Origin of the sequence: Amycolatopsis silviterrae (genome assembly GCF_042684085.1) — a bacterium.
Taxonomy (GTDB): domain Bacteria; phylum Actinomycetota; class Actinomycetes; order Mycobacteriales; family Pseudonocardiaceae; genus Amycolatopsis; species Amycolatopsis silviterrae.
On the sequence record NZ_JBHUKS010000037.1, the window covers coordinates 1 to 54,506 of the forward strand.

Here is a 54,506-nt window from a genome sequence, read left to right on the forward strand (position 1 = left end):
CGCCAACAGCCACCACATCCAAGCCTGCCAAACAGACCCGAACACAACCCATTAGGACTCCTTGGGGGAATCAGATTCCCTCAAGGAGCCCTTCACGGACATCTGCGGGGCGGCCCTCCTCGCCCCGGCGCCGCGCACGGCACTGCTGAAACAACCCCAATGTGGCGTTGGGTGCGCTCAACGCACCGAACGCCACATTGGGTGCGTTGAGTGAGCCAGCGGCGCGCAGCGTCTCCGTTGAGGGCGGCGGCGGGGGCATGGATGGAGCACCCAATGCCGCATTGGGGTGCTCCGGCGCCATGGCGGGCGGGAGTGTCGGCCGGTTCGCGGCTGATGGGTTTCTGCCGGAGTGCGAACCCTCTGAGCGAGTCTTGGCCAGGTCGTCCGCAACGGGCTCCACGGCACGCTCCGCGTACAAGAGGGCGACTTGGCCCCGAGCCAGTCCGCAACGGGCTCCACGGAGCGACTCGGCCCCGAGTCAGCCCGAACCGGGTCGGCAAACCCGGCCGCACCAGCCGTCCAACCTCGGGAAACGACCCTTGCCCGGCTGCCATGCGTGATGTATACATCTTGTCCATGAGCAGTGTACGACAGGCTGGGCGGGCCGGGTCCGCGCAGGACGTCACCTATCGGTTCCTCAAGCAGCGGATCGCCGAGCTGCCCCGGGACGGCGGGACCTTCCTCACCGAATCGGAGGTCGCCGAGGCGGCCGGGACGTCCCGTACTCCGGTGCGGGAGGCCCTGCTGCGGCTCGAGGCCGAGGGGTTTCTCGAGATCGTGCCGAAGAAGGGCGCGTTCGTGCCGCCGATCTCCGACGCCGAGGTGCGGGCGGTGATGGAGGCGCGCGAGCTGGTCGAGGACTGGTGTGTCCGCAAGCTCGCCGAGCGCGTCGACGAGGCCTTCCTCGCCGAGCTGGACGAGATCCTCGCGAAGCAGCGCGAGGTGGTGGACGAGCCGGTGCGGTTCATCGAGTTCGACCGGGCGTTCCATCGGGCGATCGTGCGGCGGGCGGGGAATCCGGTGCTGGCGGAGTTCTACGAATCGTTGCGGGACCGGCAGGTCCGGATGGGGCTGCGCGCGGTTGCCGGCAGCGACACCCGCGCCGAGACGGTGCTGGCGGAGCACGCGGCGATCGTCGAGGCGGTTCGGGGCGGCGAGCCGGCTGCGGCTGGGGAGGCGTTGGCGAAGCACTTGTCCAGCACGATGACGGCGTTGCGCGTCGGGGAGCGGCTGTGAAGGTCGCGCTGGTGCAGCTGGCCAGCCCGCCCGAGGAGACGGCTGCCGACCGCCGGGTGCGGGCCGGGCAGCTGGTGGAGTCGGCGCGCGGGGCGGACCTGGTGGTGCTGCCGGAGTTGTGGGCCGCGGGGTACTTCTCGTTCGACGCGTATCCGGACGAGGCTGAATCCCTGGACGGGCCGACGGTCGCGGCGGGGCGGGAGTGGGCGCGCAGCCTGGGTGCGTATGTGCATCTCGGCAGCTTGGTCGAGCGGGACGCGGCCGGACGGTTGTTCAACACCGCGGTGCTGCTCGCGCCGGACGGCACGATCGCGCATACCTATCGCAAGGTGCACGTTTTCGGCTATGCCTCGCGCGAGGCGGAATTGCTCACGCCGGGGGACACGCTCAGCGTCGCGGAAACGGAACTCGGGCCGATCGGGGCGACGACCTGTTACGACCTGCGGTTTCCCGAGCTGTGGCGCGGGCTGGTGGATCGCGGCGCGAAGACGGTCGTGGTCCCGGCCGCGTGGCCGGCGGCGCGGCGCGAGCACTGGCGGATGTTCACCTCGTGCCGGGCGGTGGAAGAGCAGGTCGTGGTGCTCGCGGTGAACGCCGCCGGAACACAGCACGGCGGGGTCGAATTGGCCGGCGCCAGCCGGATTGTCGATCCGTGGGGCACGGTGCTCGCCGAGGCCGGAACCGGCGAGGAAGTGCTGCGCTGCGAAGTAGACCAATCCATTGTGGACACAGTGCGGGCGGAGTTCCCGGTGCTGGCCGACCGGCGGTGGCCGGTGTCCACAACAGACTGCACGGGAGCGGGAGTATGAACACGATTGCCCTGCACGTCGCGGGAACCGGGGAGGAACTGGCGTTCGCCCCGGCGCGGCTGGTGGTGGCCGGGTACACCGGAAGCGACGAGGCCGCGGTCGAGGAGCACATCGCCGAACTGGCGGCGATCGGCGTGCCGCGGCCGGAATCGGTGCCCGCGTTCTACCGCCTGGAGCCGGAACTGCTGACGACGGAGCCGGTGGTCGGGGTGAGCGCGCCCGGGACGTCCGGCGAGGTCGAGCCGGTGCTGATCCGGCATCAGGGAAGGTATTTCCTCGGGGTCGGGTCCGATCACACGGACCGCGATCTGGAGCGCGACGGCGTGGCACTGTCCAAAGCGGCCTGTCCGAAGCCGCTCGGGGAGGTGGTCGCCGAGCTCGGGACTGAAGTGTCCATTCCGGACTGGGACCACGTGGTCGCGGATTCCAGTGTGGACGGATGCCCGTATCAGAAGGGGGAGCTGGCCGCGCTGCGGCATCCGGCGGAGCTGCTGGAGCGGCTCGGTCCGGTGGACGGAGATTTCGCGCTGTACTGCGGCACACTGCCGCTGCTCGGCGGCGAGTTCACCTACGGCGCGTATTGGCGCGTCCACCTGGAACTGCCCGGCGGACCGACCCTGACCCACGCGTACGAAACGAAACAGAGGAGCGAGTGATGCGCAGCGGAGCCGACTATCTGGCCGCACTGAAGGGCCCCCGGCGGATCTACCTCGACGGCGCGCCGGTCGAGGACGTCGCCCACCACCCGGCGTTCGCGCCGATCGCGAAGACCATCGCGGAGCTGTTCGACCTCGCGGCCGACCCCGAGTCCGGCATCTCGGTGACCGACCCGGCGACCGGGTCCACGGTGAACCGGCTGTTCACGCCGCCGCGCAGCCGGGAAGACCTGAAGGCCTACCGCGAGGCGGCAACAACCTGGGCACGGCACACGCACGGCTGGGTCGGCCGCAGCCCGGACCACGTCGGCGCGTTCGTCGCGGCGTTTTCCGCGCACCCAGAGGCGTTTTCGCAAGGAGAGCGGGACTTTTCCGCCAACGTCGCGGCGTACCACAAGCGCGTGCTGGAAGAGAACCTGTACGTCTCCTACGCGATCATTCCGCCGCAGGTTTCGCGGGCGACGACTGCGCATGCCTGGGAAGGCGACTTGATCCAGGCGGGCGTCGCGGAGGAGCGCGAGGACGGCATCGTGATCCGCGGCGCGCAGATGCTCGCGACCGGCGGCGCGGTGGCCGACGAGATTTTCGTTTCCTGCATCAAGCCGCTCGGACCGGAGGACGCGGATTTCGCGCTCGGATTCGCGGTTCCCGTGGACGCGGAAGGGCTTAAGCTTTACTGCCGCCGTCCGTACGCGCCGGCCGCGACGAGCGAATACGACTACCCGCTCACCTCGCGCTACGACGAAACCGACGCGCTGGTGGTGTTCGACGACGTCTTCATTCCGTGGGACCGGGTGTTCGTCTACCGCGATGTCGCCGGATTGCGGCGGCAGTTCTTCGACACCGGCGCGCACGTGTTCGGCAACTGGCAGGCGCAGATCCGGTTCATGGTGAAGACGCAGTTCATCGCCGGGCTCGCGCGGAAGGTCGCCGCCGTCAACGGGGTCGACAAATTCCCCGGCGTGGTCGAGAAGCTCGGCGAGCTGGCGAGTCTCGCGTCCATTGTGGAATCGGCGGTGCTGGCCGCGGAATACACCGCGGAGCCGGACGAGAACGGCATGTGGCGGCCGGGTTCCCGGGCCGTGTACGGCGCGATGGGGCTGCAGGCCGAGCTGTACCCGCGGCTGCTGGCGATCCTGCGCGATCTGGTCGGCGGCGGGGTGCTGCAGGTACCGTCCAGCGTCGCGGACCTGACCAACCCGGAGACCCGCGCCGACATCGACAAGTACATCTACAGCCCGTCCGCGCCCGCCGAGGAGCGGGTGAAACTGTTCAAGCTCGCCTGGGACGTCGTCGGCAGCGAATTCGCCGGACGGCACCACCAATACGAGATGTTCTACGCCGGCGCGCCGTTCGTGGTGAAGGGCTACGCCTTCCGCAATTACGGTTTCGACGCCGCGCTCGGCGACATCGACGCCTTCCTGTCCAGCTACGACCTCGACGGAGCTGTTGCCCGATGAGCAAACCGGAACACGAATTCTTCCCGGTCTCCGACGTCGCCTTCACCGTGTGTCCCGGCGACGACCCGAAGATCACCGAGCGGATTCTCGCCAAGGACCCGGAAAGCGGCGTCGCGACGCGGATCCTGCGGTACGAGCCGGGTGCCGATTCGACGCCGATGGGCGTGCAGAAGCACGATTTCTGGGAGGAGGTCTACATTCTCGAGGGCTCGTTCACCGACCTCACGCTCGGCCGGACGTTCACCGCGGGGATGTACGCCTGCCGTCCGCCGGGCATGCCGCACGGCCCGTGGCGGACCGACGAGGGGGTCGTCACGTTCGAGGTCCGCTATTCCTCGTGAGTGTCTATCCCGGTTCTAACCGCGATAGACACTCACGAGGGCCTTCGCAAGGAGAACGCCATGATCACCACTTCGTCGACGGTCGACCCGATGGCGATGCGCCGCACGATGGGGCGGTTCGCCACCGGGGTCGCGGTGGTCACCACCCGGGCGGCGGGGGTGCCGCACGGGATGACCGTCAACTCGCTGACGTCGGTTTCGCTGGAGCCGCCGCTGCTGCTGGTGTGCCTGACGACCGGCGCGCGCAGCACCGACGCGGTCGTCGACGCGGGCCGGTTCGCGGTCAACATCCTGTCCGCGCGGCAGGAACAGCTCGCGCTCCGCTTCGCCCGCCGCGGCGAGGACCACTTCTCCGGGCTGGAGGTGACCGAAGGCCGCCACCGCGTTCCGGTGATCCCGGACGCCTTCGCGCACCTCGAATGCGACGTCGAGCGGCATCTCGTCGCCGGCGACCACGTGGTCGTGTTCGGGCACGTGCGCAGCGTGTGCGAGCGCGACGGCGAACCGCTGGCCTTCCACGGGGGACGGTTCGCGGACCTCGCCGACCGGGCCAACGAGCCCGTGCACTGGTTCTTCTGAGGTCTTCCCAGGGGGGAACACGCCTCGGTGGCTGCGCCAACAGCCACCGAGGCTTCCGGCACCAGCACTGCATCCGCGTCACGGACCCTCCGACTACAGGAGCCGAAATGGCTGATACCTCTCGCGAACGTAACAGAAAACACCCGCACACGCGGCTGGGGGTGGTGGCGGCGTCGAGCCTCGCCGGCACCGCCGTCGAATGGTACGACTTCTTTCTGTACGGCACCGCGTCCACTTTGGTCTTCAACAAACTGTATTTCCCTTCGCATGACCCGTTGGTCGGCACGGTGCTGGCTTTCGCCACGTACGCGGTGGGATTCCTCGCGCGGCCGCTCGGCGCGGTGGTGCTCGGCCACCTCGGCGACCGCAAAGGACGGCGGTCGACGCTGATCGCCAGTCTGCTGTTGATGGGCGCTTCGACGTTCTTGATCGCGCTTTTGCCCACTTACGAAGCGGTCGGCGTTCTCGCGCCGTTGCTGCTCGTCGTGTGCCGGTTGGTGCAAGGCTTCGCGCTCGGCGGCGAGTGGGGCGGGGCAGTGCTGCTGGTGTCCGAACACGGCGGCAGCGCGCGGCGGGCGTTCTGGTCCTCGTGGCCGAATGTCGGGCCGCCGCTGGGGAATCTGCTCGCCGCCGGGGTGCTGGCGGTGCTCGGCTCGGTGATGCCGTCAGCGCAGTTCCTGTCGTGGGGCTGGCGGATCGCGTTCGGACTGTCCGCGATCCTGGTGCTGATCGGCTTGTGGCTTCGGCTTTATGTCGCGGAAACTCCGTTGTTCAAGGAAGCACCGAAGCCCAAGGGTCTGCCTGCCGGAGTGGTGGTCCGCAAACATTGGCGCAGTGTGCTGCTCGCCGCCGCGACGCGTTTCGGGGAGAACGCCGGGTTCTATCTGTTCTCGTTGTTCGTGATCACCTATGTCACGACTGTGCTCAAAATGGACAGTTCGGTCGGGTTGACTGCGGTACTGGTCGGGCAGGCGTGCGCGGTGGTGACGATCCCGCTGTTCGCCCTGCTGGCCGACCGGGTCGGGCGGCGGCCGATCTATGTAATCGCCTCGGTGGCGACGATCGTGTGGGCGTTTGTGTTTTTCGCGCTGGTCGATACGCGCAATCCCGGATTGATCATGGTAGCGGTGGCCGGCGGGCTGCTGATCTTCGCCGCTTACAGTTCGGTGATCGGGGCGTTCTTCGCCGAGCTTTTCCCGACTGAGGTGCGGTATTCCGGGGTGTCGCTGGCCTACAACCTGGCGTCGGTGCTGGCCGGTTCGCTCGCGCCGATCATCGCGATCGGGTTGTACGCGAAGTTCGGCACCGGGTACGCGATCGGCGTTTATCTGGCGGTGATGGGCTTGATTTCGCTGGTGGCCTCGTTGATTTCGAAGGAGACGAAGTCGGTGGACCTGGCTGGGAACGCAGCGGAGAAGGAGGAAGTTCGTGCACCCGTTGAATGAGTATCTGAACGCTTACGGCCGCGGCGAGGAGGACCTTCTCGACGGCGAGCGGGAGCAGATCGCCGCCGCGGACGCGGACTACGACACGGACAAGCACTGGGCGTTCGAGATCAAGCCCGAGGAATGCGCGCTGATCGTGGTGGACCTCCAGGAGGATTTCGTCGGCCCGGACGGGCCGATGCGGGTGCCGGAGGCGTACCGGCAGCTGCCCCGGGTACAAGCGCTGATCGAGGCGTGCCGGGCGGCCGGGGTGCCGGTGCTGTACACCGAGCACACGATCGCCCCGGATGTCGCGCACGATTTCCCGGCTTTCTGGCCGCCGATCGCGAACGGCGCGATCGCGGAGGGAACGCCTGGAGCCAAGCTGTACCACGGGCTGAAGCCACGGGACGACGAGCGCGTGATTTCCGCGAAGCACACATACGATTCCTTTGCGGGTACGGATCTTGACTACGCGTTGCGGTGCCAAGGAGTCCGGACGTTGATCGTGTGCGGGACGCTCACTAATTTCTGTTGCGAATCCACTGCCCGAACCGGGTACTTCCTCGGTTATCACATCGTGTTCGGCTCGGACGTCAATGCGACCGACAATGCCGAAGCGCAGCGCGCCACCCTCCGCACGATGCGGCGCGGTTTCGGCCGGGTCATGGATCATCAGGCGATCATGGCCGCGCTGAGCGAAGGGGACACCCTGCACCGCGAAGCGAAACTCAAGACAGCGCCTTGATGTCCAGCAGCTGATTGACATGCGCGGTGAGCGCCGCCGCCTGGCCGAGGTCGATTTCCCGGAACGTCACGGTGTCCCGGCCCGGGCGGAGCTGCCCGACCTTCCACAGCGACGCCGACGCGACGGTGGCGATCACCGCGAAGCCGCCGGAGGTGTTGCTGTCCGGGCCGAGCACGGTGAGCACGTCGCCGTACGCGAGGATGCCGCCGGGCGGATAGCTGGAGTCCAGGATGTTCGACGGGTGCCCGCCCGCCACGTCGCCGGACGGGCGGGCCCAGCGGAAGCGGTGCGGGTTGAACCGGATGCCGACCCGGTCCGAACTCAGGTCGCAGCGCCACGACGCGGCGAGGAAGTCGGAGAAATCCGCCGCGGTCAGGAAATCGGGATCGGCGTGCGGGCCGCGGAGAATTTCGATTTCCCAGGCGGCGGGGTACGTCGGGCGCAGGGAAACCGGGAGGCGGCGCGGCCGGGAAGGAGAAGACGGGAAGGTGTCGAGAATGTCCGCGCGCTCCAGTGCGCGGCCGTCGAGGCCGCCGATTCCGGCGAGCAGGAATGTCGAGCGCGAACCGAATACTTCCGGCACCGCGATGCCTCCGGACAGCGCCAGGTACAGCCGGTGCCCGGGCCCGCGCAGCACCTCGCACGCCAGGACGTCGCCGGTTTCCACCGGAACCGATTCCCATTGCGGGACCGGCGATCCGTTCAGGGTGACCGAGGTTTCCGGGCCGGTGACGGCGATCCGGCCGGGGGCGAGGACGCCCGCTTGGAAACGGCCGAGCGGGATTTCCAGCGCGGCCGCGCCGGGGCGGTTGCCGACCAGCAGATTCGCGAGACGGAAAGCGAGCGAATCGACCGGTCCGGAAGGGAAGAAACCCAATGACTGCCTGCCGCGCCGGCCCGGAAAGTCCTGCACGGTCGTCTGCAGCCCGGGTTCCAGCACTTCCAGTGCCGCGGTCTGATTCACGGGATTTTCACCAGTTCCTGCGCGGCGGCGCGGTCCGCGCGGCGTTTGGCCGCCTCGGTCGCGACAGCCGGATCGGCTTGCACGGCGAGATGGTCGGCGACAGCGTACCGGCCGGGTTCGATGTCGTAGTCGTAGCGGCCCTCGAACACCTGCCTGCGCAGTTCGATCAATTCCGCCTCTTCGACGCGGTAGAAGGAAATCCGGTCGCCGGGATGGATCACGATGGGGTCCGCCCGGTGCGCGCGCGGGCGGCGGACGAGGTCGCAGATCGGCAGCGTACGGCCGAAAAGCTGGTACGAGCCCGGCGATTCGATCGGATGGATCACGAGGCACGGGCCGCCGAACGCGACCGCGCCTTCGGGAGTCCAGGACCGTGCCGGATTGTATTTCGGGGCGACCAGTTCGGAACGCGGGTCGAGGGGAAGCAGCGACGGCAGCCCAGGGTAGAAACCGGTGAACGCGTTCCACCACTCGGATTCCAGGATCCGCGAATACAGCGCCTCGCGGTTCGGCAGGCCGTTCGAGCGCACGAGATAGTCGACGTTGTTGCCGTCGACGGCGTTCGGCGCGTCCGGGCGCGTGGTGATCTGGTAGCGCTCCACGGCTTCCCGCGACGTCGAATCGTCGAACGCGATCGGGAGTTTCACCCGCCTGCTCGGCAGCACCAGCGAACCGGGCTCGGGGATGTCCCGGTGCAGCCGGTCGAGCGCGGCGATGACCGCGTCGTGCTGAATCGTTTCCGGGTCGTAGTGCACCAGCAGCGAACGCAGTCCCGGCGCGACTTCCAGGATGCCGCGCACCGGATTCTCGTCCAGATGCCGGGCCGAGGCGTGCGCGAAGAAATTGAGCCCGAGGTCGACCGGCAGCGGCGGCCCGTACTCGACGAGCAGCGCGCGATCGCCCGCGGTCCGGTACGTGACGTCCGGCCGGGACGGGGCGGGTGCGGGCATCGAGATCTCTTTCCGTTGTGCCGCCGGACATCCGCGGGCGGAGTGGTCCGATGGGGACGGTTTCTACCCATCGGGGCCGGGGTTTGTCCAGCGCCTTGGTTCGTCCGGGTGGAGATCGCCCGGCGGCGGACCGGAGTCGCGGTTAGACTTCCGGCCGCCGGATCCGTCCCCGGGAGACACCATGCCGCTTACGGTCCAGATGCTGCTCGAACGCGGCGAACACGGTCTCGCGCTCGCTGCGGAGGGTGCGCCCGGCGCGCTCGACCGGGCGGTCACCTGGGCGCTGATCAGCGAACTGCCCGATCCGTCGCCGTATCTCGAAGGCGGCGAACTCGTGCTCACCACCGGGTCTCGGCTCGCGCTGGGGGAGGCGGCCAGCCGCGAGTACGTCGACCGGCTCGTGGCGGGCGGTGCGGTGGCGCTGGGGTTCGGGGCCAGTTCGTTTTATCAGAACGTGCCGGGGCCGCTGGTCGAGGCTGCCAGCGAGGCGGGGCTGCCGGTGCTGGCGATTCCGGCGACGACGCGCTTCGCCGCGTTGAGCCGACTTGTCGCCGGGCACCTGTCGGACGAGCGGCAGCGGGAGCTGAATTACGCGGTTTCGGCGCAGCGGGATTTGACGCGGGCTTCGTTGTCGCCGTACTCGGCGCGGGCGATCGCCGAGCGGCTGGCGAAAGCGGTGCGGGGATGGACGTTGCTGCTGGACGCCGGGGGCGGGTATCGGGCGGGGGTGCCGGCGGCGCGGATGCATGTGGCGCGGGTGCGGATCGAGTTGCCCCGGCTGCGGGACCGGGCCAATTCGGCGAGTTTGAGCATGACTATCGCGGGGGAGTCGGTCGTGGTGCTGCCGTTGGCGGTGCGCGGGCGGGTGCAGGGGTTTTTGGTGGTGGGGCGGTCTACTCCGCTTACTACTGCTGAGCAGGCGATTGTTACTACCGCGGTGTCGTTGTTGTGCGCGGAGTTGCATAGCGCGCGCGGGGTGCTGGACAGCGAGCGGCGGCATCGGCTGGCGGTGTTCAAGGCCGCGGTGGGCGGGGATGTCGGGCTGGCTACGTCTATTGGGGAGGCGTTGGATACCGACTTTCCGGAAGGGGATTTGCGGGTCGCGATTCTGGGGGTTCCGTCGGGGCATGAGCGGGAGTTGCTTGAGCATGCCGAGGGGGATCACGGGTTGCGGAGTTTGCGGGCGTTGGTGGCGGAGTGGGAGCGAGGGCGGGTGGTGGTGCTGATGCCGCCTGCCGAGGGGGATACGCGGACGTTGGAAGCCTTGTTGCGGCGGATTCCGTTGGCTCGGGGGGCGGTTAGCGATCCGACTTCGCCTGGGGAGTTGGCGGTTGCTTGGGAGCAGGTGCGGTCGGTGTTTACCAGTTCGCCGGGGGATGCGGGGGTGCTGACTTGTGCGGGGGATGTGGCTACTAGTGGGTTGATGCGGTTTTTGGATAATGACGAGGTGCGAGGGTGGGCTCGGGCGTTGCTGGAGCCGGTTACGGACAAGACTGGGTCGGCGAAGATCGATTTGCGGCATACGCTGCGGACGTTCTTGGCGCATAACGGGCAGTCGGATGCTTCGGCTACGGCGTTGGGGATTCACCGGCATACGTTGCGGTATCGGATGGGGAAGGTGGCGGAGGCATTGGGGAGGGAGGTGGACGACCCGGCTGTGCGGGCGGAGTTGTGGATCGCGTTGCAGTTGGATGATCAGTTGTGAGGTCGGGGCTCGTCGCCTGGCGGCGACATTGCGCCCTGTCTGGTTGAGAGGCACCCCGAAGCCAATTGTGATGACGGACGGCGGGTGCTTGTCAAGGCGGGAAAGATGCCTTGACAAGCACCCGCCGTCCGCATGTGGGCTTCGTATCGGGGTGCGGGGGAGTGTGGGTGCTTTGGTGGGGCGGGTGCGTTGGCGGCGGTTTGGTGAGGGGTGGGGCTAGCGCCCCAATGTGGCATTGGGTGCGTCTGACGCAACGAATGCCACATTGGGTGCGTGGGATGCACCGAATGCCACATTGGGGCGCTTCGGCGGGCGGGTGCGGTCCGTGAAGGACTCCTTGAGGGAATCTGGGTCTGTGAAGGTGGCCCTCACGGACCGTTGGGCGCGGGGAGGGCTGTGAGGGGAACCCTGAGGGAATCAGAGTCCGTGAAGGTGGCCCTCACGGCGGCGGGGCTCCTTGACGGATTCAGACGGTGACGGGGAGATCATTACCGGCGGCGACAGAAGGGTGCTGACCTGCGTTGATGTGGGTGGGTGCTCCGGTTTGGCATCTCTGGCGGGGTTGTTGTCCAACTTGCGCACTACCTGCTCCGGGGTGCGTCGCGCAGTCTTTGGGGCAACCGCTCCGGGGTGTGCTGGGGCGGGGAAGTTCAACGGTGAACTGGAGGCACCCCTATGGGCACGTCGCTGCATCCGCCGCAGCTGGTGACCGGGTCTCGGACTCTCTACCTGGTGTGGGTACCCGAGGATCCGGACGCTGTCGCCGATCTGGTGCCGGCGGGACTTACGCCGGCTGCTGATCGCTCGTGCTACATCAACCAGTATGTGGTCGAGGGGGACGCGCAGACGTCGGCCAGCGACGGGGACGACGCGTTCGGCGCATACTCCCTGACCTATCTCGGCGTGAATCTGTCCGGCTTGGACACTGAGGCGGGCGTTCCGGGGCGGTGGTGGACCGATTACCACAACAGCTCCGAGCCGATGATTCGTTATGCCCGGGAGCACGGTGTTCCGGCCGGTGCACCGGGGGAGACGACGCTTGATCTCGACGGGGATCGGCTGGTCGCAACGACGGTCGTCGAGGGGCGGCCCATTATCCGGACTACCGCGCGTCTCACGATCGGCACGCCGCAGCGGGTTACCGGGCAGTTGCGGTACATCACCAGTCGTGGTGGTGAGTTTGTCAGCGGGCGGTATGCCTACGTTGCTGACATCGCGGAGGAATTCGCGGTCGAATCCTTCGAGTTTCTCGACAAGGAACACCCTGCCTACCGGTTGCGGCCTGCCCATCCTTTGCAGGTGACATTCGGGTTCTACGCCCCGGCCATGTCCTTCGTCTACCCCGGCGGCGAAGGGCCGCTGGGTTCCGAGCACGGCAGCTAAAAACCACAAGGAGCACCCGCAATGGCTCTGCTGGACCGAGCACAGTGGTACGACATCGCTCGCGACACTCAATGGACTCCGCGTTACGTCAGCGAAGCGGAGTTGTTCCCGCCGGAGTTGTCCGGCGGCGAGGGGTTGCCCGACGAGGTGTGGGCGACTTATGACGAGCCGTACAAGGTGAGTTATCGCGAATACGTCGACATTCAGCGGCAGAAGGATGCCGGGGCGTATTCGGTGAAGGCGGCGCTGGAGCGTGCCGATCTCTACAATAAGGCCGATCCGGGCTGGATTTCCATTCTCAAGGAGCACTACGCGGCGGTCGCGCTCGTGGAGTACGGGGCGTCGTTCCAGGAGTCGCGGTTCGTGCGGTGGTCGAAGGCCCCTGGCATGCGCAACATGGCGACGTTCGGGATGCTGGACGAGATCCGGCACGGCCAGATCCAGTTGTACTTCCCGCACGAGTACGTGAACAAGGACCGCCAGTTCGAGTGGTCGCACGCGGCGATGTTCACCGACAACTGGGTCACGCTCGGCGCGCGGCACTTCTTCGACGACGTGATGATGACCCGCGACGCCGTCTCGACCTCGATTTTCGCGAACTTCTCCTTCGAGACCGGTTTCACGAACCTGCAGTTCATCGGGCTTTCCGGCGACGCCGCGAAAGCCGGCGACTTCACGTTCTCCAAGCTGATCCAGAGCATCCAGTCCGACGAGGCCCGGCACGCGCAGCTCGGCACGCCGCTGCTGCAGATGCTGATCGAGAATGGCCAGAAGGACGAGGCGCAGAAGAAGATCGACATCGCGTTCTGGCGGTCCTACCGGCTGTTCACCATTCTGTCCGGGATTCCGATGGACTACTACGTCCCGCTGGACGTGCGCGAGGCGTCCTTCAAGGAATTCATGGAGGAGTGGATCGTCACCCAGTTCATGCGCTCGCTGGAGGACCTCGGGCTTTCCAAACCGTGGTACTGGGACATTTTCCTGCGCGACATCTCCGAGCACCACCACGGCCAGCACCTCGGCACCTACTCGTGGCGGCCGACGCTGTGGTGGGACCCGGCGGCGGGCGTCAGCCCGGAGGAGCGCGACTGGCTGGAGGAGAAGTACCCCGGCTGGAACGGCACCTTCGGCAAGGTGTGGGACGTCCTGATCGACAACTTCGCCAACGACCGTCCGGAAAAGACGGTGCCGGGCACGCTGCCGATCATCTGCAACGTCTCGCAGCTGCCGATCGTCGGCACGCCTTCCCAGACGCTGCGCGACATCTCGCTGGTCCACGAAGGACGGCGCTACCACTTCGCGTCCGAAGTGGACAAGTGGATCTTCGAGGACGACCCGGAGCGCTACCGGCACCACAAGAACCTGGTCGACCGGTTCCTCGGCGGCGAGATCCAGCCCGCGGACCTCGGCGGCGTCCTGGAGTACATGGGGCTCGGCTCGGTCGGCCCCGGCGGCGACGACGCGCACGGCTTCTCCTGGGTCGACACCTACCGCAAGCAACTCGTCAAGGCCGGCTGAAAGGAACGCTGATGGCCACCATTCCGCTCGCCGTGCACTTCGACGGCGACTTCGTGCTCAAGCTGCTCCCCGCGGACAGCGAGCACACGATGGACGAACTCGCCGCCGCGGCGGCCGGGAACTCGGTCGGCGTCCACGTGCCCGACCAGCCCGGCCGGACTCTGCGGGTGCGCCGCCAGGGCGACGCGCAGCCGTTCGAGCGCGCCAGCACCGTCGCGGCGGCCGGCCTCGGGCCGACCGAATGCGTCGAAGTCTATTTCGAGTGAGGAGGACCGGATGAGCAGCACCGAACCCAGCGCCGAGCCCATCGCCGACCCGGTCGGCCCGGTTCTCCAGGTCGGCGAGGTGGCGCGCGCCGTCGCCGACGCCGCCGTGACCGACAATCCCGGCCGCCGGGTGGACATCCGCGACCGCGGCTCGTACGTGCGGGTCGAGGTCGAGGGCGGCGAATGCGTCCTGCGCCGCGAGACCATCGCCGAGGAACTCGGCCGCCCGTTCAAGATGTCCGAACTGGAACTGATCATGCCCTCGTTCGTCGGGCGGATCGAGACCGGCGGCGACGTCTTCCGCTTCTACCTGGGCACTTCCGCCCGCAAGGAGGCCCTGTCGTGAGCACCCCGCTCAAGCCGCTCAAGACCTGGGGGCACCTCGCCGCCCGCCGGCGCAAGCCGAGCGAGTACGAGATCGTCTCCACCAACCTGCTGTGGCACACCCGCGACCCGGAACAGCCGTGGGACGTCGGGCACACCGGCTTCATGGCGGACTTCTACCGCCGCTACCGCAACCAGAGCCCGATCACGCATCCGGACTGGAACGCCTTCCGCGACCCGGACGAGCTGGTGTACCGCACGTACAACATCCTCCAGGACGGCCAGGAGTCCTATGTGGACGGCCTGCTCGACCAGCACGACGCCGAGGGCCACGACCGCGGTCTCTCGCCGGAGTGGGTCGCGATGCTGGCGCAGCTGTACACGCCGAGCCGGTACCTGCTGCACACCGTGCAGATGGCCAGCGCGTACCTCGTGCATATGGCCCCGGCCAGCACCATCGCCAACTGTGCGGCGTTCCAGGCGGCCGACTCGCTGCGCTGGCTGTCCAATGTGGCCTATCGAACCGCGGAGCTGCGCCAAGCCCATCCGACCGCCGGGTTCGGCGAGCGCGAACGCGAGCTGTGGGAGGAACTTCCTGCCTGGCAAGGCTTCCGTGAGCTGATGGAGCGGCAGCTGACCACTTTCGACTGGGCCGAGGCGTTCGTCGCGCTCAACGTGGTGGCCAAGCCCGCGCTCGACGAGATCGTGCTGCGCCAGCTCGGCGTGAGCGCCCGGCGGCACGGTGACGTGCTGCACGCATTGCTGGCCGAGTCGGCGCTGCGGGACAGCGAGCGTTCGCGCCGCTGGACCGAAGCGCTGGTCAAGCAGATGTCCGAAGTGGACTCGAATGTGCCGCGGCTGCGCGAGTGGGTCGCGAAGTGGCAGCCGCTCGCGGTCGCCGCGATCGAGGCGTACGGCGCGGAGGTGGCGGAAAACGCCGAAGCGGCGGAGAACGCGATCGGCGCGGTCCGGGCGTTCCAGCGGCAGCTCGGCATCGGAGGCTGAACCGGCCATGACGACCGAACACCAAGTCCTCCTGCGGGGGACCGGCGTTCGCTTTCCTTGCGCGGAGGGCGACACGCTGCTGCGTGCCGCCCTCCGCGCGGGGGTCGGCCTCAGCTACGAGTGCAACAGCGGAGCCTGCGGAAGCTGCCGGTACGAGCTGCTCGAAGGCGAGGTCCGCACGCGCTGGGCGGAGGCTTCCGGGCTCAGCGCCCGCGACCGGCGCAAGGGGCGGCGGCTGGCGTGCCAGAGCGAACCGGTCAGCGACTGCGCGGTCGACCTCGCTTCGGTGCCGGAACCCGCGCCGCACCGGCCGATCCGGCAGCGCGCGGAGCTGCGCGAGGTGCACCGGCTCACCCACGACATGGCCGAATTCGTGTTCACCGCGGAAAAGCACGCCGCGTTCAGCGCGGGACAGTACGCGATGCTCGGCTTCCCCAGCGGCATCGAACGCGCGTACTCGATGAGCAATCTCGGGAACTGCCAGCGGGAATGGAAATTCGTCGTCAAACGGTCGCCGGGCGGGAAAGCGACGTCGATCCTGTTCGACGGGCTGGACCTTGGCGAGACGATCGAACTGGACGGACCTTACGGCCAGGCGTACTACCGCGCCGGCGACGGCCGCGACATCGTTTGTGTCGCAGGAGGTTCCGGACTCGGTGCGATGGCGAGCGTCGTGCTCGGCGCGGCCGCTCAGGCCGACGCGGGCGAGCGAACTGTCCATTTGTTCTGCGGTGGCCGCGCAGAACGCGATTTGCACATTCCGGAAGCAATGGCGATGGCGCAACGCCGGCTGCGTGCCCTCCATGTCCACACTGCAGTGTCCGAACCGGACTCGGCGGATTCCGGGTCGCACCAAGGATTCGTGCACGAGGCCGTGGTCGCGAAACTGGGCGACACGCTGACTGACTTCACCTACTACGCCGCCGGGCCGCCCGCGATGACCGACGCGCTCGCCCGCGCGCTGGTGCTCGACGGCGGGCTGGCCGCCGACCGGCTCCATTTCGACCGGTTCAGCTGAGAAAGGAGCTTCCGCATGGGCTACGTGCGGGTGTGCAGCCTCGACGACGTCTGGGAAGGCGACATGGAGTCGTTCGAGGTGGGGGACAAGGAGGTGCTCATCGCCCACCTCGACGGCGGCGAGGTCGTCGCGACCCAGGCGATCTGCCCGCACCAGCAGGTCGAACTGGTCGAGGGCGAGCTGGACAAGAAGACCCTCATGTGCAAAAGCCACCTGTGGACGTTCGACCTCGCGACCTGCCAGGGCATCAACCCCGGCCACGCGCAGCTCGCGCGGTACCCGGTGCGGCTCGAGGGCGACGACGTCTACGTCGACCCCGACGGGGACACCCCGAAGATCGCGCATTCCTGACGGATTTCTGAGAAAAGACAAGGAACAGCACTCATGGTTGCCATCAACTGCGACATGGGCGAGGCCTACAGCATCTATCGCTGCGGGGACGACGAGGGCATCATGCCCTACATCACGGTCGCGAACGTCGCCTGCGGATACCACGCCGCCGACCCGGTCGTCATGCGGCGGACGGTCGCGCTGGCGCACGAGCATTCGGTGAAGGTGGGTGCTCATCCGTCGTTCCCAGACCGCGACGGGTTCGGCCGGCGGGAGCTGAAGATGGAGCCCGAAGAACTCACCGCCGCAGTCGTGTACCAGGTCGGTGCGCTGACTGGATTCCTGGCAGAGCACGGCATGCCGCTCAACCACATCAAGCCGCACGGCGCGCTGTACGGACTGGCCTCGCGGGACGAGACGGTCGCGCGGGCGATCGCCGAGGCGGCCGATGTGTTCGACGTGCCGTTGATGGGCATGGCGAATACCGTGCACGAAAAGGTGTGGGGCAAGCGAAGCCAGGGCTTCATCGCCGAGTACTACACCGATCTCGACTACCGCGCCGACGGTTCGCTCATCATCACCCGCGAGCACGTCGCTTATGACCCGGCGATCGCCGCCGAACGGTCGGTGCGGGCGGTGACCGAGGGGCTCGCGACCTCTGTGGACGGTCAGGACATCCCGATGCGCGCGGACTGCGTCTGCGTGCACTCGGACACTCCTGGCGCGGTGGATCTGGCAAAAAGCGTGCATGATGCGCTGACGCCCTACCTGACCTGAACTCCGAACTTGTCCCTACCGAGTGCGAGGTGACGCTGATGTCCCGTCTCGAAGTGGTTTCGCCCATTCCCGGGGTCTTCTACCGCAAGCCCGATCCGGACAGCCCGGATTTCGTGAAGCCCGGCCAGCAGGTCGGCGCGGAGGACACGGTCGGGCTGGTCGAGGTGATGAAGTCCTTCTACCCGGTGCCTGCGGGCGCGGCCGGGACCGTGGTGGAGTTCGCCGCCGACGCCGAGGCGGTCGTCGACGCGGGCCAGCCGCTGGTAGTGCTCGAGGTGGACGCATGAAACGGGTGCTGATCGCCAATCGCGGCGAGATCGCGGTCCGGATCATCCGCGCGGCCAACGATCTCGGGATCGAGACGGTCGCGGTCGTCAGCGAGGCCGACCGCAGCGCCGCGCACGCGCTGCTCGCCGACCAGGTCGTCCCGATCGGCCCGGCCCCGGCGACGAAGAGCTATCTGGTGGCGGACGCGATTCTCGCCGCGGCGAAGGAATCCGGGGCGGACGCGGTGCATCCGGGGTACGGCTTCCTGTCCGAGCGCGCATCGTTCGCGGCCGCGGTGGCGGACGCGGGGCTGACGTTCGTCGGCCCGGAGGCGTCGGTCATCGAGCAGATGGGCGACAAGGTCCGGGCACGGCAGGTCGCGCAGGCGGCCGGGGTGCCGACGGTGCCCGGGACGCCCGGCGGAGTGTCCGATGTGGCCGAAGCGGTCACCGCGGCGGGCGAGATCGGGTATCCGATCATGCTCAAGGCCGCGGCGGGCGGCGGCGGCCGCGGGATCCGGGTGGTCGCGGATGAAGCCGAGCTGAAGGTCGCGTTCCCGCAGGCTTCCGGCGAGGCGGCGAGCGCGTTCGGCGACGGGCGGATGTACCTGGAGCGGTTCGTGCGAGCCGCGCGGCACGTCGAGGTGCAGGTGCTCGGCGACGGTTCCGAAACGGTGCACGTCTTCGAGCGCGAGTGTTCGCTGCAGCGGCGGCGGCAGAAGGTGGTCGAGGAGGCGCCGTCGCCGGGCATCGACGAGCGGATCCGGGCCGAGATGACGGCCGCGGCGGTGCGGCTGTGCAAGGAGGTCGGCTACCGCAGCGCGGGCACCTGCGAGTTCCTGGTGGACGACGACTCCGGCGAGTTCTTCTTCATCGAGATGAACACCCGGATCCAGGTCGAGCACCCGGTCACCGAATTGATCACCGGCATCGACCTGGTGGCCGAGCAATTGCGGATCGCGGCCGGGGAACCGTTGCGGTTCCAGCAGTCGGACGTGACCAAACGCGGCCACGCCGTCGAATTCCGGGTGTGCGCCGAGGATCCGGAGCGGAATTTCCTTCCCGGGCCCGGAAAGATCGGCGACGTGCGGCTGCCGGGCGGGCCGTGGGTCCGTACCGACACGTGGCTCGCGCCGGGGAGCCAGGTCCCGCCGTTCTACGATTCCTTGGTGGCCAAGGTGATCGTGTGGGGCGACGACCGGCCGACCGCGTTGCGCCGGGCGAAGCGGGCACTGTCCGAATTGGTCGTCGAAGGCGTTCCCACCACCACGACGCTGCTCGTCGAACTCCTCGGGCAGCAATGGTTCGCCGACGGCGCGTTCACCACCGGGACGCTCGAAGAATGGCTGATCCGGCGAGCGGAGGCGGGCGCATGAGCGGCGCGACCCCCGCCCGGTACAGCTGGGGCGGAGACGAGCACATTTTCGTCGAGCTGGCCGAGGAAATGAGCCTGCAGGCCAATTTCCGCGCGATGGCGATCACCACGTCGCTGCGCGAGAACCGGCCCGAGGGCGTCGTGGAGATCTGCCCGGCGAACGCGTCCTATCAGGTCCGGTACAACCCGGACGTCATCGAACCGCGCGCTTTGATGGCGCAGTTGCGCGACATCGAGGAGAAGGTCGGCGACGCGGCGGATTTCAGCCTCGCCACTCGCGTGGTCGAGATTCCGGTGCTGTACCAGGATCCCTGGACCACCGAGACGCTGATGCGGTTCCGCGACCGGCATCAGGATCCGGACGCGACCGACATCGAATACGCCGCGCGGATCAACGGATACGCCGGGCCGGAGGAATTCATCGCGGCCCACAGCGGCGCGCCGTGGTTCGTCTCGATGGTGGGATTCGTCGCCGGGCTGCCGTTCATGTACCAGATGGTGCCCCGGGAACGGCAGATCGTCGTGCCGAAATACCTGCGGCCGCGCACGGACACTCCTAAGCAGACAGTGGGGTACGGCGGCTGCTTCAGCTGTATTTACTCGGTTCGCGGGGCAGGCGGGTACCAGATGTTCGGCATCACACCCGCGCCGATTTACGACCCTGGCCAGGAGCTTCCGGACTTCGGCGATTTCATGGTGTTCTTCCGGCCCGGCGACATCGTGCGGTTCAAGCCGATCGACCGGGACGCCTACGACGACCACGTCAAGGAGGTCGAGGCCGGGACGTTCCGGATCCGTTCGCGCCCGGTCGACTTCGGGCTGCGCGAGTACCTCGACGACCCGGACGGCTTCACCGCGGGACTGATGGAGGTGCTCCGTGCCGATTGAGGTCCGCCAGCCCGGACTGGCCACGACGATCCAGGACGCCGGCCGCAACGGCTATTACGACGTCGGCATCCCGCCCTCGGGCGCGCTCGACCAGTACTCGTACTCGGTCGCGAACCGCCTGGTGGGCAACGATCCCGGCGAAGCCGCGCTTGAGTGTGTCTATATGGGACCGGAGCTGCATTTCACCGAGGACACCGTCATCGCGATCACCGGCGCCGAGTTGCCGCCGAAGGTGAACGGCGAAGAACGGCCGTTGTGGGAAGCGTTCGCGGTTAATGCGGGCGACGTCCTCACCTTCGGGTTCTGCAAACGCGGCGCTCGCGCGTATATCGCGGTGAGCGGCGGCATCGATGTGCCGTTGGTGCTGGGCAGCCGATCCACTTACGGACTGGGCAAGCTCGGCGGGATCAGCGGTGCTCCGTTGGTCGCCGGAGACGTTATTCCCATCGGCACCGGCGCTGGTGTCCCCGGGTGTTCGCTGCCGGAATCCTTGCGCCCGGCGTTGTCGAAGGAAATCGAAGTCCGGGTCGTGATGGGGCTTTACGACCACGTGCTCACCGACGCGGGCCGCGCGACCTTCCTGGACACGGAATGGACGCTCACCCCGGTCGCCGATCGTGTCGGATTCCGGTACCAGGGCGGGCAATTGGAGACCAAACCGCGCACACCGCCGTTCGGGGCCGGACAGGACCCGTCGAACATCGTGGACGCGCCTTATCCGATCGGTTCGATCCAGGTTCCCGGTGGCGTCGAACCGATCATCCTGCACCGCGACGCGGTGTCCGGCGGCGGGTACATGATGGTCGGCACTGTCCTCAGTGGAGACTTGGACCTGGTGGCGCAGTCCGCGCCGAACACCAAGACCCGGTTCGTCGCGGTCGATCTGGACGAGGCCCTGTCCCTCCGCCGCGACTACCGCACCCGCACTCAGCTCGCCGCTGAGTCCCTTAGCTGACAAGGAGTTTTCATGCCGCACGTTCAGATCGACTGGTTCCCCGGCCGCACCGTCGAGCAGAAACGCGAGCTGGCCGAGGTACTGACCCGCGAGATCTGCCGGATCGGGAAGTGCGCCCCGGAATCGGTCGGCATCGTGTTCACCGACGTCGACACCGCGAACTGGGCCCGCGCGGGCAAGCTCTTCGCGGACAGCTGATGGCCAGCCTTCGTTCGCACGTCCTGATCGACGCTCCCGCCGACGCGGTCTGGCAGGTGGTCGGCGATGCCGCGGCCGTCGCCGGCTGGTTCCCGTCGATGAAGTCCTCCACCGGCGACACGCGGCAGCGCACCGTGGTCCTGGGCGACGGCTCGGCGCTGGAGGAAGCCGTCGTCACGCACGACCCGGCCCGGCGGCGGCTGCAGTACCGGGTGACCGGCGGCGATCTCCCGATCACCGAGCATCTGGGCACCGTGGACGTCCTGGAGATCGACCCAGGCCGGTCGATCGTCGTGTACAGCACGGAAATCTCGCCGGACTCGCTGGCGGACGCCTTCGACGCGGCGATCAGCGAGGCCGTCGCGGGCCTGCCCGGTCACCTCGCCTGACGTCCGTGAGGGGAACCCTGAGGGACTCTGATTCCCCCAGGGTTCCCTTCACGGACCTTCCACGAACCGGTAGCCGGAGCCGTGTGACACCAGGCGGCCGCCGGTGGGTGGGGCGAAGTGCGTGCCTAGTACGAGAGTCTCCGAGTCGGCCAGTTCGGCCAGGAGGCGGCGGCGGGTCTTTTCGGACTCCGCTGGGTCGATGTCCACCGAAGCGCCGATCTCCGGATGCGCGAACTGCACCGGATGATGCACCGCGTCCCCGGTGATGAGCGCGGTTTCGCCGGAGCTGGCCAGTTCGATCGAGACGTGCCCCGGGGTGTGGCCGGGCGTGGGCCGCAACCGGACGCCGGACACGATCTCCACCCCGTCGGCGGGCACGTCGACCAGGTCCAGGAGTCCCGCGCGTTCCACCGGCAGCACGGAATCCTCGAACATCTGCCGCCGCGGTTCGTCCATCGCGTACCCGGCCCAGAACTCCCGTTCGGCCCGGGCGGTGACATAGCGGGCGGAGGGGAACGTCGGCGCCCATTCGCCGTCCTGCTCGCGGGTGTTCCAGCCGACGTGGTCGGTGTGCAGGTGGGTGAGCAGCACCAGATCCACGTCGTCCGGCGCGAACCCGGCGGCGGTCAGCGCGTCCAGGTAGCCGGTTTCGAGGCCGTGCCACACCGGGTTGGCGCGGGTCTTCCCGTTGCCGACGCCGGTGTCCACGAGGATCTTCATCCCGTCCTTCTCGAACGCGAAACTGTGGCTGTGCAGGCGAATCCCGGCCGGCGCGGCGGGCAGCAGCCACGAGCCGGTGTCGGCGGGGAATTCGATCTCGTCGATTCGGTGCACGGTGAGGTCGCCGATGGTCCAGGTCACAGGTCCTCCTTAACGCAACATGTTTGCGTTAAGCGACACTACGGGCTACTGTCGCTTAACGCAAACACTTAGCGTTTAGGAGTCCTCGTGTCCGAACTCGCCCCCGACGAGGCCGCCCGCCTGGCCGCCCGCGCCGGACTGCCTCTCGAGGCGGCCCGGCATATCGGCGTGGCCGCCGTCGCCAACCACATCCACTCCGTGGTGACCGTCCTGCGCGACCTGGATTTCGGCGACACCCCACCGGCTTCCACCTACCGTCCGGAGGAGCGTCATGTCGCTCGCTGACCTCAGCCTCGCCGAAGCCTCCGCCGCGATCCGGGACCGGCGGGTGTCGCCGGTCGACCTGGTCGAGGACGTCCTGACCCGCATCGACGAGGTGGAACCCCGGCTGCACGCCTACGTCACGGTGGACCCGGAGCGGGCCCGCGCCGAGGCGGCGGGACTCGGGCCGATCCGCGGCCCGTTGCACGGCATCCCGATGGGCTTGAAGGACCTGATCGACGTCGCCGGAACCGCGACGTCCGCCAGCTCCCGGGTCCGCGCCGGCCATCGCGCGGAGAACGACAGCACCGTCGCCGCCCAGCTCAAGGCCGCTGGCGCGGTGCTCCTCGGCAAGACCCACACGCACGAATTCGCCTACGGGCTCACCACCCCGCAAACGCACAACGCCCGCGACCCGTCCCGCGTCGCCGGCGGATCCAGCGGCGGTTCCGCGGTGGCGGTCGCGGCGGGCGCGGCGACGTTCGCGCTCGGCACCGACACCGGCGGCTCGATCCGGGTGCCCGCCGCGCTGAACGGGGTCGTCGGCCTGAAACCGACCTACGGCCTCATCCCGCGCGACGGCGTGACCTCGCTGTCCTGGTCGCTGGACCACGTCGGCCCGATCACCCGCACCGTCGAGGACGCCGCGCTCGTGCTGTCCGTCCTTAGTGGACCGACCCCGTGGATTGGCCGGGACCTGACCGGATTGCGCGTCGGTGTGCCGGTCAACTACTACTTCGACCACATCGACCCGGCGGTGGAAGCCGCGGTGCGCGAAGCCATCGACCAGCTGGCCGCGCTCGGTGCCGAGGTGGTCGACGTCGAGATCCCGATGACCCGCTACCTCCAGGCGACGCATTGGGGCCTGATGGTCCCCGAGGCCACGGCGTACCACGAGCGAAGCCTGCGCACCGTGCCCGACCAGTACGCGGCGGACGTCCGCGTCCTTCTCGAAGCCGGCGAGCTGATGAGCGCGGGGGACTACCTGCGCGCCCAACGAGCCCGCACCCTCATGCGGCAGGAGTGGGCGCGGCTGTTCGAGCGGATCGACGTGCTCGCCGCGCCGACTGTCCCGATGACCGCCGTGCCAGCCGGACAGGAGACGGTCACCTGGCCGGACGGCACCGTCGAAGCGGTCTCGGACGCGTACGTCCGGCTGTCGGCCCCGGCGAATATCACCGGGGTACCAGCGCTAACGCTCCCGATCGGGGACGATCCGCAAGGGATGCCGATCGGCCTGCAGCTGCTCGCCCGGCCGCACGAAGAGGCGGTGCTGCTGCGGACCGGACACGCACTGGAACGGGCGCGGCTTACAGTGGCCCGGTGAGCCAGAAGCGGATGGTGCGGCCCGGCGGGCGCAGCGCGCGAGTCCAGGAATCGGTGCACGCCGCGGTCCGCGATCTGGTCGCCGAATCGGGCCGGGACGCGCTGACCGTGCCCCAGGTCGCGGCGCGCGCGGGCGTCACGCCGTCGACGATCTACCGGCGCTGGGGAGACCTGCAGGAACTCCTGTCGGACGTCGCGGTGGAACGGCTGCGCCCGGAAGCGCCGCCGGAGGACCACGGCTCGCTGGCGGCGGACCTGGCGGCGTGGACCGAGCTGTTCCTGGACGAGATGTCCTCGCCGGCCGGACGGGCCTACATCCGGGACGCGCTGCTCGGCGATCCGGACGGGAGCAACGCGGGCCAGTGCTCGGCGTACGCCGCTGACCAGGTGGAAGTGGTCCTGGCCAGGGCGGTTGCCCGGGGCGAGGCGGCACCGGAGCCGGAAGCGGTGATGGACCGGGTGGTGGCGCCGATCATGTACCGGATCCTGTTCCGCCCGGACGGCCTGGACGCCGAGTACGCCCGCCGGCTGGCGGCTGAGGTGCTGGCTTAGAACCACTGCACGCAGTGCGGGATGCGGTCCGACCGGAACAGCGCGTCCGCCCGGGAAGCCGCTTCCCCGTGGTGCGCCCGGACATGCCCGGCCCGCACCAGCACGCTCGGCAGCGTCCCGCCCAGGTACACCGACGCCAGATCGCTCACGTCCAGCGACAGGTCCGGCTCCAGGTCGGTCCGCACGCACTCGGCCTTCCCGTCCCGCACCGTCAGCTGGTACCGGCCGTGCTCCTCCAGGAACGGGTCCGTCACGTCGAGCACCAGCGAACCGTCGGCGAACCAGCCGCGGGCGGTCAGCGCGCGCGGGATGTCCAGCAGCCGCACCCAGAGCCAGTCCGTTTCGACCGGCTGGGCCGCGCGGAGGTCCGCCAGCTGCCAGCGCAGCGGGTTTCCCGGCGGGAGGTGCTGGAACCTGATCTGCTTGACCAGGTCGTGCTCCAGCAGGAACCGGGCGATCGCGGTGAACGCGGCGTCGTCGGTCGCGACGAGTTCGTCGACGGTCAGGGTGGCGTCGGTGACCAGGTAGCTCGCGTAGCCGTTCGCGACGCCGTCGGCGTCCCGGTGCACGGCGAGGTAGCGCGGCTCCGGGCTGGTCGGCGAGTGTCCGGCGCCCAGCGACCACCAGCGGTGCGGCCGGGAGAGCGCGCCGGGTTGCGTCCGGCGGTAGCGGTCGTAGATCTCTTCCAGCAGGTCGGCGCAGTCGGCGCGGCGCAGGAGCTCGACGGTGCCGGTTTCGTGGGCGGCCCAGCGCGGCGCGGCGAAGGCGGTGCGGTGCCGTTCGACGGTCAGCTGTTCCGTGTAGGTCGCCGGTCCGTAGCCGAATCGCCGGTAGATCACCGCTTCGCTGGCGAGCAGCGTGGACACGAACTCCCCACGGGCGCGGATGTCGGCGAGCTGTTCCTGCATCATCGCCCGGAGCACGCCTTGCCGCCGGTGCGTGGGCAGGACGCCGACGGCGGTGATGCCCGCGGCGGGGACGACTACGTCGCCCGGCAGCGTGAGGTCGAAGGAGTGCGCGCCGGCGGTGCCGATCGGCCGCCCGTCCGGAGTGAAGGCGACCAGGCTCCGTTCGCGCTCGTAAGCGCCGAGGATGCCGCTGCCCGCCGATTCGGGCCAGTACCGGCCGAAGGCGGCTTGGACGGTGCTGAAAAAGAGGTCGTACTCGTTGTCGTGCCGGATTTCCATGGCAGGGGTCCCCCAGTAGCTGACGGTGTGTTCACCGTATCCCAGCCGCGCTCCCGGGGGCAGGCAAGCGATTTACCCCGGATGCCTGGAACCTCTGCAGCAAGGCCGCCGCCACGCTCACCGCGATCACCGCCGGTTCCTTCCCGGTCAGGTCCGGCAGCCCGATCGGGGTGGTGATCCGGGCCAGGGCCGCCTCGTCGTGGCCGAGGCCGGTCAGCCGTTTCCGGAACCGCGACCACTTCCCGGCGGACCCGATCAGCCCGATCGACCCGCACGTGCCGCTGCGCAGCGCCGCGTCGCACAGCGCGATGTCCTCGGCGTGGTCGTGCGTCATGATCAGCACGTGCGTGCCCGCGGGCAGCTGCGACAGCACCGTTTCCGGCAGCAGCGGGACCTGGTGGACGTGCACGCTCGCCACGGCGTCGTCGAGCACGGCCAGCCGTTCCGCGGTCAGCTGCGCCGGACGGCTGTCGATCAGGTGCAGCGAGACCTCGTGCCGGGCGAGCACCCGCGCCAGCTCCAGCCCGACGTGCCCGACGCCGAAGACCGCCACCGCCGGACGCACCGGCAGCGGCTCGAACAACAGCGTCATCGTCCCGCCGCAGCATTGCACGCCGTGCTGGTAAGGAGCCTTGTCGGACAGCGAAAGCGTCTGAAGTTCGGGCGCGGTCGCGTTGTCCCGCAACAGTTCCCGGGCCCGCTCGATCGCGACCGCCTCCGCATTGCCGCCGCCGATCGTGCCGTGGGTTTCCGAAGCGCCGACCACCATTTTCGCGCCGCCCTCGCGCGGGGTGTGCCCGCGCGAGGACGTCACCGTGACGAGCACGCCCGGCAGCCCCGCGTCCCGGAGGTGCTGCACCGCGCTGAGCCAGTTCATGGCTGGCCCACCAGATCCGGTACCGCCGCCTCGACTGCCGGGGCAGCGGTGACGACGCGCTCGATCGCCCAGAACACGGCCTCCGGCGTGGCCGGGGAAGCGAGGTCGACGCTGTGCCCGGGCTCGCCGAACGCCGCGACCGCTTGCCGCAACGCCTCTCGCACCGCGAAGGCCAGCATCAACGGCGGCTCGCCGACTGCCTTCGACCCGTAGACCGCGCCTTCCTCGGCGGCATCGGTCAGCAGCGTGACGTTGAAGACCTCGGGCATCTCCGACAGGCTCGGCAGCTTGTACGTGCTCGCCGCCTGAGTCGCGAGCCGCCCGCGCGAGGGCCGGTCGGACTCGTCCCAGCGCAGGTCTTCCAGCGTCAGCCAGCCCATGCCCTGTACGAACCCGCCCTCGATCTGGCCGATGTCGATCAGCGGGGACAGGCTGTCGCCGACGTCGTGCACGATGTCGACCCGCCGCGTCCGGTACGCGCCGGTGAAGTCGTCCACCTCGACCTCGGCCAGCGCCGCGCCGTAGGCGAAATACTTGAACGGGGTGCCGCTCATCGTCGCGGAATCCCAGCTCAGGCCTTCGGTCCGGTAGTACCCGGCGGCCGACAGGTGCACCCGCTCGAAGTACGCCGCGTGCACGAGTTCGTCCCAGCCGATCTCCTCTCCGGACGGGGTGCGCGCGGCCCCGCGGACGATCCGGACGTCGCTTTCCGGCACGCCGAGCTTGCCCGCCGCGACGGCGAGCAGCCGGTCGCGGATCTGCTCGCACGCGTTCTTGACCGCGCCGCCGTTGAGGTCCGCGCCCGAACTCGCCGCGGTGGCCGACGTGTTGGGCACCTTGTCCGTCCGGGTCGGGGCCAGCCGCACCTTCTCCGGCGGCACGCCGAGCGCGGTCGCGGCCACCTGCAGCATCTTCGTGTGCAGGCCCTGGCCCATCTCGGTGCCGCCGTGGTTGATCAGCACCGAGCCGTCCTTGTACACGTGCACCAGCGCGCCGGCCTGGTTGAACGCGGTGAGGTTGAAGGAAATCCCGAACTTCACCGGTGTGATCGCGAGGCCGCGCTTGGAGTGCGCGTGCTTCGCGTTGTACGCCGCGATCTCGGCCTGCCTGCGCTCGGCGTCGCCCGAGTCCAGCAGCTGCTGCCAGATCCGGTGGATGCGTTCTGGGTGCCGCACCGGCATCCCGTACGGCGTTTCCTGGCCTTCGGAGTAGAAGTTGCGCCGCCGCAGCTCGGCCGGATCGACGCCGAGCAGCGGCGCGCAGCGGCCGAGAATGTCTTCGATCACCAGCATGCCCTGCGGCCCGCCGAAGCCGCGGAACGCGGTCTGCGACGTCTTGTTCGTCTTCGCGATCCGCCCCAGCGCCCGGACATGCGGGATCCAGTACGCGTTGTCGACGTGACACAGCGCGCGGGCGAGCACCGGTTCGGACAGGTCGAGGCTCCAGCCGCCGTCCGCGGTCAGCACGACGTCCAGCGCCTGCAGCTTGCCGTCGGCGTCGAAGCCGACGCTCCATTCGGCGTGGAAACCGTGCCGTTTGCCGGTCATCGTCATGTCCTGGGTGCGGGTGAGCCGCAGCCGCACCGGACGTCCGGTGAGCGTCGCGCCCAGCGCGGCGACCGCGGCGTACCCGTGCGGCTGCCATTCCTTGCCGCCGAAGCCGCCGCCCATCCGCAGGCTCTGCACGGTGACCTCGTGGCTGTGCTTGCCCAGCACGTGCGCCACGATGTCTTGCGTTTCCGACGGATGCTGCGTGCTGCTCTGCACGAAAACCTGGTCGGATTCGTCCACGTGTGCCAGCGCGCACTGCGTTTCCAGGTAGAAGTGCTCCTGGCCGGCGAAGTCGAACTCGCCGCGGAACACGTGGGCCGAGCTGGCCATCGCCGGATCGACGTCGCCGCGCGCCACCACTCGCGGCTCGCCCTGGAAGCTGCCCGCGGCGATCGCCTCGCCGACCGTCACCAGCGACGGCAGCGCTTCGGTGTCCACCTCGACGGCCGCCGCGCCCAGCCGCGCCGCCTCCAGCGTCTCGCCGAGCACCCAGCACACCGCGTGGCCGAAGAACATGACCTCCGACGGGAACAGCGGTTCGTCGTGGTGCACGCCGGAATCGTTGACCCCGGGGACATCCGCCGCGGTGAGGACGCGGACCACGCCCGGTACGGCCTCAGCGGCTTCGGTGCGGATCGCGAGCACCTTCGCGTGTGCCTCGGGTACCTGCACGGGGTATGCGTGCAGGACGTCCTTGGTGCGGGCGACGAGGTCGTCGGTGTACAGCGCGGTGCCCCGGACGTGCGCGGCGGCGGCCTCGTGCGGCCGGGCGATCCCGATGGACGGGCTTTCCGGGCGTTCCGAAAGTGCGCTCATGCTCGTGCTCCCTCAAGAGAGTCGGCGTGCAGTTTCAGCAGGCTGCGGCCCAGCGTCGCGGCGCGATAGGCGGCGCTCGCGCGGTGGTCGTCCATCGGCGTGCCCTCGCCGCGCAGGATTTCCGCTGCGGCGCGGACGGTTTCCTCGCTCCAGGGCTGTCCGATCAGCGCCGCTTCGGTGTTGTGCGCACGAATCGGTGTCGCGGCGACCCCGCCGAGCCCGATCCGCGCGGTGCGCACGAGACCGTCTTCGATGTCGAGCGCGAACGCGACGGCGACGCTGGAAATGTCGTCGAACCGCCGTTTGGCGACCTTGTGGAACGCGGTGGTTCCGGCCAGCGGCAAGGGAATCCGCACGGACCGGATCAGCTCGTCATCGCGCCGGACGCTTTGTCGATAGCCGGTGAAGTACTTGGCGAGCGGTACTTCGCGCTCACCGTCTACAGCGGACAGAACGACGCTCGCGCCAAGGGCGAGTAGCACCGGCGCGGAGTCGCCGATCGGCGAGCCGGTGCCGAGATTTCCGCCGAGCGTGGCGGTGTTCCGGATCAGCCGGGACGCGAACTGCGGGATCAGCTGGCTCAGCAGCGGCACCCGGCCGTCGAGGCGGCGGTCCATTTCGGTGAGGCTCAGCCCGGCTCCGATTTCGAGCACGTCCGCGCCGACGTCCAGCACCTGCAGTTCCGGCACGCGATCGATGGCGACGACACAGTCCGCGCGGACGCCGCGGATGTTCACTTCGACGCCCCAGTCCGTCGATCCGGCCACGAAGGTCGCGTTAGGACGGTCGCGGCGCAGCTGCAGTGCTTCGGTCCAGCTGGCCGGACGAAGGTAGTCGCGTCCCTCGTCGTGCAGTTGCGTCGCAACGGGTTCCGGTGCGCGGCAGCTTCGCCGCTGTGCCAGCGGATCCTCGGCCGGGGGAGCGCCGAGCGCGTGCGCGGCGTCGCGGATCGGCCGGTATCCGGTGCAGCGGCACAGGTTCCCGCTCAGTGCGTGGATGTCGAAGCCGTTCGGCGCGTGGTCGTCGCCGTCCGCGGCGCGGTCGCCGCGATAGTACTCGGCGGCCATGCTGCAGACGAAGCCGGGAGTGCAGTACCCGCACTGGGATCCGCCGCGCACGGCCATTTCGTGCTGCACCGGGTGCAAGTCCTCAGTGGACCCGAGGCCCTCGGCGGTCCACACCTCCTGCCCGTCCAGCGAACCGACCGGGGCGAGGCAGGCGTTGATCGCGACCAGGTCCGTCGAGGATTCGACGCCGGGCCGGGCGACCAGGATCGCGCACGCACCGCATTCGCCTTCGGCGCAGCCCTCCTTGCAGCTGGTCAGGCCTTGTCCGCGCAGCCAGTCCAGTGCCGTGGTGTGCACGGGAACGGCGCCGATCGCGGTGCGTTTCCCGTTGACGGTGACCTCGGGGTCGACCATCGGAGTTCCTCTCGTCTGTGCTCGGCTGGGTCCACGACCGCCGGCGCACCGCATCGGTGCGGGTCAGGGGACCGTGGGGAGAGGTCAGGCGAGGGCCTGACCGCAAGTGGGGACAGCGCGACCGAGCGGGGAGACCGCTCAGGGCCGCGTTGGCCAGCCGTGCGCGACGCGCCCCTTGTTCCAAGCGGACTGGCGCGTGCGCTGACGGAGGTCGGCGAGCTGGCCGGAAGTCAGCAGCATCGCGCACCTCCTCGAGAGCGAACGGAACGGGCGGTGCGGGCGCACCGCCGTTGACGAAGCGTAACCCCGGCCGCGGGCCGAGACAAGGGCCGCCGCCGCCCGGAAAGAGACCCAGCACACACTTCCATATACCCCTAGGGGGTATAAAGTTCAGCGCGTCGCCACCGAACGAAGGAGAGACCGATGAACGGCACCGCACTTTCGACCGGCGAGGTCCAGCTCGGCACAGTGCACGCCCCGGCCCGGGCGGGGGAGGACGGCGAACTGTCGTTCACCGTCGCCGCAGCCGACGGGCACCCGGTAACGAAATACGAGGAGGCGCACGGGAAACAGTTGCACCTGATCGTGGTCCGCAACGACGGCGCGCACTTCCGGCACCGTCATCCGGTGCTCGACCCGGAGACCGGCGTCTGGACGATCCCGTGGACCTGGGACGCGGCGGGCACCTACCGGGTCTTCACCGACCTGACCCCGGCGGGCGGCGAGAGCGTGACGCTGTCGCGGACGGTCGAGGTCGCCGGCGACTACCAGCCGCAGGCCGCGGAACCTGTCGCGAAGGACGTGGTGGACGGCTACGAGGTGACCCTCGACGGCACGCTCGCCGCGGGCGCCGGAACGATGCTGACCGCCCGCGTGACCCGCGACGGACAACCGGTCACCGACCTGGAGCCGTATCTGGGTTCGTTCGGCCACCTGGTCGCGCTGCGCCAGGGCGACCTCGCCTACCTGCACATCCACGCGCTCGACGACGGAAAGCCAGGGGAAATCCGGTTCCACGCCGAGGCCCCGACGACCGGCCGTTACCTGCTGTACCTGGACTTCCAAGCCGAAGGCGTCGTGCGTACCGCCGCCTTCGTCCTCGACGCGGCCTGAGCAGCTCCATGGCGTGCTGTCGTTCACCTTGAAGGGAAAGAGAAAATGACTACCGCACAAGAAACCCGGCCGAACACGCTCCGCTGGTGGGCGCTCGGGCTGCTCGCACTGGCCCAGTTCATGGTCATCATGGACACCTCGATCATCGGCGTCGCACTGCCGCGCATGCGCGACGCGCTCGGATTCACGCCCAGCACGCTGTCCTGGGTCTTCAACGCCTACGTGATCGCCTTCGGGGGCCTGCTGCTGCTCGGCGGTCGGCTATCGGATTTGTTCGGCGCCAGAAAGCTTTTCGCCGCCGGCTGGGCGATCCTCCTGGCCGGTTCGGTGCTCGCCGGCGCCGCCGGGAACGTGCCGGTCGAACTCGCCGGACGGATCGTGCAGGGAGCGGGTGCCGCGCTCATCGCGCCCTCTGCGCTGACGCTGCTGATGATGCTCTTCGGCGGCAACCCGAAGGAACTGACCAAAGCCCTTGCCCTGTACGGCGCGGCGGCTCCGGCCGGCGGCACCGCGGGGGTGTTCCTGGGCGGAGTGATCACGGAGTACCTGTCGTGGCCGTGGGTGTTCTACCTCAACGTGCCCATCGCGGTGCTCGCGCTCGTCGCCACCCGCGCCCTGCTGCCCGGGGGAGCGACCGGAACCCGTGGCACCGTTGACGTTTTCGGTGCGCTGACCGTCACGCTCGGCTTGGGAACGCTGGTGTACGGGATCGTCCGCGCCCCGGAAGCGGGCTGGACGGCCACCTTGCTCGCGGTCGGCGCAGGTCTCGTGCTGCTCGGGGTTTTCGTTGTCCGGCAAGCGAAAGCGCGCACCCCGCTGATGCGGCTGTCGATTTTCCGGGCACCGCGGCTCGGCGCGGCGAACCTGGCGCAGGTGTTCCTCGGCGCCGCCTGGATCCCGATGTGGTTCTTCCTGAACCTGTACCTGCAGCAGGTGCTCGGCTTCCGCGCCTTCCCGGCGGGTGCCGCGCTGCTGCCGATGACCGCGCTGATCATGCTCGGGATGATCGCGCTGGCCCCGCGAGTGATCGGCCGGTTCGGGCCGAAGCCGCCGATCGTCGCCGGGTTGTTGTTGCTGGCGGCCGGGCTGGGCTGGCTCGCGCTGGTGCGCGCGGACGGCAGCTTCTGGGTGGACGTCCTGCCCGCGTCTCTCATCGCGGCGCTGGGGATGTCGCTGGCGTTCATCCCGTCGCTCAGCACGGCGATTTCGGCGGCCCGGCCGGAGGAAGGCGGGCTCGCGTCGGGGATCGTGAACACCGGCTACCAGGTGGGTTCGGCGCTGGGACTGGCCGTGATGACCGCGCTGGCCGCCTCCGCGAGCACCGACCCGGTTTCGCTGACGAACAGCTACTCGCTCGCGTTTGTCGGCTCCGCGGTGATCGCCCTCGCCGGTGCCGGCCTGGCCGCCGTCACCTTCCGCCGCCGGTAAAGTCCGTGAGGGGAACCCTGAGGGAATCTGATTCCCTCAGGGTTCCCTTCACGGCACGTCAGGCTTTCGTGGCGGTGGGCTTCCCGATGCGCCCGTGCAGGCCGACGAACAACAGTACGAACGCGACAGTCAGCAGGATGTGCCCCAGCCCGGCGATTCCGGCGATCGCCGCGCCGGATTCCTTGCCCAGCACGGTGAGCGTGCCGTGCACGACCATTCCGCCGACCGTGATCAGCATCCCGGCGTGGTAGATCCAGAAGAACGGCGCGAACGACCTCGTCGCGGACAGCGTGAACACCTTCTCCAGCACCAGCACGATCAGGAACACCAGCGTCCCGAGCGCGAGCAGGTGAGTGTGCAGAATGGACAGCTGGGTCTCGCCGGTGAAATCGCGGGCCTTGGTGAGTTCGCGGTAGTACAGCCCGGCGAGCAGGCCGAGGATCGTGTAGATCGCGGCGGCCCAGTAGATCTTCTTCGTCATCGGTTCTCCTCGGCGCCGGCCGGGGCCGGCTGGTGGATCCGTCCGTCGACGACCTCGTGCACCGAGTCGACCCCTTCGAGGTGGGAGCGGTCGTGGGTGACCAGTACGGTTGCCGTCGCCTGTTGATGCGTGATCGTAGTGAGCAGATCGATCACCGCCGCGCCGCGGTCCTGGTCGAGCGCGCTCGTCGGCTCGTCGACCAGCAGCACGGCGGGCTCGTTCATCAAGGCGCGCGCGATGTTCACCCGCTGCTGCTGTCCGCCCGACAACCGGCCCGGCCGATGTGCCGCCCGGTCGGCGAGCCCAACGGCGTCGAGCAGGTCCCGCGCGCGTTTCGCCGCCTCGCGGCGCGGAGTTCCGCTCAGGTGCGCCATGACTTCCAGTTGTTCCATCGCGGTCAGCGACGCGAGCAGATTCGGTTGCTGGAACACGATCCCGATCGTCGTGCGGCGCAGGTCCGCCAGCGCCGCCCGGTCCAGGCCGGTGGTGTCGACGCCGCCGACGGTCACGCGTCCGTGGTCGGGCCGGATGAGCGTCGCCGCGACGGCCAGCAGGCTCGACTTGCCGGAGCCGGACGGCCCGACCACCGCGGCGACGCTGCCGGCGGGCACGTGGAGGTCGACCCGGTCGAGCGCGGTGAGGCGGGAATCGCCGTCGGGGTAGGTGAGGGTGATGCCGGACAGGTGCAGGCTCATCAGTGCGCTCCGGAGGTGAGGGCGGTCAGCGGGTCGACGGAGGTGATGCGGCGGACCGCCAGCGCGGCGCCGAGCACGCCGAGGACCACCAGCACCGCGGCCGGCCCGAGCAGCGTGCCCGCGCTGAGCACGAACGGCACCGTCCCCGACGCGACCGCTCCGAGCGCGGCGGCGAGCCCGGTCCCGAGCGCGGTCCCGCCGACCAGCAGCACAACAACCTGGCCGAGTGCGTCCCGGAGCAGGTACTTCGTGGTCGCGCCGAGCGCTTTCAGCACCGCGATGTCGCGGCTGCGCTGGATCGTCCACACGGTGAAGAACGCGCCGATCACCAGCGCGGAGATCACGAACAGGAACGCGCGCATGAGCTGGAGCGAACCGTTTTCCGCCGAGTAGGAACCGATCGCGGGCAACGCGTCGTCTTTCGTGACGGTGCGGGTGCCGAGGCGGGCGTCGGTCGCGGCAAGGTCGGCGTTGTTGGTGGTCACCGCGAGCACTGTCGCGTTTGGACCGGTCATCTCGGTCCACACCACCGGGAGATGGCTGTACGACGCGTCTCCAGAGATAGCGGCCACGGTGACTTTGCGGCCTTGCACGGTGAGCTGGTCGCCTTCGCGGGCCTTCAGGGCGTCAGCCGCGCCTGTGGACAACACGGCCGTGCCTGGGCGTTGGTTCCGGACTCCGAACGCCGCCAGCGTCGCGGTGCGCTCGCCGACTGCGGCACTGGCGGTGCTGATCGCGATCGGTTCCACCTTGGTCACTCCAGGAACCCGGGCGTACTCCTCGGCTTGCTCGCGGGTCACTGTGGACTGTCCAAACGAGAGGGATCCGCTGCCCGGTTCGGCGAAGACCAGGTGGTCGGCCTTCAAACCGGTGATCGCGGACGTGCTCTGCGCGGCCAGCCCCGCGGTGAGCCCGGACAGCAGCCCGACCAGCAACGTCATCAGCACGACGACGGCCCCCATCAACGCGAACCGCCCCTTGGCGAAGCGCAGATCCCGCCACGCGACGAACATGTGCGTCCCTTCCTTTTCGAGGTCGCTTCCCAGCCTCGTCCGGCCGGGGCACGGGGACATCGCGCCGCGGATGGCCTCCCCGGAATCGATGGGCGCACTCGCCGCTCAACCTTTCGATTGATGCGAATTCCGGCCGGAGCACGGACAATCGGGGGAGGAGGCTTTGAGTGAACCCGCACACCCTCGACCGGCCGTTGCGCGTGCTGCGCGTGTGCCTGCACCTCCTGCTGGCCGGGCTGCTGGTGCTCGCTGTCGCGCGCGCGTTCGCCGACGGCGTCCCGCACGCGCCCGCGGTGCTGGCGGGCGCGCTGGTGATGGGCGGCGTCTACACCGCGGGCCCGCTGCTGCCCCGCGTCGGCAGGCTGCCGGGTGCGACGGCGGGCTGGCTGGCCGTGCTCGGCGTCGCCTGGCTCGTGCTGCTGTGGCTCACTCCGGACGGCGTGTGGCTGGCTTTCCCGCTGTACTTCCTGCAAATGCACCTGCTGCCGACCCGCTGGGGCCCGGCCGTCGTCGCGCTGACCACCGTGCTGGCGATCGCCGGTTTCACCCGCCACCAAGGCGGATTCAGCGTCGGCGTGATCATCGGCCCCGCGCTCGGGGCTGCGGTCGCGGTCGCCACCGTGCTCGGCTACCAGGCGCTCTACCGCGAAAGCGAACAACGGCGGCGCTTGATCGAGGAACTGCGCGAGACCCGCAACGACCTCGCCGCGATGGAACACTCCGCCGGCGTCCTAGCCGAACGGGAACGACTGGCGAGGGAAATCCACGACACCCTGGCACAGGGCCTGTCGAGCATCCACCTGCTGCTCCGCGCCGCCGAACGCGCCCTGCCCGACCGCCCCGACGCCGCAGTCCCGCACGTCACGCAGGCCAGACAAGCCGCCCAGGACAACCTCACCGAAGCTCGCCGTCTCGTCTACGCCCTGGCTCCGGTGGAGCTGGAAGGCGCCTCCCTGCCTGCCGCGCTGGAACGCCTCTGCGCGACCACCCAGCAACGTTCCGGTCTGACTGTCCACTTTCACCTCAGCGGCACCCCGTTCGACGCGCCGACCGCGTACGAGGTGGCCCTGCTGCGCATCGCCCAGTCGGCGCTGGCCAACACCGTCCGGCACGCCGCGGCGAGCCGGGCCGAACTGACCTTGAGTTACATGGACACGAGCATCACGCTGGACGCCGTGGACGACGGCACCGGCTTCGACCCGCAAGCCGTCCGCGGCGGCAGCGGCTTCGGCCTCCCCGCGATGCGCGCCCGCGCCCGCTCCCTCGGCGGCTCGTGGACCGTGGAATCGTCGCCCGGCCACGGCACCGCGCTGGCGGTCAGCTTCCCGGTGGAGCCGCGATGATCCGCCTCCTGCTGGCCGACGACCACCCCGTGGTGCGCGCCGGACTGCGCGCCGTCCTGGAAACGGAACCGGACCTGGAAGTCATCGCCGAAGCCTCCTCCGCGGAAGAAGCCGTGCGGCTGGCCGGCGGCGTCGACGTGGTGCTGATGGATTTGCAATTCGGCTCCGGAATGCACGGTTCCGAAGCGACCGCGGAAATCACCGCCGCACCGGACGCGCCGAAAGTCCTGGTCCTGACGACTTACGACACCGACGGCGACATCCTGGCCGCGATCGAAGCGGGCGCGACCGGGTATCTGCTGAAGGACGCCCCGCCGGAGGACCTCGCCGCCGCGGTGCGCAACGCCGCCGCCGGACAGACCGTGCTGGCCCCGGCGGTCGCCCACCGCCTGATGAACCGCATGCGCACCCCGGCGGCCGCGTTGTCGCCCCGGGAGATCGAGGTGCTGGGCCTGGTCGCGGACGGACTGTCGAATCTGGAAATCAGCAAACGGCTGTTTTTGAGCCAGGCGACGGTGAAATCGCATCTGGTGCACATTTACACGAAACTGGGAGTGGATTCCCGGACCGCGGCGGTGGCGGCGGGGAAGGAGCGGGGGCTGCTCCGCCGCTGACCGTCTGCGCGAGGTTCCGGCTGAGGTCAGTGAGGGGAGCTTGGAGGGAATCTGCGCCGGTGCGGGTTCCCCTCGCGGCGGACGGCGAAGCTGGTGCCAGGGGTTTAGCGGGTGCGGGCGGTCGGCGAGGGGCCCGGCACAGGCGTGGATTCCCAGGCCGGGGACTTGCGGCGTCGTCGCAGGGTGTGGTTGAGGCGGGTTGGCCCGGGCCCGCGAGCTGACGCGGCTCCCGTCGGGGTCTGCTCGTCTGTGAGGGGAGCCCTGAGGGAATCAGATTCTCTCAGGGAGGCCCTCACGGACAGCCAGAAAGGGTCAAATGTGCGCAAGTCGGGCATTTTGCCGAGATTGGCGTCCTTTGTGGACGGTCGGCAGGCTGGGGGCGTCCGGCTTATGTTCCCGGCAGGGGAATCAGGTTCCCTCGCGGACTGCGAACCCCGCTGCGGGCGTCGACTGCGCTGATCAGTGTCGGAGTAACGACGCGGGCCGCTTCCCGCGTTCTCAATGATGTCAAGAATGCCGGACCGAGGGAGGCGTCGTGAAAGAGCATTGGAAAGACGAACCGGACGAACACGATTATCCGGCCGCATTCGACTACCTCACTCTCGTCGCGTCTGAGGAAACCGTGGCCAAACTCGTCGATCAACTGAAGAAAGCGGACCTGACGCACCGCAAGGCGCTCTCGCCGGTGCTGCTCGTGCGCGGGCACGGCCACCCCGGGTTCGCGACGGCCGACGACCTGGTCATCGCGGACGGTTACCACCGCGTGTGCGCTTCGTATCACCTCGACGAGAACGCGGACATTCCGTGCAAATTGATGTGAGCCCCGGCCGGATTTCGAAATGATTGCGAAGACCGGCCGCTCGTAACGCCTGCCCCCGGTTGTCGATCTTTCGATGCGAGATCGGCGAGGGGTGAGGCGGAGGAAGTGGACGAGCACGACATCGAAAACCATCCGGACCTGATGAATCCGGACTGGCAGCGGCACGCCGAGAAGGAAGCCTGGACCGGCCTGCGCCGGGAGCGGCGGAAGGCACGCTGGCGCAGGCGGGTGGTGATCGGGGCCGCGGTGGCGGTGGTCGCGGCCGCGGCGGGGGTCTACGTGTGGCAGCGGGGGACGAGGGCGGAGGAGGTCGCAAAACCGGGGTCAGCGCCCGCGCACGCCACGACCGCGCCCGCGCCGACCGACCTGCCCGCTTACGCGAGCGTCGACCTGACCCGGCCGTTCGACCACACCCCGGCGCAGAACTGGCCCGAGGGCATCGCCGGGCTGACCGTCCCGGCGCCGGCGAAGGTCGGCTCGTTCTCCGCGAAGCAGGTCGGCGACGCGCAGGAGCAGGTCAAACACGCGATCGTCGTCGCGCATTTCGACCGGAACACCATCGAGGGACACCAACCCGACGCCTACGTCGGCCTCTTCGCTCCGGACGCCCGGGCGGAAATCCAGGCCAACCCTCCGGCATACGTCGTCTACCTGGCCGACGGCACCCATCTGCTGCCCGTGCCGCCGAGGATGACCGGGACGATGACGGTCCGGCCGGGCGAGGCGGGCGAGCTGGTCCTGCACGTCACCTACGTGGTGGCCTACGCCTTCGACCCCGGCAACCGCGGCGTCGAGGGTCCGGCCGACCTGGAGCCGTTCGTCCGGGTGGAAGCCGACTACGTCGTGCGCGGCGGCACGGCGTGGGAGCCGGGCGGCCGCGGTCTGTGGATCGACGAGTTCTGGGCGTACTACACCAGCATCTCGTGCGAGGACCGGAAGGCGGAGCGGCTCGGGCCCGCCTTCCACGACCCGACGTTCACCGGGCCGTCGCTGACTCCCGAGCCCGGGCAGTTCGACCCGGCCAAACCCGTTCCGGAGAAGGGAAACTGCCTGCACTGACGGCCCGGTCCGGGCGGTCCGGCTCCGCGGCGCCCGGCCGCCCGGTACCATCACTCCCGATGATCACGAATGCGTCTCGGCCGGTCCGGTCCGGAGCCGTCGCCCCGTGGCGGGTCGACGAGGTCGGGCGGAAGGTGCGGCTGCGCGAGGTCCGCCCCGGCGACCAGCGCACCCTCACCGGGTTCGACCGGGGGTCCGCGCGCGTCGGAGATCCCCAGGTCGGCGGCTACCGGCACTGGGCGACCCACCGCGGCCACGCCTCCCCGGACGGGTTCCACTTCGCGATCGAGACGCTGCACAACCGGACGCTGGTCGGCTCCGTCTGGGTCGAGACCGATCCGTTCTCCGGCCGGTTCAGCTACGGCATCGGGATCGGCCCGCAGCACCGCCGCTGCGGATACGCCGCCGACGCGGTCGCGCTGCTGCTCGCGTTCATGTTCGGGCGCTGCCGGTACCGCGCGTGCGAGGTCAGCGTCAACGGCAGCAATTTCGCCTCGCTGGCGCTGCACGGCGAATTGGGCTTCCGGGAGGCGGCCCGGCTGCGGGACGCGGAGCTGCTGCGCGGGGAGATCAAGTATCCGGTGCTGATGAGCATCACGGCGGAGCAGTTCGCGGCGCGCGCCGCGGTGCGCGACCAGGGCCGTTCTTCGCGCGGACGGCATTGGCGGGTCCAGCGGCCGGGGCGGCACCGCCGGGTCGCCTTCTCGTAAGCTCCCATTTCTCCAAGCCCCCGGATCGCCCGATCTGCGACGCTGCCCGGGTGATCAAGCGCATCATCGCCTACGTCGAGGGTCCGGACGACGCCGCGACCCGCGACTTCTACGTCAACGTCCTCGGCCTCGACGTCGCCATGGACCACCCCGTGCTCGGCCTCCGCAGCAGCGACGACCCGGCCGCGCAGGTGCTCGTCCTGCCGCCGGGCAGCACCGATCCGGTCCCGCGCTGGGGAATCGACCTCGGCGAGCCGGCGGCGGTCGAGCGGGCCCACGCCGAGGCGGTCCGGCGCGGGCTGCGCGTCGTCTACCCGCTCACGGACGAATCGTGGGGCGTGCGGCGGTTTTTCGTCGAAGACCCGGGCGGCACGGTGGTCAACGTGCTCGCCCACGTGACGGGCAGTTCGCGCACCGAGTAGAAGATCGCGTTCTCCCGGAACTCCAGGCGATCCAGGGGCACGGCGAGCGCCAGACCGGGGATCCGCCGCAGCGCCGAGTACGCGACCTTCAGCTCCACCCGGGCCAGCGGCGCGCCGAGGCAGAGGTGCCGTCCGTAGCCGAACGCGACGTGGTGCCGAGCCGGGCGGAGGGCGTCGAACCGGTCGGGCTCCGGGAAGGCCAGCGGGTCCCGGTTGGCGGTGCTCTTCACCGCGACGATGCCCTCGCCCGCGCGGATCACCTGGCCGCCGATCTCCAGATCCGCCAAAGCGACCCGGCGCGCTTCGGTGTGCGTGATCGACAAGTAGCGCAACAGTTCCTCGGTCGGATCCGCTGACGAATCGCGGAACTGCTCCGGATGCGTCAGCAGCACAGCGGTGCCGAGCGCGATCATGGCGGCGGTGGTGTCGTGGCCCGCCACCAGCAGAAGCTGGCCCAGTACGGCGATCTCGTGCGGGGGCAGCGCGCCGGTCAGCTTGCGGAGCAACCCCGGCCCGGCGGTTTTCGCGGTGACGAGGTCTTCCAGGTAGGCGTTCAGCTCTTCGCTGGCGGCGACCGCGCGCGCCGGGTCCGGGTCGTCCATGACCAGCGTGCGGGCCACGTTCTGGAAGAAGTCGCGATCCGCGTAGGGGACGCCGAGCAGTTCGCAGATCACCAGCGAGGGGAGCGGCAGCGCGAACGCCTCGACCAAGTCGGCCGGGTTCGGTCCGGCGAGCAGCCGGTCCAGGAGGTCGTCGACGATCTCCTGGACGCGCGGCCGCAGCGCCGCCATTTTCCGGACGGTGAACTCCGGGGCCAGGATCCGCCGCTGCGCGGTGTGCTCCGGCGGATCCATCTGCATCAAGGTCTTCATCCGCGCGTCGCGCGCCTTGCTGACCGCGTTGGTGTGCGGGAAACCGGGCTGCGCGACGTCGACGCTCACCCGCGGATCCGCCAGCACCGCACGGACATCGGCGTACCGGGTGATCAGCCAGGGCTCGCTGCCGTCCCACAGCCGCACCCGCGACACCGGCGCCCGCCTTGTCAATCCGGGAGCGGGGGCGAAGGGGCACTCCGCCGCCCGCGCCATCGGAAAGGTCTCGCCGCTGCTCATGGAAGCTCCTCACGTCGGATTGCCTGTGCTCGCAGCTTGGCTGCGCGGGGTGCCCCGGTAATCAGGCAAAACGGACGTGAGGTGCGTCACTTCATGGTCGGGCTACCTGGTCCTGGCCGGACGGCCGAGCGCGGGGTTGTCGTTCCGGATGCGGGCTCCGTCGATCCTGGCTGTGCATGGACAGGACGAACTGGTGCCCGAGCACGCCCGTTCAGTCCGTCGCCGCGTCCGGTTCGCCCGGGCGTTCGACCACGCTCCACAGGAACGAATGCCTGCGGCCGGACGGTTCTTCGCGGGCGACGAACTCGTCCAGCAGCGCGTCCAGCCGGGTCTGCAGCTCGGCCGCCGCCTCGTCGCTCAGCCGCACCACGCCGCGGCGGGTCTGCTGGATCGACTCCGGGGCGCTTTCGAGCATCTCGGCGCGGTGCGCGTCGAGGGTCGCCAGTTCGACGCGGGCGGTCAGCGCCGGGTCGCCCGCCTGGTCGAGGTCGAGATGCCAGGTCCGCCGGGTCGTCCGGTAGGGGCGTTCCCACGCTCCGAGGTCGCTCCGGCGGGCTGGTTCGGCGACCAGGAACCCGGCTTCGGCGAGCGCGTGCACCCGGCGCAGCACGGTGGCCGGGGACTCGTCCAGCCGCTTCGCCAGCTGCTGGTTCGTCCACGCGGAGTCCAGGCACAGCCGCAGGATCCGCCAGCTCAGCGGGTGGGCGAGCGCGCGCAGGTCGTCGGCGGTCGCCTGGCGCGGGAGACGGTCGTCCATTGACAGCAGCTTAGCCGATTTGCTTCGATGGTATCGATATCAGAAAGTGAAATCACTGGAGGACGGGTGCGCCGCATCGAGTCGTACGTGGAGCGGAACCGGGAACGGCACGAGGCGGAGCTGGCCGAATGGATCGGCATTCCGAGCGTGAGCGCGACCGGCGAGGGCATGGCCGAGGCGGCCGGGTTCGCGTGCGGGTTGCTGCGGCGCAGCGGACTCGACGCGCGGCAGGTCGAGACCGGCGGCTGGCCGCTGGTAGTGGGCCACGCGGAAGGTCCGGCGGGCGCTCCGCACGTGGTGATCTACGGCCATTACGACGTCCAGCCGGCCGGCCCGCTGTCCGCTTGGGACAGTCCGCCGTTCGAGGCCACGATCCGGGACGGCCGGATGTACGGGCGCGGCACGGGGGACAACAAGGGGCAGCACCTCGCGCAGCTGCTCGCGTTGCGCGCGCTCGCCGAGACGGGCGAACTTCCGTGCAGCGTCACGGTTTTGCTCGACGGCGAGGAAGAGATCGGCAGCCCGAACCTGGAGGCCGCGCTCGCCGGGTTGCGCGACGAGTGGGACGCGGATCTCGTGCTGTGGAGCGACGGGCCGGTGCACGACAGCGGCGAACCGACGGTCAGCCTCGGGGTGCGCGGCGCCGTCCGGTTCGAGATCCGGGTGCCCGGCGCGCCCGCCGCGCTGCACTCGGGAAACTGGGGCGGGGTCGGGCCGAACCCGGCCTGGGAACTGGTGTGGCTGCTGTCGACGATGCGCTCGCCCGAAGGCGAAATCCTGGTCAAGGGGTTCGCCGACGGCATGGTTCCGCTGAGCCCGTCGGAACGGGACGCGCTGGACGCGCTGCCGGTCGACGTGCCCGCCGCGCTCGCCGAGGTCGGGCTGGACCGGATGGACGTGCCGGACGGCGCCGGCTTCAACGACCGGCTCGCCCTGCCGACGTTCAGCATCAACTCGCTGTCCTGTTTGGACGAAGGAGACCACCGCACGGTGATCCCGGCCGTCGCGGTCGCCCGGTGCGACATCCGGACCGTGGGCGGCCAGCGTGCTTCGACGGTCATCGAGGCGTTGCGCGCGCACCTCGCCGAACACCTTCCGCACGCCGAACTGCACGTCCCGGGCGGACTGATGGAAGCGTCCCGGACGTTGCCGGAATCGGCTTACACCACGGTGATCACCGACGCGGTCAGCGCGGCCGCGGGACGTCCGGCGGTGCTGGTGCCCGCGATGGGCGGCAGCCTGCCGATCGCCGCGCTGTCCGACGGGCTCGGGCTGCCGTGCTACGGCGTCCCGCTGGCGAACGTCGACGAGCACAACCACGGCCCGAACGAGAATTTCGAACTCGCCCGTTTCCACGCCGGAATCACCGCCGCCGCCAACGTTCTGCTCGAACTCGGCAAGCAGCGCTGATCTCCCGCACATGGTCTGTTCCCGGCCGCTGTGCCGGGAACCGCGATTCACCAATGACGCCGAACCGCTATCGCCTCGGAGGCGATCATGTCGATCCCCGCCCCGGATTCCCCCGCCACGCAAGACAATCCGGCTGAAGACCGTCCCTCGCCGCGCTCGTCCCGGATCGTGCTGGCGGCCACGATCGGCAACACCCTGGAATGGTTCAGCCTCGGGGCCTACACGTTGTTCGCCGACGTGCTGGCGAAACAGTTCTTCCCCGCGACCGACCCGGCGGTCTCGCTGATGCTGGCCTTCGCGAGCGTCGCGGTCGCCTACCTGATCCGCCCGTTCGGCGGGATGATCCTCGGGTCATACGCCGACCGCGCGGGCCGCAAAGCCGCGCTGGTGTGGTCGATCCGGATCATGGCGGTCGCCTCGCTGCTGATCGCGGTCATGCCGAACTACGCGACGATCGGGATCGCGGCGCCGATCGGGCTCGTGTTCGCCAACCTGCTGCAGGGATTCTCGGCGGGCGGCGAATTCGGCAGCGCGACCGCGTACCTGGTGGAGAGCAACCGGAAACGGCGCGGGTTCATGGGCAGCTGGGGCGCGGCGAGCCAGGGGCTGAGCACGCTGCTGGGCATCGTGTTCGCCGCCGTGCTGAGCGCGGTGCTGACCGACCAGCAGCTCGGGTCGTGGGGCTGGCGGATCCCGTTCGCCTTCGGCCTGCTCATCGCGCCGATCGGCTACTACCTTCGCAGGCACGTGGAGGAATCCCCGGCGTTCGAACAGGACGCGGCGGGCTCCCCGCTGCGGGAGGTGCTGCGCTCGCAGAAGACCCGGATCCTGGTCGCGATGGGCGCGATGGCGGTGTCGACGGCGATCAGCTACCTCATCATCTACATGCCGACCTTCGCCATCCGGAACCTCGGCCTGCCCAAATCGCTGGCCTTCACCACGACGATCGTCACCCAGATCGTGCTGACCGTGCTCGCGCCGGTCGCCGGGCGGCTGTCCGACCGCACCGGCCGGATCCCGCTGATGGCGGCGGCCTGTTCGGTGATGCTGCTGGCGATCTTCCCGCTGTTCCTCGCGCTGAACAGCCAGCCGACGTTCGCCGTGATGACCGCGGTGATGGCCGCGATCGGCCTGGTCAAGGTCTGGTACGTCGGCCCGCTGGGCACGATGATGGCCGACGTCTTCCCGACCCGGACCCGCGCGACCGGGCTGTCGGTCAGCTACAACATCACCGCGTCGCTGTTCGGCAGGTTCACGCCGCTGGTGGTGATCTGGCTGATCGAGGTCACCGGGAGCAATCTGGCGCCGAGCTACTACGTGATGGCGCTGGCGGTGCTGAGCCTCGCCGCGCTGGTCTTCGCACGGAAGCGGCTGCGGGTGCGCTGAGACCGGACCCGGTGCGGCAGCGGCCGAAGCGCTGCCGCACCGGCCGAGGGTTGCGCGAGGGAGACGCGACCTGCCAGAGTCAGTGCAATGTCACATGACACACTGGGAGGCTCGATGCGCACCGCCGACCGACCTTGGCGCGGCATCCACGTCGCGACCGCGCTGCCGTTCGACGACGATCTCTCGGTGGACTACGACGGCTTCGCCGAGCACGTCCGGTGGCTCTCCGAAAACGGCATGGACGGCGTGACTCCCAACGGTTCGCTGGGGGAGTACCAGACCCTCACCGCCGAGGAGCGGGCGCGCGTCGTCGAGGTCGCGGTCTCGGCGTCGCCGGACGGTTTCGGGATCATGCCCGGGGTCGCCGCGTACGGCTCGGCCGAGACCTGCCGATGGATCGAGCAGGCGGCACAAGCCGGCGCGCAGTCGGTGCTGCTGCTCCCGCCCAACGCCTACCGGGCCGACGCGGACACGGTCGTCGAGCACTATCGCGCTGCCGCCGCGGTGGGCCTTCCGATCGTGGCCTACAACAACCCGTACGACACCAAGGTCGACTTGACCCCCGACCTGCTCGCGCGGCTCTTCGCCGAAGGATTGATCGTGGCGGTCAAGGAGTTCACCGGCGACGTCCGGCGCGCCTACGAGATCGCCGAGCTGGCTCCGGGGCTCGACGTGCTGGTCGGCAGCGACGACGTGGTGCTCGAACTCGGCATCGCCGGGGCGGTCGGCTGGATCGCCGGATATCCGAACGCGCTGCCGGTTGCGTCCAAGAAGCTCTACGACCTGGCGACGTCGGGGCAAGCGCACGCGGCGCTCCCGTTGTACCGGGATCTGCATCCGTTGCTGCGCTGGGATTCCAAGACCGAGTTCGTCCAGGCGATCAAGGCTTCGATGGACCTGGCCGGACGGAAGGGCGGCGCGTGCCGTCCGCCCCGCCACGCCCTGACCGGCGCCGCCGCGGACCGGGTGACCGCTGCTACGAAGGCGGCGCTCGACAAGGGCTACTGCTGATTCCCGGAAGAGGAGGCGAGAACCGATGAGGACGACGCGGATCATCCACGCGGTCGATTCCCACACCGAAGGAATGCCGACCCGCGTCGTGACCGGCGGGGTCGGCGTGTTCCCCGGCGCGAGTATGGCCGAACGCCGGGTGTGGTTCCAGGAGAACGCCGACGACCTGCGCACCTTCCTCATGTGCGAGCCGCGCGGGCATTCCGCGATGAGCGGGAGCATCCTGCAGCCGCCGACGCGGCCGGACGCCGATTACGGGGTGCTGTTCATCGAGGTCTCCGGCCTGCTGCCGATGTGCGGGCACGGCACGATCGGGACGGCGACGGTCCTGGTCGAAACCGGGATGGTGCCGGTCGTCGAGCCGGTGACCACCGTCCGGCTGGAAACGCCTGCCGGTCTGGTGGTCGCGGAGGTCGCCGTCGAGGACGGGAAGGCCACGTCGGTCACGATTCGCAACGTGCCGTCCTTTTCGCTGGCTCTCGACGCGAGCGTCGCGGTTCCCGGCTTCGGGGACGTGCGGTACGACATCGCGTTCGGCGGGAACTTCTACGCGATCGTCGACCTCGACGACTTGGGCCTGCCGTTCGACCGGAAGGCCAAGAACGAACTGCTCGACGCCGGGCTGAAGATCATGAGCGCGATCAACGAGCACAACGCTCCCCAGCATCCCGAACGACCGGACATCTCCGGATGCCACCACGTTTACCTCAAGGCGCCAGGGTCCGATGCGAAACATTCGCGGCACGCCATGGCCATTCACCCCGGATGGTTCGACCGTTCGCCCTGCGGCACCGGGACGAGCGCCCGGATGGCTCAGCTGCACGCACGCGGAGAATTGGCCCTCGGCAACGATTTCGTCAACGAGTCCTTTATCGGCACCACATTCACCGGGAGGCTGGTCGAGGAAACGACGGTCGGCGGAATTCCGGCCGTCGTCCCGACAATCACCGGACGCGCCTGGATCACCGGCACCGCGCAGTACATGCTCGACCCGACCGATCCGTTCCCCGCCGGGTTCGAGCTGTGACGACGCCGGACGTCCTGATCGTCGGTGCCGGCGCGCTCGGTGCCGCCACGGCGTGGTTCGCCACCCGGGCGGGCCTTTCCGTCGAAGTCGTCGAACAGGGACAGGTGGCCAGCGGCACGACCAGCAGGTGCGAAGGGAATTTGCTGGTCTCAGACAAAGAAGCCGGTCCAGAACTCGATCTCGCGCTCTTGTCGCTGGCTGTCTGGCGCGAGGAGCTTGGCGAACACGGCTCGCTCTGGGAGTTCGAGCAGAAGGGCGGGCTGGTGGTTTCGTCCACTGTGGAGTCCGCGGCCGGGCTGGCGCAGCTCACCGAGCGGCAACGCATTGCCGGGGTCGAGGTGCTCGACCTGGCTCCGGACGCGGTTCCCGAGTACGAGCCGCATTTGACCCGAGACCTTTCCGGGGCAGCGTTTTATCCGCAGGACTGCCAGGTGCAGCCCATGCTGGCGGCGGCTCATCTGCTCCGGATGGCACGCGAGCGCGGCGCCGAGGTACGCACCGGCACCCGGGTCACCGGCTTTCTCCGAGACGGCGACCGGATTCTCGGCGTCCGGACCGATCGCGGAGACCGGTACGGCGGATGCGTCGTCAACGCCGCGGGAACCTGGGCCGGCGAGGTCGCCGCGCTCGCCGGCGTGGACGTCCCGATTCTGCCGCGCCGGGGCTTCATTCTCGTCACGCAACCTTTGCCGCCGACCGTGTTCCACAAGGTGTACGCCGGGGAGTACGTCGCCAGCACCCAAAGTTCCGACGAAGGGCTCCAAACGTCAACGGTGGTCGAGGGAACGCAGTCCGGAACGGTTCTCATCGGCTCCTCCCGCGAGCGGGTGGGCTTCGACCGTTCCGTTTCGCCGCAGGCACTCCGGGAGATCGCCGCGAAGGCGCTCGTGCTCTACCCGTCGCTGCGCCGGACCAAGGTCATGCGCAGCTACCTGGGGTTCCGTCCGTACTGCCCCGATCACCTCCCGGTCATCGGCCCGGATCCGCGGGCACCCGGCCTGTGGCACGCGGCGGGCCACGAGGGCGCTGGCATCGGGCTTTCCGCTGGCACCGCGAAAATCCTCGTCCAATCGCTCCTCGGCGAGGCGACCGACATCGACCTTTCGCCCTTCGCACCCGAACGATTCGCCGTGATGGAGGCCTCGTGACCACGACCGTGACGCTGACCTTCGACGGTCGGCCGCTCACCGCATCGGCCGGGCAGAGTGTCGGCGCGGCACTCACCGACGCCGGGGTGCGCTCCTGGCGGACGACTCGCCGCGCCGGACGGCCGAGGGGCCTGTTCTGCGGGATCGGCGTCTGCTTCGACTGCCTGATCACCGTGGACGACCAGCCGGACCAGCGGGCCTGCCTGGTGCCCGTCCGGGATGGCATGGTGCTTCGGAGCGACTCCGATGAGTAGCTACGACGTGGTCGTGGTCGGCGGCGGTCCCAGCGGCCTCGCCGCCGCAGCCGCAGCGTCCGAAAGCGGCCTGCGCGTGGCGCTTGTCGACGCCTCGGCGCAGATCGGCGGCCAGTACTGGCGCCGGCCGAGCGATCAGGAGGGAGCCAAGTCGCCCGGCGCGACCTTCGAGTCGCTGCGCCGCTGCCTGATCGACGTCGACCATCATCCGGAACACCAGGCCTGGCTCTTCGAACCCGCTACCGGAGACCATCGCCTCCACCTGGCCCCTACCCACGACAGCGTGCGCACCGAAGCCCCGCCGGTCCTCCGCGCACGTTCCCTGATCCTGTGCCCGGGCGCCTACGACCGCCAGCTGCCGATCCCGGGCTGGGACCTCCCCGGGGTCATGGCGGCGGGCGGAGTCCAGGCCCTGGTGAAGGCCCACGGAAGCCTCCCCGGTCGGCGAGCCGTCGTCGCGGGCACCGGGCCTTTCCTGCTTCCAGTAGCCCGGCAACTCGCGGAAGCAGGCGCGGAAGTCGTCGTCTGCGACGCGAACGGCCTCACAGGCTGGCTGCGGACACCGCTCGATGCCCTGGCTGTTCCGTCCAAAATGGCCGAAGCCGCGTCGTACGCTGCTGCCTTCGCGCGGCACCGCATTCCCTTCCGGGCGCGCACGATCGTGGCTGCCATCGAAGGCAGCGAGAAGGTCGACTCGGTGCGGCTTCGCAAGGTCGATCGCGCCGGAAACCCGACTGGCCGCGGCGAGACGATCAACGGGGTCGACCTGGTCGCTCTGGGGTGGGGATTCACCCCGTCCCTTGAGCTGGTCCTCGCCGCGGGAGCTGCCACCCGCGTCGATCTGGACGAGTCGCTGGTCGCCGTGGTCGACGCCTGGCAACGCACCGATGTCGCCGGGGTCTATGCCGCAGGCGAGGCCACCGGAGTCGGCGGGGCGCTCCTCGCGCTTGCCGAAGGCGAGATCGCGGGCCTGGCCGCCGCCAGGGATCACGGCCGCCCCGTGGACCGCCGACGCGCCGAGCGCCTCCAACGCCAGGTCCGGCGGGGGAGAGCGTTCGCAGCCGCCATGCATCGCGCGCACCCCGTGCCTGCGGGCTGGCAGGACTGGCTTGAGCCGGACACCACGGTGTGCCGGTGCGAAGAGGTCACCGTCCAGGACATCCGCGACGCGTGCCAGGACCTGGGAGCCGTCGACGCGCGGACCGCGAAGCTCCTGGCGCGCCCCGGGATGGGCTGGTGCCAGGGCCGCGTATGCGGATTCGCCTCGGCCAAGCTCACCCAAGACAACGGAAAACCCTTGTGCGGCAACGATCTCGCGCCGATGTCCCAGCGGTCGATCGCGATGCCGGTGTCGCTGGAACGCCTCGCGTCGGACGACCTCACTAGGATGGGTCCGGACGAAGAAGGTGACGGATGAGCGCGAACATCCAGGAGTTCGAGAAGACGACACTCCGAGAACGGGTCTTGCGCGCCCTCCGCGCGGCCGTCGTGGCCGGCGAACTCGAACCCGGCACCGTCTACTCCGCGCCGGAGCTGGCCAAGCGGTTCGGGGTATCCGCCACCCCGGTGCGCGAAGCGATGCTCGACCTGGTCCGCGAAGGCCTGGTCGAGACCGTCCCGAACAAGGGCTACCGGGTCACCGAGATGGCCGAGAGCGAACTGGACCAGATCACCGAGCTTCGCCTGCTGATCGAACCGTCGCTGGTCGCCCGCGCGCACATCCCCGACGGCGACCTGTCCGAACTTCGCGCAATGGCCCAGGCCATCGTCGACGGCGCGGCCGCGGGCGACCTGATCGCGTACACCGAGGCGGACCGGGCGTTCCACCTCAGGCTGCTGGAGTACGCCGGAAACGCCCGCGCGACCTCCCTGATCTCCGACCTGCGGGCGCATACCCGCCTGTACGGCCTCGCCGCGTTGTCCGAGCGCGGCGAACTCGAGGAGTCCGCCCGCGAGCACCACGCGATCCTCGACGCGATTTCCGGCGGAAATCCCGGACTGGTCGAGAAACTGATGCGCACCCACATCGGGCATGTGCGAGAGTCGTGGGCCAGCGCCGAGCCGACCCAGCGGAAACGGAAGTCCTGATGGGCCAGGAGTACGCACTGACGTGCGAAGCGATCGACATCGTGCTCTCGGACTCGCCGCAGAAGACGAAGCGCCTTCTGCTGGGCGATGTCCTGCGCCGCATCCTGAAGGCGGACGTCTTCGCCTCCTTCGTCTGCGATGCGTCCGGACCGTACGCCGATCCAGTCCAGCTCGACCTCGGTGACGACGCGCTTCGCGCCTACCACCGGCATTTTCGGCACGTCGACGACCTGACCCCGCGCCTTTTCGCGCGAGGCTGCGCTACGCGGGTCACTCCGGCCGCCGGTTTCTCCGCCGAGTTCGTCCACGACTTCCTGCATCGCGGCGGCATGTACCACGGCATGAACTACTTCCCGGCCGGTGCCGGTCCCGGCTCCGTGGACCTGCGAGTGTGGCGGGGACGCGGCGGCCGCGCCTTCACCGAGGCGGACGCGCAGGTCCTGCAATCGTTCGGGAACCTGGTCGCGCGAACCTGGCCCCGGGAGACCCCGTCCGGCCAGAAGCCGTTGTCCCGGCGCGAAACCCAGGTCGCGGAGCTGGTCGCGGAGGGGTACAGCGACAAGCAGATCGCCGCGGCCCTCGGCATCGCGCCGCCGACTCTGCGGACCCACCTGAGCAACGCGTTCGCCAAGACCGGCGCCACCAACCGCGCGGCTCTGGCGGCGCACCACCTGCGCCATCGTCAGAAATAACGATGGCGGAGACCGCGCGGCATGCCGAGACTCCCGGATAAGCCTCATTCGCCGCAAAGGAGCCCCGGATGCCGCTTACCTCGTCGGCCAGTGCCGACCTCACCGTCCTGGACGCGGTCGAACGACCAGAACCCGGAGAGTGGACGCAAACCTGTACCGCCGAAGAAATCGCGGCCCAGCTGCCGTTGGCGGGCGAGAAGCCGTACCCGCTCGCGGTGAAGGCGAACATCGCGGTGCGCGGACTGCGCCGATCCGCGGGATGCGCGCTGCTGGACATCGCACCAGAAGAGGCTGACGCCCCGGTTGTCGCGCTGCTGCGCCGTTCTGGCGCGGTCGTCGTGGGCATGGCGAACATGCACGAACTCGCCTTCGGGATCACTTCGCGCAACACCTCCTACGGCGCGGTGCGCCTGCCTGCCCAGCCGGGTCACTCGGCAGGGGGATCCTCGGGCGGCAGCGCCGCGGTCGTAGCGCGCGGCCACGCCGAGGTCGCGCTGGGCACGGACACCGGGGGCTCGATCTCGATCCCGGCCAGCCTGTGCGGGGTCGCGGGATTCCGCCCCAGCACCGGACGCTGGCCGACCGCGGGCATCGTCGGCCTGTCGTGGACACGGGACACGACCGGAATCTTCGCGCGCTCGGTGCGCCGCCTCGCCGAGATCGACCAGACCGTGGTCGGCGGAACCCCGGAGCCGGACCTCCCGCGCCCCCGGATCGGGGTGCCCGCCGAACTGCTCCGCGACCTGCACGCCACCACGCGAGCCGCGATCGAACCGGCTTTGGCCGCTCTCGCAGGCACCGTCGAGCTGGTGCCGGTGGACCTCGGGGACGTCTGGGAGCTGAGCCACGCGGCGGCGATGCCGATCGTCTGCTGGGAAGCCCGCCGGCTGCTCGGCGACGTCGCCGCCCGCGCCCTGGGCCTGAACGCGGAGCAAGCGTTTGCCCGGCTGGTCGCTGAGGTGCGCAGCCCGGACGTCCGGCAGATCCTGAAAGCCGAGGTGGCGTCCCCGGTGTCGCCCGACCAGTACGCGGTCGCCCAACGGCAAACCGACCAAGCGCGAGCGTGCTACGCAGAACTGCTGCATAAGCACGCACTCGACGCGCTCGCGTTTCCCGCCACCCCCGCACCGGCTCCGCCCGTCGACTGCGATGGGTCGGTGGAGCACCTGGGCAGCCGCGTGGACGCCTTCGAGCTGTACACCCGGAACACGACGCCAGGCGCGATGCTCGGGGCGCCGATGGTCACCTTTCCGCTGGCCACCCCTGGTCTTCCGGTCGGGCTGACTGTCCAAGGTGGACGGTTCGACGACCGGCGGACGTTGCGGCTTGCCGAACGCATGGCGGAAACGTTGTCGGGTACTGATGGCCAGACCGGCGGATAGGGGGCAGCCGAACTTCCTCCGCGACGTGCCGAACGAGTTGTTCGAATCGATGCGCGTCGACGGCGCCGGGCACTGGCGGATACGGCCTCAGCTCGCCGACTGTCCATAAAGGACGCCACTGCTGTCGAAATGCCTGATTGATGCCCGGGTTACCGTTTCTGCAGACGACAAGCTCGCTCCCGTCGCCAGCGCCGGATCCGGCCAATGCCGCTATAGGGGTCAGTCCGGCGGCACCGGGCCGAGACGCGCGGCAGGAGCCGGTTCGGCGAGGCGGCTCCAGTGTTTCTCGATCGCCGCGAGCGCCTTCGACATGAGCGACCGGGTGACCGCTTGCGCCAAGCCGCTGTCGCGTGCCTGGTAGGCGTCGACGAGGTAGCCGTAGTCCCGGCACGAGACTTCGAGCCGGCCGGGGAGGGACAGGCCGAAACTGCGGAGGCGGTAGGTCCGCAGGCCGAGAGAGTCCATCAGCGGCCCGACCCGGCGGTTGGGGCAGATCGCGGCCTCGACGCGGCGGAAGTCCACCGTGGCATAGAAATACGCCTGCACGTCGCCGCCGTCGCGAGCCTGCCGGAGCCGGGCGAGCGGCTCGCCGAGCAGGGCGATCTCGTCGTCGGGCGTCCGCTCGGCCACCGCGCCCGCGATCAGCGCGTAGAGCCCGGCCCGGATCTCGTAGAGATCGCGGACCTCGCCGAGGGAAAGTGTCGCCACTCGGGGGCGGCGCCGGGGCTCGATCTCCACCAGGCCTTCGCGCTGCAGCACCCCGAGCGCTTCCCGCACGGGCGTCCGGCTGGTGCCGAACCGCCTGCCGAGTTCCGCGGACGTCAGCTGGTATCCGCTCGGCAGTTCGCCCTCGATGATCTCCCTGGCCAGCGCGGCCGCCATGTCCCGGACCAGGTCGCCGTGCCCGTCGAGGCTGGGCGAAGCCGCCAGAGCTTCGGTGATCCCGGCCGGTTCCTGCGCGTGCATGACCGCACTGTATCCCGCTCCCGGGAAGTGCGGCACCAAGTGTCGAGCGGTCAATCTGTCGCCAGTTTGCTTGCCAACTCGGCCGGACGAGGCTTATGGTCGCCATCGCACGAGCAAAGTGGCGACAGATTGGCGCTTGATGTATCCCGAAGCCCGCACGGCGGACCTGGTCCGCGACGTGCTCCCCGAAGTCGACGAGATCTCCCGGAAGGACTTGCACGACAGCGTCCTGGAGGTCTGGGTCCGGGCCTGGCGGTCCAGCGCCTGGCAACGGCTTTCCGACGTCCCGAAGTCGGTCGACCTGCCGCGCCGCCGGACGCTGGCCGTGCACACCCGGGCGGTGGCCCGGATGTCCGCGCAGATGGCCGACACGGTCGCCGAACTGCACGAGGTGCCGGTGGACCGCGACGCGGTGCTGGCGATCGCGCTGCTGCACGACGTCTGCAAGATCCACGAATTCGAACCCGCCCCGGGAGGCGGGGGACAATGGTCCCAGGTCGGACGACGGTTCCAGCACGGTTTTCTTGGCGCGCACTGGATGCTCGAAGCCGGCCTGGACGACGATCTCGTCCACGCGGTCATCGCGCACACGCCGCACTCGTCGGTGGTCCCGCAGACCCAGGAGGCGGTGATCGTGCACTACGCGGACTTCGCCGACTCGGACGTGCAACTGCTCGACGCCGGGCAGCGGCTGTTCTGCAAGAGGCGCCCGTGAACGCGGCCTATGGCTTGGACGCGCTGGAGGGCTTCGCCCGCGACGTCCTGCTCGCCACCGGAATGCGCCCGGACGACGCCGGGCTCCTGGCCCGCTCGCTCGTCGAGGCGGACGCGACGGGCGTGGCCACGCACGGGCTGACCCGGCTGCCGGCCTACGCGGCCCAGCTCCGGGCCGGGCAGGTGAATCCCGTGCCACGGGAGGAAGTTCTCGCCGACGCTCCGTCCGCGGTCCTGGTCGACGCGGACGGTGGCTTCGGGGTTCCGGTCGGGGTGCGCACCGTCGACCGGCTGATGGCGAAAGCCCGCGAGACCGGGGTCGCTTTCGGCGGCGTGACGCGGGTGGCGCATTTCGGCGCGGCGGCGTTCTTCACCCGGCGCGCCGCTCGGGAGGGCTTCGTGGCCTTCGCGATGAGCAGCACGTCGCCGTCGGTGGTGCCGTTCGG

At 69.4% G+C, this 54,506-nt stretch carries 59 protein-coding genes and 1 pseudogene (1 of these 60 running past the window's edge); 47 read left to right on the forward strand and 13 right to left on the reverse strand.

Features of this window, described 5'->3' with window-relative positions; genetic code table 11:
• Positions 1-576: 576 nt before the first annotated feature.
• The 8 genes from ACFSVL_RS42900 to ACFSVL_RS42935 all read left to right on the forward strand — a co-directional run bounded on the left by ACFSVL_RS42900 (position 577) and on the right by ACFSVL_RS42935 (position 7,253).
• The gene (locus ACFSVL_RS42900; protein WP_378313319.1) at positions 577-1,236 is read left to right on the forward strand and encodes a GntR family transcriptional regulator; all 660 of its coding nucleotides are present in this window, start codon (positions 577-579) and stop codon (positions 1,234-1,236) included.
• Entirely contained in the window at positions 1,233-2,045 is an 813-nt protein-coding gene (locus tag ACFSVL_RS42905; RefSeq protein ID WP_378313321.1) for a carbon-nitrogen family hydrolase, read from the forward strand. The genes ACFSVL_RS42900 and ACFSVL_RS42905 overlap by 4 nt, the downstream gene beginning before the upstream one ends.
• Positions 2,042-2,701 (forward strand): DUF2848 family protein, encoded by a 660-nt coding sequence (locus tag ACFSVL_RS42910; protein WP_378313323.1) that lies wholly within the window; start codon positions 2,042-2,044, stop codon positions 2,699-2,701. The genes ACFSVL_RS42905 and ACFSVL_RS42910 overlap by 4 nt, the downstream gene beginning before the upstream one ends.
• A complete protein-coding gene (locus ACFSVL_RS42915; protein WP_378313324.1) occupies positions 2,701-4,161 on the forward strand; it encodes a 4-hydroxyphenylacetate 3-hydroxylase family protein in 1,461 nt (486 codons plus the stop codon). The genes ACFSVL_RS42910 and ACFSVL_RS42915 overlap by 1 nt, the downstream gene beginning before the upstream one ends.
• The gene (locus ACFSVL_RS42920; RefSeq protein ID WP_378313326.1) at positions 4,158-4,502 is read left to right on the forward strand and encodes a cupin domain-containing protein; all 345 of its coding nucleotides are present in this window, start codon (positions 4,158-4,160) and stop codon (positions 4,500-4,502) included. The genes ACFSVL_RS42915 and ACFSVL_RS42920 overlap by 4 nt, the downstream gene beginning before the upstream one ends.
• A 60-nt stretch (positions 4,503-4,562) precedes the next feature.
• Positions 4,563-5,081: a flavin reductase family protein gene (locus ACFSVL_RS42925; protein WP_378313328.1), complete on the forward strand. Its 519-nt coding sequence runs from the start codon at positions 4,563-4,565 to the stop codon at positions 5,079-5,081.
• Between the two features lie 107 nt (positions 5,082-5,188).
• On the forward strand, positions 5,189-6,526 hold the full coding sequence (locus ACFSVL_RS42930; protein WP_378313330.1) for an MFS transporter: 1,338 nt from the start codon (positions 5,189-5,191) through the stop codon (positions 6,524-6,526).
• Positions 6,510-7,253, forward strand: a complete 744-nt coding sequence (locus tag ACFSVL_RS42935) for a cysteine hydrolase family protein (RefSeq protein WP_378313332.1) — start codon at positions 6,510-6,512, stop codon at positions 7,251-7,253. Before ACFSVL_RS42930 ends, ACFSVL_RS42935 begins: the two co-directional genes overlap by 17 nt.
• Here ACFSVL_RS42935 and ACFSVL_RS42940 read toward each other — a convergent pair.
• Both ACFSVL_RS42940 and ACFSVL_RS42945 read right to left on the reverse strand, forming a co-directional pair.
• On the reverse strand, positions 7,237-8,217 hold the full coding sequence (locus ACFSVL_RS42940; protein WP_378313334.1) for a 5-oxoprolinase subunit C family protein: 981 nt from the start codon (positions 8,215-8,217) through the stop codon (positions 7,237-7,239). The two genes, ACFSVL_RS42935 and ACFSVL_RS42940, sit on opposite strands and share 17 nt — an antisense overlap.
• Positions 8,214-9,167, reverse strand: a complete 954-nt coding sequence (locus tag ACFSVL_RS42945) for a 5-oxoprolinase subunit B family protein (protein WP_378313336.1) — start codon at positions 9,165-9,167, stop codon at positions 8,214-8,216. The genes ACFSVL_RS42940 and ACFSVL_RS42945 overlap by 4 nt, the downstream gene beginning before the upstream one ends.
• A 181-nt stretch (positions 9,168-9,348) precedes the next feature.
• Between ACFSVL_RS42945 and ACFSVL_RS42950 the strand changes: the two genes are divergently transcribed.
• The 15 genes from ACFSVL_RS42950 (at position 9,349) to ACFSVL_RS43020 (ending at position 21,564) form a co-directional block, all read left to right on the forward strand.
• A complete protein-coding gene (locus ACFSVL_RS42950) occupies positions 9,349-10,872 on the forward strand; it encodes a PucR family transcriptional regulator (RefSeq protein ID WP_378313338.1) in 1,524 nt (507 codons plus the stop codon).
• A gap of 675 nt (positions 10,873-11,547) precedes the next feature.
• The gene (locus ACFSVL_RS42955) at positions 11,548-12,255 is read left to right on the forward strand and encodes a hypothetical protein (RefSeq protein ID WP_378313340.1); all 708 of its coding nucleotides are present in this window, start codon (positions 11,548-11,550) and stop codon (positions 12,253-12,255) included.
• Between the two features lie 21 nt (positions 12,256-12,276).
• Complete coding sequence (locus tag ACFSVL_RS42960; RefSeq protein WP_378313342.1) at positions 12,277-13,773, forward strand: YHS domain-containing protein; 1,497 nt, start codon at positions 12,277-12,279, stop codon at positions 13,771-13,773.
• An 11-nt stretch (positions 13,774-13,784) separates the two neighbouring features.
• A complete protein-coding gene (locus ACFSVL_RS42965; RefSeq protein ID WP_378313344.1) occupies positions 13,785-14,039 on the forward strand; it encodes a toluene-4-monooxygenase system B family protein in 255 nt (84 codons plus the stop codon).
• A 10-nt stretch (positions 14,040-14,049) separates the two neighbouring features.
• Positions 14,050-14,385: an MmoB/DmpM family protein gene (locus ACFSVL_RS42970; RefSeq protein ID WP_378313346.1), complete on the forward strand. Its 336-nt coding sequence runs from the start codon at positions 14,050-14,052 to the stop codon at positions 14,383-14,385.
• Positions 14,382-15,368, forward strand: coding sequence for a toluene monooxygenase (locus tag ACFSVL_RS42975; RefSeq protein WP_378313348.1), 987 nt, complete (start codon positions 14,382-14,384; stop codon positions 15,366-15,368). Before ACFSVL_RS42970 ends, ACFSVL_RS42975 begins: the two co-directional genes overlap by 4 nt.
• Positions 15,369-15,375: 7 nt before the next feature.
• Entirely contained in the window at positions 15,376-16,386 is a 1,011-nt protein-coding gene (locus tag ACFSVL_RS42980; RefSeq protein ID WP_378313350.1) for a 2Fe-2S iron-sulfur cluster-binding protein, read from the forward strand.
• 15 nt (positions 16,387-16,401) lie between these two features.
• The gene (locus ACFSVL_RS42985) at positions 16,402-16,737 is read left to right on the forward strand and encodes a Rieske 2Fe-2S domain-containing protein (protein WP_378313352.1); all 336 of its coding nucleotides are present in this window, start codon (positions 16,402-16,404) and stop codon (positions 16,735-16,737) included.
• 33 nt (positions 16,738-16,770) lie between these two features.
• On the forward strand, positions 16,771-17,493 hold the full coding sequence (gene pxpA / locus ACFSVL_RS42990; protein ID WP_378313354.1) for a 5-oxoprolinase subunit PxpA: 723 nt from the start codon (positions 16,771-16,773) through the stop codon (positions 17,491-17,493).
• 38 nt (positions 17,494-17,531) lie between these two features.
• The gene (locus ACFSVL_RS42995) at positions 17,532-17,780 is read left to right on the forward strand and encodes an acetyl-CoA carboxylase (RefSeq protein WP_378313356.1); all 249 of its coding nucleotides are present in this window, start codon (positions 17,532-17,534) and stop codon (positions 17,778-17,780) included.
• Positions 17,777-19,135, forward strand: a complete 1,359-nt coding sequence (locus ACFSVL_RS43000) for an acetyl-CoA carboxylase biotin carboxylase subunit (protein ID WP_378313358.1) — start codon at positions 17,777-17,779, stop codon at positions 19,133-19,135. Before ACFSVL_RS42995 ends, ACFSVL_RS43000 begins: the two co-directional genes overlap by 4 nt.
• Complete coding sequence (locus tag ACFSVL_RS43005) at positions 19,132-20,022, forward strand: 5-oxoprolinase subunit B family protein (protein ID WP_378313360.1); 891 nt, start codon at positions 19,132-19,134, stop codon at positions 20,020-20,022. Before ACFSVL_RS43000 ends, ACFSVL_RS43005 begins: the two co-directional genes overlap by 4 nt.
• A complete protein-coding gene (locus tag ACFSVL_RS43010; protein ID WP_378313361.1) occupies positions 20,012-20,977 on the forward strand; it encodes a 5-oxoprolinase subunit C family protein in 966 nt (321 codons plus the stop codon). Before ACFSVL_RS43005 ends, ACFSVL_RS43010 begins: the two co-directional genes overlap by 11 nt.
• 12 nt (positions 20,978-20,989) lie before the next feature.
• A complete protein-coding gene (locus ACFSVL_RS43015; RefSeq protein WP_378313363.1) occupies positions 20,990-21,175 on the forward strand; it encodes a tautomerase family protein in 186 nt (61 codons plus the stop codon).
• Positions 21,175-21,564 (forward strand): SRPBCC family protein, encoded by a 390-nt coding sequence (locus ACFSVL_RS43020; RefSeq protein WP_378313365.1) that lies wholly within the window; start codon positions 21,175-21,177, stop codon positions 21,562-21,564. The genes ACFSVL_RS43015 and ACFSVL_RS43020 overlap by 1 nt, the downstream gene beginning before the upstream one ends.
• Before the next feature lie 48 nt (positions 21,565-21,612).
• On the opposite strand, the gene ACFSVL_RS43025 is transcribed toward ACFSVL_RS43020, so the two are convergent.
• Positions 21,613-22,425, reverse strand: a complete 813-nt coding sequence (locus ACFSVL_RS43025; RefSeq protein ID WP_378313367.1) for an MBL fold metallo-hydrolase — start codon at positions 22,423-22,425, stop codon at positions 21,613-21,615.
• Between the two features lie 87 nt (positions 22,426-22,512).
• Here ACFSVL_RS43025 and ACFSVL_RS43030 point away from each other — a divergent pair, with 87 nt between their 5' ends.
• From ACFSVL_RS43030 to ACFSVL_RS43040, 3 genes are read left to right on the forward strand one after another with little or no spacing between them, the layout of a single operon-like run.
• The gene (locus ACFSVL_RS43030) at positions 22,513-22,710 is read left to right on the forward strand and encodes a hypothetical protein (protein ID WP_378313368.1); all 198 of its coding nucleotides are present in this window, start codon (positions 22,513-22,515) and stop codon (positions 22,708-22,710) included.
• On the forward strand, positions 22,697-24,013 hold the full coding sequence (locus tag ACFSVL_RS43035; protein WP_378313370.1) for an amidase: 1,317 nt from the start codon (positions 22,697-22,699) through the stop codon (positions 24,011-24,013). Before ACFSVL_RS43030 ends, ACFSVL_RS43035 begins: the two co-directional genes overlap by 14 nt.
• Positions 24,010-24,564, forward strand: a complete 555-nt coding sequence (locus ACFSVL_RS43040; protein WP_378313372.1) for a TetR/AcrR family transcriptional regulator — start codon at positions 24,010-24,012, stop codon at positions 24,562-24,564. Before ACFSVL_RS43035 ends, ACFSVL_RS43040 begins: the two co-directional genes overlap by 4 nt.
• On the opposite strand, the gene ACFSVL_RS43045 is transcribed toward ACFSVL_RS43040, so the two are convergent.
• The 4 genes from ACFSVL_RS43045 to ACFSVL_RS43060 are packed head-to-tail and all read right to left on the reverse strand — an operon-like array spanning position 24,561 to position 30,415.
• Positions 24,561-25,751, reverse strand: coding sequence for a GNAT family N-acetyltransferase (locus tag ACFSVL_RS43045; protein WP_378313374.1), 1,191 nt, complete (start codon positions 25,749-25,751; stop codon positions 24,561-24,563). The two genes, ACFSVL_RS43040 and ACFSVL_RS43045, sit on opposite strands and share 4 nt — an antisense overlap.
• Positions 25,752-25,782: 31 nt before the next feature.
• Positions 25,783-26,628 carry a xanthine dehydrogenase accessory protein XdhC gene (gene xdhC / locus ACFSVL_RS43050; RefSeq protein WP_378313376.1) on the reverse strand — a complete coding sequence of 282 codons (846 nt, stop codon included), beginning with the start codon at positions 26,626-26,628 and terminating at the stop codon, positions 25,783-25,785.
• Positions 26,625-28,994: a xanthine dehydrogenase molybdopterin binding subunit gene (gene xdhB, locus ACFSVL_RS43055; RefSeq protein ID WP_378313377.1), complete on the reverse strand. Its 2,370-nt coding sequence runs from the start codon at positions 28,992-28,994 to the stop codon at positions 26,625-26,627. The genes xdhC and xdhB overlap by 4 nt, the downstream gene beginning before the upstream one ends.
• Entirely contained in the window at positions 28,991-30,415 is a 1,425-nt protein-coding gene (locus ACFSVL_RS43060; RefSeq protein WP_378313379.1) for a xanthine dehydrogenase small subunit, read from the reverse strand. Before ACFSVL_RS43060 ends, xdhB begins: the two co-directional genes overlap by 4 nt.
• A gap of 423 nt (positions 30,416-30,838) precedes the next feature.
• Here ACFSVL_RS43060 and ACFSVL_RS43065 point away from each other — a divergent pair, with 423 nt between their 5' ends.
• Positions 30,839-31,528 carry a hypothetical protein gene (locus tag ACFSVL_RS43065; protein ID WP_378313381.1) on the forward strand — a complete coding sequence of 230 codons (690 nt, stop codon included), beginning with the start codon at positions 30,839-30,841 and terminating at the stop codon, positions 31,526-31,528.
• 45 nt (positions 31,529-31,573) lie between these two features.
• Positions 31,574-32,956, forward strand: coding sequence for an MFS transporter (locus ACFSVL_RS43070; RefSeq protein ID WP_378313383.1), 1,383 nt, complete (start codon positions 31,574-31,576; stop codon positions 32,954-32,956).
• Between the two features lie 58 nt (positions 32,957-33,014).
• Here ACFSVL_RS43070 and ACFSVL_RS43075 read toward each other — a convergent pair whose 3' ends face one another.
• From ACFSVL_RS43075 to ACFSVL_RS43085, 3 genes are read right to left on the reverse strand one after another with little or no spacing between them, the layout of a single operon-like run.
• Positions 33,015-33,437: a DUF2871 domain-containing protein gene (locus ACFSVL_RS43075; protein ID WP_378313385.1), complete on the reverse strand. Its 423-nt coding sequence runs from the start codon at positions 33,435-33,437 to the stop codon at positions 33,015-33,017.
• Complete coding sequence (locus tag ACFSVL_RS43080) at positions 33,434-34,132, reverse strand: ABC transporter ATP-binding protein (RefSeq protein WP_378313387.1); 699 nt, start codon at positions 34,130-34,132, stop codon at positions 33,434-33,436. Before ACFSVL_RS43080 ends, ACFSVL_RS43075 begins: the two co-directional genes overlap by 4 nt.
• Positions 34,132-35,145, reverse strand: coding sequence for an ABC transporter permease (locus ACFSVL_RS43085; RefSeq protein WP_378313389.1), 1,014 nt, complete (start codon positions 35,143-35,145; stop codon positions 34,132-34,134). The genes ACFSVL_RS43080 and ACFSVL_RS43085 overlap by 1 nt, the downstream gene beginning before the upstream one ends.
• Before the next feature lie 167 nt (positions 35,146-35,312).
• Between ACFSVL_RS43085 and ACFSVL_RS43090 the strand changes: the two genes are divergently transcribed.
• From ACFSVL_RS43090 to ACFSVL_RS43115, 6 genes are all read left to right on the forward strand, one after another.
• Positions 35,313-36,488, forward strand: coding sequence for a sensor histidine kinase (locus ACFSVL_RS43090; protein WP_378313391.1), 1,176 nt, complete (start codon positions 35,313-35,315; stop codon positions 36,486-36,488).
• A complete protein-coding gene (locus ACFSVL_RS43095) occupies positions 36,485-37,102 on the forward strand; it encodes a response regulator (protein WP_378313393.1) in 618 nt (205 codons plus the stop codon). Before ACFSVL_RS43090 ends, ACFSVL_RS43095 begins: the two co-directional genes overlap by 4 nt.
• 535 nt (positions 37,103-37,637) lie before the next feature.
• Positions 37,638-37,922, forward strand: a complete 285-nt coding sequence (locus ACFSVL_RS43100; RefSeq protein WP_378313395.1) for a hypothetical protein — start codon at positions 37,638-37,640, stop codon at positions 37,920-37,922.
• 105 nt (positions 37,923-38,027) lie between these two features.
• The gene (locus ACFSVL_RS43105) at positions 38,028-38,981 is read left to right on the forward strand and encodes a hypothetical protein (RefSeq protein WP_378313397.1); all 954 of its coding nucleotides are present in this window, start codon (positions 38,028-38,030) and stop codon (positions 38,979-38,981) included.
• 134 nt (positions 38,982-39,115) lie between these two features.
• On the forward strand, positions 39,116-39,691 hold the full coding sequence (locus ACFSVL_RS43110; RefSeq protein ID WP_378313580.1) for a GNAT family N-acetyltransferase: 576 nt from the start codon (positions 39,116-39,118) through the stop codon (positions 39,689-39,691).
• Positions 39,692-39,741: 50 nt separating this feature from the next.
• Positions 39,742-40,113, forward strand: coding sequence for a VOC family protein (locus ACFSVL_RS43115; protein ID WP_378313399.1), 372 nt, complete (start codon positions 39,742-39,744; stop codon positions 40,111-40,113).
• Here ACFSVL_RS43115 and ACFSVL_RS43120 read toward each other — a convergent pair.
• Both ACFSVL_RS43120 and ACFSVL_RS43125 read right to left on the reverse strand, forming a co-directional pair.
• Positions 40,002-41,225 (reverse strand): cytochrome P450, encoded by a 1,224-nt coding sequence (locus ACFSVL_RS43120; RefSeq protein ID WP_378313401.1) that lies wholly within the window; start codon positions 41,223-41,225, stop codon positions 40,002-40,004. The two genes, ACFSVL_RS43115 and ACFSVL_RS43120, sit on opposite strands and share 112 nt — an antisense overlap.
• Before the next feature lie 211 nt (positions 41,226-41,436).
• The gene (locus ACFSVL_RS43125; RefSeq protein WP_378313403.1) at positions 41,437-41,982 is read right to left on the reverse strand and encodes a helix-turn-helix domain-containing protein; all 546 of its coding nucleotides are present in this window, start codon (positions 41,980-41,982) and stop codon (positions 41,437-41,439) included.
• A 66-nt stretch (positions 41,983-42,048) separates the two neighbouring features.
• Here ACFSVL_RS43125 and ACFSVL_RS43130 point away from each other — a divergent pair, with 66 nt between their 5' ends.
• The 11 genes and pseudogenes from ACFSVL_RS43130 to ACFSVL_RS43180 form a co-directional block, all read left to right on the forward strand.
• A complete protein-coding gene (locus ACFSVL_RS43130; protein ID WP_378313405.1) occupies positions 42,049-43,392 on the forward strand; it encodes a M20/M25/M40 family metallo-hydrolase in 1,344 nt (447 codons plus the stop codon).
• A gap of 87 nt (positions 43,393-43,479) precedes the next feature.
• Positions 43,480-44,778 (forward strand): MFS transporter, encoded by a 1,299-nt coding sequence (locus ACFSVL_RS43135; RefSeq protein WP_378313406.1) that lies wholly within the window; start codon positions 43,480-43,482, stop codon positions 44,776-44,778.
• A 114-nt stretch (positions 44,779-44,892) separates the two neighbouring features.
• Positions 44,893-45,789, forward strand: a complete 897-nt coding sequence (locus tag ACFSVL_RS43140) for a dihydrodipicolinate synthase family protein (RefSeq protein ID WP_378313408.1) — start codon at positions 44,893-44,895, stop codon at positions 45,787-45,789.
• Positions 45,790-45,814: 25 nt separating this feature from the next.
• Positions 45,815-46,816, forward strand: a complete 1,002-nt coding sequence (locus ACFSVL_RS43145) for a proline racemase family protein (protein ID WP_378313410.1) — start codon at positions 45,815-45,817, stop codon at positions 46,814-46,816.
• Entirely contained in the window at positions 46,813-47,964 is a 1,152-nt protein-coding gene (locus ACFSVL_RS43150; protein WP_378313411.1) for an NAD(P)/FAD-dependent oxidoreductase, read from the forward strand. Before ACFSVL_RS43145 ends, ACFSVL_RS43150 begins: the two co-directional genes overlap by 4 nt.
• Positions 47,961-48,218 carry a (2Fe-2S)-binding protein gene (locus ACFSVL_RS43155; RefSeq protein WP_378313413.1) on the forward strand — a complete coding sequence of 86 codons (258 nt, stop codon included), beginning with the start codon at positions 47,961-47,963 and terminating at the stop codon, positions 48,216-48,218. The genes ACFSVL_RS43150 and ACFSVL_RS43155 overlap by 4 nt, the downstream gene beginning before the upstream one ends.
• Positions 48,211-49,635 (forward strand): FAD/NAD(P)-dependent oxidoreductase, encoded by a 1,425-nt coding sequence (locus ACFSVL_RS43160; protein ID WP_378313415.1) that lies wholly within the window; start codon positions 48,211-48,213, stop codon positions 49,633-49,635. Before ACFSVL_RS43155 ends, ACFSVL_RS43160 begins: the two co-directional genes overlap by 8 nt.
• Positions 49,632-50,306, forward strand: coding sequence for a GntR family transcriptional regulator (locus ACFSVL_RS43165; protein WP_378313417.1), 675 nt, complete (start codon positions 49,632-49,634; stop codon positions 50,304-50,306). The genes ACFSVL_RS43160 and ACFSVL_RS43165 overlap by 4 nt, the downstream gene beginning before the upstream one ends.
• Entirely contained in the window at positions 50,306-50,998 is a 693-nt protein-coding gene (locus ACFSVL_RS43170; RefSeq protein ID WP_378313419.1) for a helix-turn-helix transcriptional regulator, read from the forward strand. The genes ACFSVL_RS43165 and ACFSVL_RS43170 overlap by 1 nt, the downstream gene beginning before the upstream one ends.
• 68 nt (positions 50,999-51,066) lie before the next feature.
• Positions 51,067-52,380 carry an amidase family protein gene (locus tag ACFSVL_RS43175; RefSeq protein ID WP_378313420.1) on the forward strand — a complete coding sequence of 438 codons (1,314 nt, stop codon included), beginning with the start codon at positions 51,067-51,069 and terminating at the stop codon, positions 52,378-52,380.
• A 10-nt stretch (positions 52,381-52,390) separates the two neighbouring features.
• Positions 52,391-52,462 (forward strand): annotated as a pseudogene (locus ACFSVL_RS43180) (carbohydrate ABC transporter permease); the annotation flags it as partial.
• A 137-nt stretch (positions 52,463-52,599) separates the two neighbouring features.
• On the opposite strand, the gene ACFSVL_RS43185 reads toward ACFSVL_RS43180, so the two are convergent.
• Positions 52,600-53,346 carry a GntR family transcriptional regulator gene (locus ACFSVL_RS43185; RefSeq protein ID WP_378313421.1) on the reverse strand — a complete coding sequence of 249 codons (747 nt, stop codon included), beginning with the start codon at positions 53,344-53,346 and terminating at the stop codon, positions 52,600-52,602.
• Positions 53,347-53,485: 139 nt separating this feature from the next.
• Between ACFSVL_RS43185 and ACFSVL_RS43190 the strand changes: the two genes are divergently transcribed.
• A complete protein-coding gene (locus tag ACFSVL_RS43190; RefSeq protein ID WP_378313423.1) occupies positions 53,486-54,061 on the forward strand; it encodes an HD domain-containing protein in 576 nt (191 codons plus the stop codon).
• Positions 54,058-54,506: the 5' end (the start) of an Ldh family oxidoreductase gene (locus ACFSVL_RS43195; protein ID WP_378313424.1), read on the forward strand. The gene runs 685 nt beyond the window's last position; only the first 449 of its 1,134 coding nucleotides appear in the window; it begins with the start codon at positions 54,058-54,060; the stop codon falls past the right edge of the window. Before ACFSVL_RS43190 ends, ACFSVL_RS43195 begins: the two co-directional genes overlap by 4 nt.

What these genes read in the sequence shown, in the direction of transcription:
- ACFSVL_RS42900 (WP_378313319.1), top strand. Translation starts at nt 577, where the DNA reads ATGAGCAGTGTACGACAGGCTGGGCGGGCCGGGTCCGCGCAGGACGTC.
- ACFSVL_RS42910 (WP_378313323.1), top strand. Translation starts at nt 2,042, where the DNA reads ATGAACACGATTGCCCTGCACGTCGCGGGAACCGGGGAGGAACTGGCG.
- ACFSVL_RS42915 (WP_378313324.1), top strand. Translation starts at nt 2,701, where the DNA reads ATGCGCAGCGGAGCCGACTATCTGGCCGCACTGAAGGGCCCCCGGCGG.
- ACFSVL_RS42920 (WP_378313326.1), top strand. Translation starts at nt 4,158, where the DNA reads ATGAGCAAACCGGAACACGAATTCTTCCCGGTCTCCGACGTCGCCTTC.
- ACFSVL_RS42925 (WP_378313328.1), top strand. Translation starts at nt 4,563, where the DNA reads ATGATCACCACTTCGTCGACGGTCGACCCGATGGCGATGCGCCGCACG.
- ACFSVL_RS42930 (WP_378313330.1), top strand. Translation starts at nt 5,189, where the DNA reads ATGGCTGATACCTCTCGCGAACGTAACAGAAAACACCCGCACACGCGG.
- ACFSVL_RS42945 (WP_378313336.1), bottom strand. Translation starts at nt 9,167, where the DNA reads ATGCCCGCACCCGCCCCGTCCCGGCCGGACGTCACGTACCGGACCGCG.
- ACFSVL_RS42950 (WP_378313338.1), top strand. Translation starts at nt 9,349, where the DNA reads ATGCCGCTTACGGTCCAGATGCTGCTCGAACGCGGCGAACACGGTCTC.
- ACFSVL_RS42955 (WP_378313340.1), top strand. Translation starts at nt 11,548, where the DNA reads ATGGGCACGTCGCTGCATCCGCCGCAGCTGGTGACCGGGTCTCGGACT.
- ACFSVL_RS42960 (WP_378313342.1), top strand. Translation starts at nt 12,277, where the DNA reads ATGGCTCTGCTGGACCGAGCACAGTGGTACGACATCGCTCGCGACACT.
- ACFSVL_RS42965 (WP_378313344.1), top strand. Translation starts at nt 13,785, where the DNA reads ATGGCCACCATTCCGCTCGCCGTGCACTTCGACGGCGACTTCGTGCTC.
- ACFSVL_RS42970 (WP_378313346.1), top strand. Translation starts at nt 14,050, where the DNA reads ATGAGCAGCACCGAACCCAGCGCCGAGCCCATCGCCGACCCGGTCGGC.
- ACFSVL_RS42980 (WP_378313350.1), top strand. Translation starts at nt 15,376, where the DNA reads ATGACGACCGAACACCAAGTCCTCCTGCGGGGGACCGGCGTTCGCTTT.
- ACFSVL_RS42985 (WP_378313352.1), top strand. Translation starts at nt 16,402, where the DNA reads ATGGGCTACGTGCGGGTGTGCAGCCTCGACGACGTCTGGGAAGGCGAC.
- pxpA (WP_378313354.1), top strand. Translation starts at nt 16,771, where the DNA reads ATGGTTGCCATCAACTGCGACATGGGCGAGGCCTACAGCATCTATCGC.
- ACFSVL_RS42995 (WP_378313356.1), top strand. Translation starts at nt 17,532, where the DNA reads ATGTCCCGTCTCGAAGTGGTTTCGCCCATTCCCGGGGTCTTCTACCGC.
- ACFSVL_RS43000 (WP_378313358.1), top strand. Translation starts at nt 17,777, where the DNA reads ATGAAACGGGTGCTGATCGCCAATCGCGGCGAGATCGCGGTCCGGATC.
- ACFSVL_RS43005 (WP_378313360.1), top strand. Translation starts at nt 19,132, where the DNA reads ATGAGCGGCGCGACCCCCGCCCGGTACAGCTGGGGCGGAGACGAGCAC.
- ACFSVL_RS43015 (WP_378313363.1), top strand. Translation starts at nt 20,990, where the DNA reads ATGCCGCACGTTCAGATCGACTGGTTCCCCGGCCGCACCGTCGAGCAG.
- ACFSVL_RS43020 (WP_378313365.1), top strand. Translation starts at nt 21,175, where the DNA reads ATGGCCAGCCTTCGTTCGCACGTCCTGATCGACGCTCCCGCCGACGCG.
- ACFSVL_RS43035 (WP_378313370.1), top strand. Translation starts at nt 22,697, where the DNA reads ATGTCGCTCGCTGACCTCAGCCTCGCCGAAGCCTCCGCCGCGATCCGG.
- ACFSVL_RS43045 (WP_378313374.1), bottom strand. Translation starts at nt 25,751, where the DNA reads ATGGAAATCCGGCACGACAACGAGTACGACCTCTTTTTCAGCACCGTC.
- xdhC (WP_378313376.1), bottom strand. Translation starts at nt 26,628, where the DNA reads ATGAACTGGCTCAGCGCGGTGCAGCACCTCCGGGACGCGGGGCTGCCG.
- xdhB (WP_378313377.1), bottom strand. Translation starts at nt 28,994, where the DNA reads ATGAGCGCACTTTCGGAACGCCCGGAAAGCCCGTCCATCGGGATCGCC.
- ACFSVL_RS43060 (WP_378313379.1), bottom strand. Translation starts at nt 30,415, where the DNA reads ATGGTCGACCCCGAGGTCACCGTCAACGGGAAACGCACCGCGATCGGC.
- ACFSVL_RS43065 (WP_378313381.1), top strand. Translation starts at nt 30,839, where the DNA reads ATGAACGGCACCGCACTTTCGACCGGCGAGGTCCAGCTCGGCACAGTG.
- ACFSVL_RS43070 (WP_378313383.1), top strand. Translation starts at nt 31,574, where the DNA reads ATGACTACCGCACAAGAAACCCGGCCGAACACGCTCCGCTGGTGGGCG.
- ACFSVL_RS43075 (WP_378313385.1), bottom strand. Translation starts at nt 33,437, where the DNA reads ATGACGAAGAAGATCTACTGGGCCGCCGCGATCTACACGATCCTCGGC.
- ACFSVL_RS43080 (WP_378313387.1), bottom strand. Translation starts at nt 34,132, where the DNA reads ATGAGCCTGCACCTGTCCGGCATCACCCTCACCTACCCCGACGGCGAT.
- ACFSVL_RS43085 (WP_378313389.1), bottom strand. Translation starts at nt 35,145, where the DNA reads ATGTTCGTCGCGTGGCGGGATCTGCGCTTCGCCAAGGGGCGGTTCGCG.
- ACFSVL_RS43095 (WP_378313393.1), top strand. Translation starts at nt 36,485, where the DNA reads ATGATCCGCCTCCTGCTGGCCGACGACCACCCCGTGGTGCGCGCCGGA.
- ACFSVL_RS43120 (WP_378313401.1), bottom strand. Translation starts at nt 41,225, where the DNA reads ATGAGCAGCGGCGAGACCTTTCCGATGGCGCGGGCGGCGGAGTGCCCC.
- ACFSVL_RS43125 (WP_378313403.1), bottom strand. Translation starts at nt 41,982, where the DNA reads ATGGACGACCGTCTCCCGCGCCAGGCGACCGCCGACGACCTGCGCGCG.
- ACFSVL_RS43135 (WP_378313406.1), top strand. Translation starts at nt 43,480, where the DNA reads ATGTCGATCCCCGCCCCGGATTCCCCCGCCACGCAAGACAATCCGGCT.
- ACFSVL_RS43140 (WP_378313408.1), top strand. Translation starts at nt 44,893, where the DNA reads ATGCGCACCGCCGACCGACCTTGGCGCGGCATCCACGTCGCGACCGCG.
- ACFSVL_RS43145 (WP_378313410.1), top strand. Translation starts at nt 45,815, where the DNA reads ATGAGGACGACGCGGATCATCCACGCGGTCGATTCCCACACCGAAGGA.
- ACFSVL_RS43160 (WP_378313415.1), top strand. Translation starts at nt 48,211, where the DNA reads ATGAGTAGCTACGACGTGGTCGTGGTCGGCGGCGGTCCCAGCGGCCTC.
- ACFSVL_RS43165 (WP_378313417.1), top strand. Translation starts at nt 49,632, where the DNA reads ATGAGCGCGAACATCCAGGAGTTCGAGAAGACGACACTCCGAGAACGG.
- ACFSVL_RS43170 (WP_378313419.1), top strand. Translation starts at nt 50,306, where the DNA reads ATGGGCCAGGAGTACGCACTGACGTGCGAAGCGATCGACATCGTGCTC.
- ACFSVL_RS43175 (WP_378313420.1), top strand. Translation starts at nt 51,067, where the DNA reads ATGCCGCTTACCTCGTCGGCCAGTGCCGACCTCACCGTCCTGGACGCG.
- ACFSVL_RS43185 (WP_378313421.1), bottom strand. Translation starts at nt 53,346, where the DNA reads ATGCACGCGCAGGAACCGGCCGGGATCACCGAAGCTCTGGCGGCTTCG.
- ACFSVL_RS43190 (WP_378313423.1), top strand. Translation starts at nt 53,486, where the DNA reads ATGTATCCCGAAGCCCGCACGGCGGACCTGGTCCGCGACGTGCTCCCC.